Source organism: Glycomyces sp. TRM65418, assembly GCF_019710475.1.
Classification (GTDB): Bacteria; Actinomycetota; Actinomycetes; order Mycobacteriales; family Micromonosporaceae; genus Glycomyces.
Genome location: NZ_JAJFAX010000011.1, coordinates 56,699 through 114,369 on the forward strand (window position 1 = coordinate 56,699; position 57,671 = coordinate 114,369).

46 protein-coding genes (1 of these 46 cut by a window edge) are annotated in these 57,671 nt (G+C 71.4%); 34 read left to right on the forward strand and 12 right to left on the reverse strand.

Annotated features, from left to right (window positions below):
• The first annotated feature begins 185 nt into the window (after positions 1-185).
• From erm to K3N28_RS20245, 4 genes are all read left to right on the forward strand, one after another.
• Entirely contained in the window at positions 186-974 is a 789-nt protein-coding gene (gene erm / locus K3N28_RS20225; protein WP_228094570.1) for a 23S ribosomal RNA methyltransferase Erm, read from the forward strand.
• A gap of 79 nt (positions 975-1,053) precedes the next feature.
• Positions 1,054-2,217, forward strand: a complete 1,164-nt coding sequence (locus tag K3N28_RS20230; protein WP_228094571.1) for a response regulator — start codon at positions 1,054-1,056, stop codon at positions 2,215-2,217.
• Positions 2,218-2,499: 282 nt separating this feature from the next.
• Complete coding sequence (locus K3N28_RS23280; RefSeq protein ID WP_255640299.1) at positions 2,500-4,215, forward strand: ABC transporter ATP-binding protein; 1,716 nt, start codon at positions 2,500-2,502, stop codon at positions 4,213-4,215.
• Positions 4,212-5,960: an ABC transporter ATP-binding protein gene (locus tag K3N28_RS20245; protein WP_228094572.1), complete on the forward strand. Its 1,749-nt coding sequence runs from the start codon at positions 4,212-4,214 to the stop codon at positions 5,958-5,960. The genes K3N28_RS23280 and K3N28_RS20245 overlap by 4 nt, the downstream gene beginning before the upstream one ends.
• Before the next feature lie 28 nt (positions 5,961-5,988).
• On the opposite strand, the gene K3N28_RS20250 is transcribed toward K3N28_RS20245, so the two are convergent.
• Complete coding sequence (locus K3N28_RS20250; protein ID WP_228094573.1) at positions 5,989-6,885, reverse strand: RNA polymerase sigma-70 factor; 897 nt, start codon at positions 6,883-6,885, stop codon at positions 5,989-5,991.
• 82 nt (positions 6,886-6,967) lie between these two features.
• Positions 6,968-8,152 (reverse strand): NAD(P)/FAD-dependent oxidoreductase, encoded by a 1,185-nt coding sequence (locus K3N28_RS20255; RefSeq protein ID WP_228094574.1) that lies wholly within the window; start codon positions 8,150-8,152, stop codon positions 6,968-6,970.
• A 174-nt stretch (positions 8,153-8,326) separates the two neighbouring features.
• Here K3N28_RS20255 and K3N28_RS20260 point away from each other — a divergent pair, with 174 nt between their 5' ends.
• The 6 genes from K3N28_RS20260 (at position 8,327) to mgtE (ending at position 17,270) form a co-directional block, all read left to right on the forward strand.
• The gene (locus K3N28_RS20260; protein ID WP_228094575.1) at positions 8,327-10,066 is read left to right on the forward strand and encodes an ABC transporter ATP-binding protein; all 1,740 of its coding nucleotides are present in this window, start codon (positions 8,327-8,329) and stop codon (positions 10,064-10,066) included.
• Positions 10,063-12,045 carry an ABC transporter ATP-binding protein gene (locus K3N28_RS20265; protein ID WP_228094576.1) on the forward strand — a complete coding sequence of 661 codons (1,983 nt, stop codon included), beginning with the start codon at positions 10,063-10,065 and terminating at the stop codon, positions 12,043-12,045. Before K3N28_RS20260 ends, K3N28_RS20265 begins: the two co-directional genes overlap by 4 nt.
• Before the next feature lie 245 nt (positions 12,046-12,290).
• Positions 12,291-12,590, forward strand: a complete 300-nt coding sequence (gene gatC, locus K3N28_RS20270) for an Asp-tRNA(Asn)/Glu-tRNA(Gln) amidotransferase subunit GatC (protein WP_228094577.1) — start codon at positions 12,291-12,293, stop codon at positions 12,588-12,590.
• 3 nt (positions 12,591-12,593) lie between these two features.
• Positions 12,594-14,096, forward strand: a complete 1,503-nt coding sequence (gene gatA, locus K3N28_RS20275; protein WP_228094578.1) for an Asp-tRNA(Asn)/Glu-tRNA(Gln) amidotransferase subunit GatA — start codon at positions 12,594-12,596, stop codon at positions 14,094-14,096.
• 4 nt (positions 14,097-14,100) lie between these two features.
• Positions 14,101-15,588, forward strand: coding sequence for an Asp-tRNA(Asn)/Glu-tRNA(Gln) amidotransferase subunit GatB (gene gatB / locus K3N28_RS20280; RefSeq protein WP_228094579.1), 1,488 nt, complete (start codon positions 14,101-14,103; stop codon positions 15,586-15,588).
• Between the two features lie 335 nt (positions 15,589-15,923).
• The gene (gene mgtE, locus K3N28_RS20285) at positions 15,924-17,270 is read left to right on the forward strand and encodes a magnesium transporter (RefSeq protein ID WP_228094580.1); all 1,347 of its coding nucleotides are present in this window, start codon (positions 15,924-15,926) and stop codon (positions 17,268-17,270) included.
• A 60-nt stretch (positions 17,271-17,330) separates the two neighbouring features.
• Here the strand turns inward: mgtE and K3N28_RS20290 are convergent, their stop codons facing one another.
• Entirely contained in the window at positions 17,331-19,016 is a 1,686-nt protein-coding gene (locus K3N28_RS20290) for a metallophosphoesterase (protein WP_228094581.1), read from the reverse strand.
• Positions 19,017-20,168 (reverse strand): sorbosone dehydrogenase family protein, encoded by a 1,152-nt coding sequence (locus K3N28_RS20295; protein WP_228094582.1) that lies wholly within the window; start codon positions 20,166-20,168, stop codon positions 19,017-19,019.
• 172 nt (positions 20,169-20,340) lie between these two features.
• Between K3N28_RS20295 and K3N28_RS20300 the strand changes: the two genes are divergently transcribed.
• Positions 20,341-21,252: a 2-hydroxyacid dehydrogenase gene (locus K3N28_RS20300; protein WP_374209846.1), complete on the forward strand. Its 912-nt coding sequence runs from the start codon at positions 20,341-20,343 to the stop codon at positions 21,250-21,252.
• A 93-nt stretch (positions 21,253-21,345) separates the two neighbouring features.
• Here K3N28_RS20300 and K3N28_RS20305 read toward each other — a convergent pair whose 3' ends face one another.
• Positions 21,346-21,831, reverse strand: a complete 486-nt coding sequence (locus K3N28_RS20305; protein WP_228094584.1) for a PH domain-containing protein — start codon at positions 21,829-21,831, stop codon at positions 21,346-21,348.
• A 130-nt stretch (positions 21,832-21,961) separates the two neighbouring features.
• Here K3N28_RS20305 and K3N28_RS20310 point away from each other — a divergent pair, with 130 nt between their 5' ends.
• The 8 genes from K3N28_RS20310 to K3N28_RS20345 all read left to right on the forward strand — a co-directional run bounded on the left by K3N28_RS20310 (position 21,962) and on the right by K3N28_RS20345 (position 33,406).
• Entirely contained in the window at positions 21,962-22,474 is a 513-nt protein-coding gene (locus K3N28_RS20310) for a hypothetical protein (protein WP_228094585.1), read from the forward strand.
• Positions 22,475-22,788: 314 nt separating this feature from the next.
• Positions 22,789-24,837: an ABC transporter substrate-binding protein gene (locus K3N28_RS20315; RefSeq protein ID WP_228094586.1), complete on the forward strand. Its 2,049-nt coding sequence runs from the start codon at positions 22,789-22,791 to the stop codon at positions 24,835-24,837.
• Between the two features lie 15 nt (positions 24,838-24,852).
• The gene (locus tag K3N28_RS20320; protein ID WP_228094587.1) at positions 24,853-25,848 is read left to right on the forward strand and encodes an ABC transporter permease; all 996 of its coding nucleotides are present in this window, start codon (positions 24,853-24,855) and stop codon (positions 25,846-25,848) included.
• 7 nt (positions 25,849-25,855) lie between these two features.
• Positions 25,856-27,004, forward strand: a complete 1,149-nt coding sequence (locus tag K3N28_RS20325; RefSeq protein ID WP_228094588.1) for an ABC transporter permease — start codon at positions 25,856-25,858, stop codon at positions 27,002-27,004.
• 7 nt (positions 27,005-27,011) lie between these two features.
• The gene (locus K3N28_RS20330) at positions 27,012-28,022 is read left to right on the forward strand and encodes an ABC transporter ATP-binding protein (protein WP_228094589.1); all 1,011 of its coding nucleotides are present in this window, start codon (positions 27,012-27,014) and stop codon (positions 28,020-28,022) included.
• On the forward strand, positions 28,019-29,026 hold the full coding sequence (locus tag K3N28_RS20335) for an ABC transporter ATP-binding protein (protein ID WP_228094590.1): 1,008 nt from the start codon (positions 28,019-28,021) through the stop codon (positions 29,024-29,026). The genes K3N28_RS20330 and K3N28_RS20335 overlap by 4 nt, the downstream gene beginning before the upstream one ends.
• 66 nt (positions 29,027-29,092) lie before the next feature.
• Positions 29,093-31,078 (forward strand): beta-galactosidase, encoded by a 1,986-nt coding sequence (locus K3N28_RS20340; protein ID WP_228094591.1) that lies wholly within the window; start codon positions 29,093-29,095, stop codon positions 31,076-31,078.
• Positions 31,079-31,234: 156 nt separating this feature from the next.
• Complete coding sequence (locus tag K3N28_RS20345) at positions 31,235-33,406, forward strand: hypothetical protein (protein WP_228094592.1); 2,172 nt, start codon at positions 31,235-31,237, stop codon at positions 33,404-33,406.
• Here K3N28_RS20345 and K3N28_RS20350 read toward each other — a convergent pair.
• Together K3N28_RS20350 and K3N28_RS20355 are read right to left on the reverse strand one after the other, a co-directional pair.
• The gene (locus tag K3N28_RS20350) at positions 33,390-33,599 is read right to left on the reverse strand and encodes a hypothetical protein (RefSeq protein WP_228094593.1); all 210 of its coding nucleotides are present in this window, start codon (positions 33,597-33,599) and stop codon (positions 33,390-33,392) included. The genes K3N28_RS20345 and K3N28_RS20350 overlap by 17 nt on opposite strands.
• 431 nt (positions 33,600-34,030) lie before the next feature.
• Positions 34,031-34,663: a DUF3159 domain-containing protein gene (locus K3N28_RS20355; RefSeq protein WP_228094633.1), complete on the reverse strand. Its 633-nt coding sequence runs from the start codon at positions 34,661-34,663 to the stop codon at positions 34,031-34,033.
• A 124-nt stretch (positions 34,664-34,787) separates the two neighbouring features.
• Here K3N28_RS20355 and K3N28_RS20360 point away from each other — a divergent pair, with 124 nt between their 5' ends.
• On the forward strand, positions 34,788-35,798 hold the full coding sequence (locus tag K3N28_RS20360) for a DUF6301 family protein (RefSeq protein ID WP_228094594.1): 1,011 nt from the start codon (positions 34,788-34,790) through the stop codon (positions 35,796-35,798).
• Here K3N28_RS20360 and K3N28_RS20365 read toward each other — a convergent pair.
• A complete protein-coding gene (locus K3N28_RS20365) occupies positions 35,795-37,054 on the reverse strand; it encodes an MFS transporter (RefSeq protein ID WP_228094595.1) in 1,260 nt (419 codons plus the stop codon). The genes K3N28_RS20360 and K3N28_RS20365 overlap by 4 nt on opposite strands.
• A gap of 90 nt (positions 37,055-37,144) precedes the next feature.
• Between K3N28_RS20365 and K3N28_RS20370 the strand changes: the two genes are divergently transcribed.
• The 5 genes from K3N28_RS20370 to K3N28_RS20390 all read left to right on the forward strand — a co-directional run bounded on the left by K3N28_RS20370 (position 37,145) and on the right by K3N28_RS20390 (position 41,656).
• Positions 37,145-37,699 carry a TetR/AcrR family transcriptional regulator gene (locus tag K3N28_RS20370; protein ID WP_228094596.1) on the forward strand — a complete coding sequence of 185 codons (555 nt, stop codon included), beginning with the start codon at positions 37,145-37,147 and terminating at the stop codon, positions 37,697-37,699.
• 39 nt (positions 37,700-37,738) lie between these two features.
• Entirely contained in the window at positions 37,739-38,749 is a 1,011-nt protein-coding gene (locus tag K3N28_RS20375; protein ID WP_228094597.1) for a low specificity L-threonine aldolase, read from the forward strand.
• Between the two features lie 138 nt (positions 38,750-38,887).
• Positions 38,888-39,073, forward strand: coding sequence for a bacterioferritin-associated ferredoxin (locus tag K3N28_RS20380; RefSeq protein ID WP_228094598.1), 186 nt, complete (start codon positions 38,888-38,890; stop codon positions 39,071-39,073).
• A 175-nt stretch (positions 39,074-39,248) separates the two neighbouring features.
• Positions 39,249-39,731: a bacterioferritin gene (bfr, locus tag K3N28_RS20385; protein ID WP_228094599.1), complete on the forward strand. Its 483-nt coding sequence runs from the start codon at positions 39,249-39,251 to the stop codon at positions 39,729-39,731.
• A gap of 290 nt (positions 39,732-40,021) precedes the next feature.
• Positions 40,022-41,656 carry an endo-1,4-beta-xylanase gene (locus K3N28_RS20390; protein ID WP_228094600.1) on the forward strand — a complete coding sequence of 545 codons (1,635 nt, stop codon included), beginning with the start codon at positions 40,022-40,024 and terminating at the stop codon, positions 41,654-41,656.
• Between the two features lie 260 nt (positions 41,657-41,916).
• Here K3N28_RS20390 and K3N28_RS20395 read toward each other — a convergent pair whose 3' ends face one another.
• Positions 41,917-42,405, reverse strand: a complete 489-nt coding sequence (locus K3N28_RS20395) for a GNAT family N-acetyltransferase (RefSeq protein WP_228094601.1) — start codon at positions 42,403-42,405, stop codon at positions 41,917-41,919.
• A gap of 12 nt (positions 42,406-42,417) precedes the next feature.
• Entirely contained in the window at positions 42,418-43,224 is an 807-nt protein-coding gene (gene proC / locus K3N28_RS20400; RefSeq protein ID WP_228094602.1) for a pyrroline-5-carboxylate reductase, read from the reverse strand.
• A gap of 145 nt (positions 43,225-43,369) precedes the next feature.
• Between proC and K3N28_RS20405 the strand changes: the two genes are divergently transcribed.
• From K3N28_RS20405 to K3N28_RS20430, 6 genes are all read left to right on the forward strand, one after another.
• Positions 43,370-44,800 (forward strand): cytochrome ubiquinol oxidase subunit I, encoded by a 1,431-nt coding sequence (locus K3N28_RS20405; RefSeq protein WP_228094603.1) that lies wholly within the window; start codon positions 43,370-43,372, stop codon positions 44,798-44,800.
• Positions 44,791-44,961, forward strand: coding sequence for a cytochrome d ubiquinol oxidase subunit II (locus K3N28_RS20410; RefSeq protein ID WP_228094604.1), 171 nt, complete (start codon positions 44,791-44,793; stop codon positions 44,959-44,961). The genes K3N28_RS20405 and K3N28_RS20410 overlap by 10 nt, the downstream gene beginning before the upstream one ends.
• Positions 44,958-46,682, forward strand: a complete 1,725-nt coding sequence (gene cydD, locus K3N28_RS20415) for a thiol reductant ABC exporter subunit CydD (RefSeq protein WP_228094605.1) — start codon at positions 44,958-44,960, stop codon at positions 46,680-46,682. Before K3N28_RS20410 ends, cydD begins: the two co-directional genes overlap by 4 nt.
• Positions 46,679-48,418: a thiol reductant ABC exporter subunit CydC gene (cydC, locus tag K3N28_RS20420; RefSeq protein ID WP_228094606.1), complete on the forward strand. Its 1,740-nt coding sequence runs from the start codon at positions 46,679-46,681 to the stop codon at positions 48,416-48,418. The genes cydD and cydC overlap by 4 nt, the downstream gene beginning before the upstream one ends.
• A gap of 117 nt (positions 48,419-48,535) precedes the next feature.
• Positions 48,536-49,177, forward strand: a complete 642-nt coding sequence (locus K3N28_RS20425; RefSeq protein ID WP_228094607.1) for a 2'-5' RNA ligase family protein — start codon at positions 48,536-48,538, stop codon at positions 49,175-49,177.
• A 305-nt stretch (positions 49,178-49,482) separates the two neighbouring features.
• The gene (locus K3N28_RS20430; protein WP_228094608.1) at positions 49,483-51,153 is read left to right on the forward strand and encodes a stealth family protein; all 1,671 of its coding nucleotides are present in this window, start codon (positions 49,483-49,485) and stop codon (positions 51,151-51,153) included.
• A 223-nt stretch (positions 51,154-51,376) separates the two neighbouring features.
• Here K3N28_RS20430 and K3N28_RS20435 read toward each other — a convergent pair whose 3' ends face one another.
• The gene (locus tag K3N28_RS20435; protein ID WP_228094609.1) at positions 51,377-53,416 is read right to left on the reverse strand and encodes a M3 family metallopeptidase; all 2,040 of its coding nucleotides are present in this window, start codon (positions 53,414-53,416) and stop codon (positions 51,377-51,379) included.
• Between the two features lie 194 nt (positions 53,417-53,610).
• Between K3N28_RS20435 and K3N28_RS20440 the strand changes: the two genes are divergently transcribed.
• A complete protein-coding gene (locus K3N28_RS20440) occupies positions 53,611-54,405 on the forward strand; it encodes a metallophosphoesterase (RefSeq protein WP_228094610.1) in 795 nt (264 codons plus the stop codon).
• A 49-nt stretch (positions 54,406-54,454) separates the two neighbouring features.
• Here the strand turns inward: K3N28_RS20440 and K3N28_RS20445 are convergent, their stop codons facing one another.
• Positions 54,455-54,709, reverse strand: coding sequence for a hypothetical protein (locus tag K3N28_RS20445; protein WP_228094611.1), 255 nt, complete (start codon positions 54,707-54,709; stop codon positions 54,455-54,457).
• A gap of 425 nt (positions 54,710-55,134) precedes the next feature.
• On the opposite strand from K3N28_RS20445, the gene K3N28_RS20450 reads away from it, so the two are divergent.
• Positions 55,135-56,373, forward strand: a complete 1,239-nt coding sequence (locus tag K3N28_RS20450; protein ID WP_374209840.1) for a helix-turn-helix domain-containing protein — start codon at positions 55,135-55,137, stop codon at positions 56,371-56,373.
• Between the two features lie 483 nt (positions 56,374-56,856).
• Positions 56,857-57,671, forward strand: the 5' portion of a protein-coding gene (locus K3N28_RS20455; protein ID WP_228094612.1) for a Nif3-like dinuclear metal center hexameric protein. The gene runs 10 nt beyond the window's last position; 815 of the gene's 825 nt are visible here — the first part of the coding sequence; its start codon is at positions 56,857-56,859; the stop codon falls past the right edge of the window.

Sequence of the window (57,671 nt, forward strand, 5' to 3'; positions counted from 1 at the left end):
AACGCGTGCGCCGCGTTCGGCCCGTGCTTCATCCGGCTGCGCGCGGCGGCCTAGGCCCCCGCGAGCGCGCACTCCACGGCAGTCCGCCGCTCCTTCACGGTGCCCTCTGACGGCACCGGCCGCGCCTCCGCGCGGGCCTAGGCGAATCGACCGTCCTGATTCGTCTCGTCCCATGGAGGACACCCATGTCCCGCAGCCAGTCCCCGCGCACCGGCTCGAAGCGCAAGCTCCTGTCCCAGAACTTCCTCCGCGACGCGTCGGTGGCGCGCCGCCTCGTCGACGCCTCCGGCGTCGGCCCCGACGACCTCGTGATCGAGGTCGGCCCCGGCGACGGCATGGTCACCAGGCCCCTGCTGGACCGGGCCCGCCGCGTCATCGCCTACGAGAAGGACCGCCACTTCGTCGAACGCCTGCGCTCGCGGCTCGGGCACCACGGGCACTTCAGCTGCCATCAGGCGGACTTCCGCGACGTGCGGCCGCCGAGCGAGCCGTTCGCGGTGGTCGCCAACGCGCCCTTCGGCATCACCACGGGGATCGTCCGCTGGTGCCTGGACGCCGACCGGCTCACGTCGGCCACATTGGTCACTCAGCTCGAGTTCGCCCGCAAGCACACCGGCGACTACGGCCGCTGGAGCCGGCTGGCGGTCGCGCACTGGCCCGAGTTCGCTCTGGACCTCGGCATGCGCATCGGCCGCGGCGAATTCCACCCGGTGCCCCGAGTGGACGCAGCCGTGCTCCATCTGCGTCGGCGGCCGGTGCCGCTGCTGCCCGAGGCGGCCTTGGGGGACTACCACGACCTCGTGGAACTCGGCTTCTCCGGCGTCGGCGGCTCGCTCGCCGCGTCCCTGCGCCGGGCGGTGCCGGCGCGCGTCGCGGCGAGGGCCTGCGACGAAGCCGGGATCGCACGCGACCGACCGGTCGGCCTCGTCCCGCCGGACCGCTGGATCGCCCTGTACGAGGTGCTCTCGCGATGAGCCACTGGGGTGCCGGATCGCATGCGGTGGCCGTTTAAGGTGAAGTGTCCCGGCCCGGCACCCCTATTCGGAGCGTTCGATGAGCGAAGCCATCTGGATCGAGTTGATCAAGATCCTCCCCACGTTCATGTGGGTGAGCCTCGGCGTCGGCGCGCTCCTCATCGCCCGGCGGCTGCTCGCCCAGCAGGCGCACCGGATGACCCGCGTCGAGTCGCCGTTCGTCTCGGTCGACTTCGCGCAGGACGCCATCGCGCAGGCCTTCAACCGCGGTCCCGAGAGCCGGACCCCTGCACAGGGCGGTGATTCCACCGGACCGATCGAGGGTCCGCCGACCCCTGACGAGGTCCTGTGGCGGCAGGAGACGGAGCCCGAACCGGTCGCGGCCGACCGGGGCGCCCCCGATGAGCGGGCCGCGGCCGGCGATGGCTCCGGTGCGGGACCCTGGCTCCGGCAGGGCCCCGCGAGCGACCCCGACAAGACCCACGCATTGCGGCCCAGGCAGCGGCCCGCGTCCGAGGACATGTCCGATGAGGACGAGTTCGACCTCTCCTCCCTCTTGGACGACGGCGCCTCCGGAGCGGACGAGGACGGCGTCCCGACCGCCCCGGCCGAGCACGAGCCGCGCCCGGCCGAGGCCCCGCCGAACGCGAGCGCGCCGTATCCGCCGGGCCTCGTGCCGCAGGGGTTCCAGTCGATGTACCCGCCGCCGCCCGCGACCGGCACCACCGCCTACCGGCCGCCGTCGTACTACGCCGTCACCACCGATCCGCACCGCGGGCTGCGCGCCGCCACGCGCCTCGCGGGCGCCGCGGACCTGCTCCAGGGCGGCGCGATCCTGTGGGTCGACGACCACCACCGCTGGAACGAGCCGCTCGTCCGCCTCTTCCGCACGGCCGGAATGAAGGTGGACACCGTGAGCACGACGGAGGAGACCCTCCGGCACCTCGACAAGGGCTCGTACGACCTGGTCATCACCGACCTGCGCCGGGAGCGCGATCCGGGCGACGGGGTCGCGGGGATGGCGCTGCTCGACCGCATGGTCGCCCGCGGCATCCCCACTCCGGCGGTGGTCTTCTCCGACAACCCGCAGGTGCGCGCCATGTCCCATCCGCGCGCCGCCGCGACCACCAACAGCCCGGAGGACCTCGTCAACCGCGTCGTGGACCTGGTAGGCCACCGCCGCGCCGCCCTCAACCAGCCGCAGGCGGCCAAGACCGGCGGGTTCTTCTTCGGGAACAGCTAGCGCCCGGGCGAGCCGACGCGCCGCCCTCGCCCGGTCATGGGCCGACCGGGCGAGGCCCGGGCGGGCCGCGCCCCCGAAGGGGCGAGCCCGCCCGGACCCGCATGGCGCCGCGCGGCGCCGCGTTCCGGACGCTCGCCGACCCGCCTCAAGCCGCTCATCGGGCAGGCCTGGGCCACGCCGCCCACGTCGTCGGCCGTCGAGCACCCCGCACCGGTCCTCGCCGCAGGCCCACTGAACTGTTAAACGTTTGCCGATTCGGGCTCGCCTGGTTACCGTGGCCCTGTGTCGCTCCTCCGCGCCCCCGATCTCCCCGTAGCCGACCCCGGCACCCCTCCGACCACGCCGTGGCGGCTCTTCGGCTGGCTCGCCACCCGCCGCAAGTCCCACGCGGCGGCGGTGCTGATCTCCGCGGTCTTCTCCCTCGGCCTCGTCCCGGTCATGCCGATCTTCCTCACCGGCGCCGTCGACGACGGACTCCGAGGGCGCGACTGGAGCGCCCTCGCCGCCTGGGCGGGAGCGCTCACCCTCGCCGGTTCCGTCGCGGCGGTGAGCATCGTGATCCACCACCGGCTCACCGTCTGGTGGCGGCAGGACGCCGAGTACCGCGTCCTCCAGCTCGCCACCCGCAAGACCGGCCGCCTCGGCTCCCTGCTGCGACAGCGCACCACCACCGGCGCGGTCGTCAGCGTCGGCATCACCGACGTCAACTCCATCGGCCGCGCCGTCGAATCCCTCGCCCCCACCATGGGCTGCGGGGCCGGGATCATCGCCGTCGCGGTGCTGCTGTTCGGCATGTCGGCGGTCCTCGGCATCACGGTCTTCGCCGGCGTCCTCATCGTCGCCGTCCTCACCGGTCCGCTCCTGCGCCGGCTCCAGTCCCGCAGCCGCTCCTACCGCGAGGGCGTCGGCACGATCACCGGCCGCGCCGCCGACATCGTGGCGGGCCTGCGCGTCCTGCGCGGCGTCGGCGGCGAGGACCGCTTCAACGCCGCCTACCGCCGCGACTCCCAGCGCCTCAAGCGATCCGGCTTCGGCCTCGCCGCCCCCCACGCGTGGATCGACGCCGTCTCCGAAGGCGCGCCCGCGATCCTGCTGGGCGCCGTCGTCTGGCTGTCCGCCCGCCTCGTCGCCTCCGGGGACATCACCGTCGGCCAGATGGTCGCCGCCTTCGGCTACACCGCCGGACTGCTCATGCCGGTCCGCTGGCTCATGGGCACCGCGATGACCCTCATCCAGGGCAACGTCGCGTGCGGCAAGGTCTGCGAACTCCTCGCGCTGCCCGAACGCGAGACCCCGCGAGACCCGTCGCCGGGCCCCGAAACCGGGGCCGACCTCGAAGACCTCGACTCCGGTCTCACGCTGACGCCCGGACTGACGGTGATCGCCGCCGCCGACTCCGATGCGAGCGCCGCGATCTTCGACCGCCTCGCCGGACTCGAACCCTCCGAAGCGCGATTCGGCCACGTCCCGGTCGCGGCCGTCGACCCGGACGAACTGCGCCGCCGGGTCCTCGTGGCCGACCACGACGCCTACCTCTTCGCCGGCCGCCTCGCCGAGCTGATCGGCGCCCGCGACGGCGCCGCCGACGATGCCGAACGCGTCCGGGCCGCCATCACGGCCGCCGCCGCCGACGACGTCGTGGACGCCCTGCCCCACGGCATCGACACCGAACTCGACAACCAGGCCCGCACGCTCTCCGGCGGGCAGCGCCAGCGCCTGCGCCTGGCCCGCGCACTCGCGTCCGACCCCGAGGTCCTGCTCCTGCACGAGCCCACCTCCGCCGTCGACTCCCACACCGAGGCCCGCATCGCCGAACGCCTCACCGCCGCCCGGCGAGGCCGCACCACCGCCGTCGCCAGCGTCTCCCCGCTGTGGCTCGGCCGCGCCGACGCCGTCGCCTTCGTCCAGGACGGCAAGGTCGTCGCCACCGGCGCCCACGCCGAACTCGCCGCCGCCCGGCCCGACTACCGGGCCCTGGTCAACCGGGAACTCTCATGACCGCCGAGCTCCACACCGAACTGCCCGTCGCCGAACCCGACCGCGTCCGCCGCGCGTTCACCGCGCTGCTGCGCTCCGAACGGGCCCGCGTCGGCTTCGCGATCACCCTCCGCGTGGCCGCCGCGGGCGCCTCGACCGCCGCGCCGCTCCTCATGGGCCGCATGATCGACGCGCTCGCGGCCGGCCAGGGCGTCGAGGACGTCGACGTGCTCGCCCTCGGCATGGCCGCGGCCATCGTCCTCGCCGTCGCACTCACCTGGGCCGCCAGCTACACCGCCAACCGCGTCGGCGAGCGCCTCTCGGCCCGCCTGCGCGAACGCTTCGTCGAACGGGTCCTGCAGCTGCCGCTGCACACCGCCGAGCAGGCCGGCTCCGGCGACCTCATGACCCGCACCTCGGTCGACGTCCCCGAGGGCGGCAACCTCATCCGCGACGTGCTGCCGCGCGCCATGGTCGCGATCCTGACCGCCCTCGTCTACGTCGTCGCCATGATGTTCGTCAACGCGATCCTCGCCGCCTGCATGGTGCTCGCGATCCCGCTCATCGCGATCGGCGCCCGCTGGTACCTCAAGCGCGCCCGCGCCGGGTACCTCCGGCAGGCCCGGGCCGAGTCCCGCGCCGGGGAAGCGCTCGCCGCGACCGCCGACGGCGCGCGGACCGCCGAGCTCTACCGGCTCACCGACGCCCGCATCGCGAGCGGCGACGCCACGATCGCCGGCCACTGGGCCGCCAACAAGTACACGCTCTACCTCCGCAGCGTCTACTTCCTGACCCTCGAGAGCTCCTATGTGCTCCCCGCCTCGGCCGTCCTGGTCCTCGGCGGCGCCCTCTACTTCAACGGGACGGTCAGCCTCGGCGAGGTCGCCACCTGCGCGGTGCTCGCGCGCCAGGTCATGACCCCGCTGAACTTCCTGCTGATGATGGTCGAACGCCTCCAGCGCGGCTTCGCCTCCCTGGCGAGGGTCGAAGGCGTGGCGATGATCGACGCCGAGGAGGCGGCGGGCACGACCGCCGCTCCGGCGGACGGCACCGTCGAACTGCGCGGCGTCACCTTCGCCTACCCGACCGGTTCCGACGTCCTCCACGACGTCGACCTCCGCATCCCCGCGGGCGAACGCCTCGCCGTCGTGGGACCCAGCGGCGCGGGCAAGTCCACGATCGCCCGGCTCGTCTCGGGCACCGACACGCCCAAGGCGGGCCGCGTGACCATCGGGGGAGTGGACGTCGCGACCCTCCCGCTCGGCGAACGCCGCGGCCACGTCACGCTCGTGACCCAGGAGCACCACGTCTTCACCGCGACGCTGCGCGACAACCTCACCCTCGCCAAACCCGACGCCGCCGACGCCGAACTGCGCGCCGCGTTGGACGCGGTGGGCGCGACCTGGGCCACCGACCTCGACCTCGAGCTGGGCGGCACCGCGAAGCCGCTCGACGCCGCCGCCGCTCAGCAGATCGCGCTGGCCCGGATCGTCCTCGCCGACCCGGACGTGGTGATCCTCGACGAGGCCACGGCCATGCTCGATCCGCGCGCCGCCCGCGACACCGAACGCGCCTTGGCCGCCGTCCTCAAGGGCCGCACCGTCATCGGCATCGCGCACCGGCTCCACACGGCCCACGACGCCGACCGCATCGCCGTCGTCGAAGCCGGCCGCCTGGTCGAGCTCGGCAGCCACACCGAACTGCTCGAAGCGGACGGCCCGTACGCGGGCCTCTGGCGAAGCTGGCACGGCACCGGGTCGCGGTAGGACGCCTGCGGGCCCGCCTGAACGGTCCTCAGCGGAGCGTCAGGGAGGTCTCGGACTCGACGTGACTCAGCTTCTCCGGGTTCCGGACGTAGTAGAGGCCCGCGATGAGGCCGTCCTCCACGCGGACCGCCATGATCCCGTCGAGTTCCCCGTCCAGGTGCACCATGAGCGCCGGACCGCCGTTGACCACGGTGAGCTCGGCCGTGAGCGCGCCTTCGAGCTTGGCGAGACCGCCGAAGAACATGCGGGCCGCCTTGTCGGCGCCGACCACGGGCCGCAGCGCCGCGTGCTTCAGGCCGCCGCCGTCGCCCACGACGACGACGTCGGGCGCGAGCACGTCGATGAGGCCCCGCAGATCCCCGGTCTCGAGCGCCCGCTGCAGCGACTCCAACGCCGCCCGGGTCTCGCTCGGCGAGACCGATTCCCTCGGGCGGCGGGCGTCGACGTGCTTGCGGGCGCGGTGCGCGATCTGGCGGACCGCCTCCGGGGACTTGCCGACCGCCGCCGCGATCTCGCCGTAGCCGAGGTCGAAGGCCTCGCGCAGCACGAACACGGCGCGCTCGGTCGGCGAGAGGGTCTCCAGGACGAGCATGAGCGCCATCGACACGCTCTCGGCGAGCTCGACGTCGTCGGCCACGTCCGGCGTGGTCAGCACCGGCTCGGGCAGCCACGGGCCGATGTACGCCTCCTTGCGGCGCTGCATGGCGCGCAGCCGGTTGAGCGACTGCCGGGTGGTGATCCGCACCAGGTAGGCGCGCGGGTCGCGCACCCGGTCGAGGTCGACCTCGACCCATCGCAGCCAGGTCTCCTGGAGCACGTCCTCGGCGTCGGCCGCGGAGCCGAGCATCTCGTACGCGACCGTGAAGAGCAGGTTGCGGTGGGCGACGAACGCCTCGGTCGCCGGGTCGGCGGCGGGGCCGCTCATGGCTCGTCTCCTCTCTGGCGGGCGCGTGCCGCGGGGTGTCGCGGCACGCGCCCCGGTTTCCTTCATTGAAGCGGAGGCGCGGTCACGCCGCCCGGTCGACGGCCCTCGCCGCGCCGCGTTCGGCCAGCAGGCTCGAGCGCCGCTCGTCCTTGGGCTTCCAGACGAACGTCCCGGGTTCGCGGGCCTCCTTCGCCAGCATCCCGATGACGTGCGGGTAGGTGAACTCCTTGAGCTTGGAGCCCAGGCGGCCGCTGACGAAGAGGCGCCTCGCCTCGCCGTTCTTGGCGAGGAACTGCATGGTGGCGTTGCCGCTCCCCAGACTGGTGCAGACGGCGGGCAGCCCGATGTCGATCGGGGCGGGCCGGTCGCCGGAGAGGCGGGCCAGGACCGTGTCGGCGGCGTGCGCGCCGAGCGGGATCGCCCCCTGGCAGCTCATCCGCAGCGGCACGCCCGACGGCGAGACCGAGTCCCCGGCCGCGACGATCCGCTCGTCGTCCACACTGGTCAACGTCTCGTCGGTGATGAGGCGGCCCTTGTCGTCGGTGCGCAGCCCGCTCCGCACGGCCAGATCCGGCACGCCGAACCCGGCGGTCCAGACGGTCACCGCGCTCGGGACCTCCTTGCCGTCGCCGAGCCGCACGGCGTCGCGCGTCACGGCCGTCGCCGTCCCCTCGAGCACGGTCACCCCGAGCCTGGCCATCCGCTTGCGGACCGTCTGGCGGGCCTTCGGGTGCAGATACGGGGCGAACCGCGTGCCCGCCAAGAGCGTCACGGGACGGCCGGCGTCCGCCAGCTCGGCCGCGACCTCGTTGCCGGTGGGGCCGGAGCCGACCACGGTCACCGGGGCGGAGAGGGGCGTGTCGTCCAGGACCGACCGCAGCCGCTGCGCCGCCTCCAGGGTGTCCATCGTGTAGGCGAACTCGGCCGCTCCGGGCGCGCTCGGCTCGGCGCTGCCGCTGCCGACCGCGTAGACCAGGTAGTCGTAGCGGACCGCGCCGCCGGACGCCAGCGAGACGCTGCGCTCGGCCGCGTCGATCCGGGTCGCGGCGTCGACCACCAGCCGGACGGCCGGGCTCAGGGTCTGCTCGTACTCGACGAGCGGGTCGCCCGAACCGGCGACCAGATGGTGCAGGCGGATCCGCTGGACGAACGTCGAGCGGGGGTTGATGAGCGTCACGTACACGTCGTCGCGCCGCGTCAGGCGGTTGGCCGCCATGACACCGGCGTATCCGCCGCCGATCACGACCACTTCGGTGCTCTCAGCCATGGTGTCTCCTTCGTTGTGGGAGGGTCGACCACAAGACACCGGCCGTTGGCCGCCCGTGACATGTCGTGACTCGCCTCACTCGAAGTGGCGATGAGTCCCCGGCGCAGTGTGACGGCCGGAGGGTGCGAGCTTAATCGATTGCCGCTTGTCGGACCCGCCCTTTACGCTCGGCTAGTGAGGTTCCTCCGCGCCCCCGAACTGCCGCTCGAAGACCCCCTCAGATCCGAGGGGTCGAGGGGCGTTCCCTCACAACCGCCGGGGACCCCCTGGCGGTTCCTCATCTGGCTCGCCGGCCGCCGCAAGGGCCTCATGCTGAAGGCGCTCATCACCTCCGCGATCGCGCTCGGCGCGCTCCCGGTGCTGCCGTTCTTCCTCACCGGCGCGGTCGACAACGGCCTGCGCGAACGCGACTGGGGCGCGCTCACCGCCTGGTCGCTCGGCATGATCGGCGCCGGGTTCTTCACCGCCGCGATGATCGTCGTCTCGCACCGGTACACGGTGTTCTGGCGCATGGACGCCGCCTACCGCACCCTGCAGCTCGCCACCCGCAAGGTCAACCGGCTCGGCGACGAACTGCGGCGCAAGGTCACCACCGGCGCGGTCGTCAGCGTCGGCGCGACGGACATCAACCGCATCTCGTGGGCCGTCGACTCGCTCTCGCCCACCGCCGGGTGCCTCGTGGGCCTCGTCGCGGTCGGCGTCCTGCTGTTCAACACCTCGGTCGCGCTCGGCCTCACCATCTTCATCGGCGTCTTCGCCGTCGGCCTCATCACCGGCCCGCTCCTGACGCGGCTCCAGGCCAGCCAGGAGACCTACCGCGAGCGCGTCGGCGACATCACCGAACGCGCCTCCGACATCGTCTCGGGCCTGCGGGTCCTGCGCGGCATCGGCGGCGAGGCCCGCTTCAACGCCTCCTACCGGCGCGACTCCGACGCTCTGCGCTCGGCCGGGTACAAGGTCGCCGGGCCCACCGCCTGGCTCAACTCGCTGGGGGAGGGCACGCCCGCGATCCTGCTCGGCGTCGTCATCTGGATCGCCGGACGCCAGGTCGCCTCCGGCGACCTCACCCCCGGCCAGATGGTCGCCGCCTTCGGCTACACCGGCGCGCTGCTGCTGCCGGTGCACTGGCTCATCGGCTGCACCTACCGGATCATCGAGGGCCGCGTTGCCGCCGGGAAGGTCTGCGAACTGCTCGCCGTCCCCGAACGCCGAGCCCCGCAGGAGATCCTGCCCGGTCCGCGCGAAGGCGCCGAGCTCCACGACCCCGAGTCGGGCCTCACGGTGAAGGGCGGCGAGCTGCTCGCCGTGGCCTCCAACGACTCCGGGCAGGTCGCCGCCGTCTTCGACCGGCTCGGCGGCTACACCGAGTCCGAGGCCCGCTTCGGCGCCGTCCCCGTCGCGCAGCTCGACCGCGATGAACTGCGGCGGCGCGTCCTCGTCGCCGAGCACGACGCGTACCTGTTCGCCGGGGCCCTGGCCTCGGTCGTCGCGGCCCGCGACGGTCACGACCGCGTGGAGGCCGCCGTCGAGGCCGCCTCCGCGCACGACGTCGTCGAGGCCCTGCCCGACGGGCTGGACACCGAACTCGACAACCAGGCCCGCACGCTCTCCGGCGGCCAGCGCCAGCGCCTGCGCCTGGCCCGGGCCATCGCCGCCGAGCCCGAGGTCCTGCTGCTGCACGAGCCGACCTCCGCGGTCGACTCCCACACCGAGGCCCGCATCGTCGACCGCCTCGCCGAGGCCCGCGGCGGCCGCGCCACCGCGGTCGCGACCACCTCGCCGCTGTGGCTGGGCCGCGCCGACCGGATCGCGTTCGTCCAGGGCGGCAAGGTCGTCGCCACCGGCCGCCACCGCGAGCTGGCCGCCGAGCACGCCGACTACCGCGCACTCGTCACCCGAGGTGAGGAAGCATGACCGACCAGAGGTCCACGCAACTGCCGGTGGCCGACACCTCCGCCGTCCGCCGCGCGTTCTTCCGGCTCCTGGCCTCCGAGAAGCGCCGCGCGACGGTCGCCGTCGGCCTGCACCTGATCGCGGCCGTCGCCGCCGCGGTCGCCCCGATCCTGCTGGGCGACATGCTCGACCGGATCGCCGCCGGATCCGGCAAGGCCGAGGTCGACCGCCTCGCCCTCGGCCTGCTCGCCTCGATCGTCGCGGTCGTCGTCTTCACCTGGGCCGGCACGTTCGTGTCCTACCGGCTCGGCGAGCGGCTCTCGGCCCGGATGCGCGTCCAGTTCGTCGACCGGGCGCTGCGCCTGCCGATGCCCGTGGTCGAGCAGGCCGGCTCGGGCGACCTCATGACCCGCTCCTCGGCCGACGTGCCCGAGGCCGGGGTCCTGTTCCGCGACGGCCTCCCGCAGGTCACCGTCTCGCTCCTCAAAGTCCTGGTCTTCTTCGCCGCGATGCTCGTCGCGAGCCCGCTGCTGGGCCTGTGCATGCTCGTGGTCGTGCCGCCGCTGTACATCGGCACCCGCTGGTACCTCAAGCGCGGCCGTCGGGGCTACCTCGCCGAGCGCGAGGCCGAGTCCGAGATCGGCGACACCATCGGCGCGTCCGCGGACGGCGCCCGCACCACCGAGGCCTACCGCCTCGGCGACCAGCGCGACGCCGCCGGGGACGCCACCGTGGCCCGCCACTGGAAGGCCGCCCGGTACACGCTGTTCCTGCGCAGCGTGTACTTCCCGTTCCTCGACGGCGCGTACGCCCTGCCGACCGCCGCGGTGCTCCTCGTCGGCGGCGCGTTCTACTTCGACGGCACGGTCACCCTCGGCACCGTCGCCACCTGCGCGGTCCTCACGCGGCAGATCATGTTCCCGATCGACCACATCCTCATGTGGGTCGAGAAGGTCCAGCGCGGTATCGCGGCCATGTCCCGCATCGAAGGCGTCGCCGAAGCGGAGGACACCGAGGAGACCGCGACCGCCGACCGGCCCGTCGACGGCACCGTGGACCTCACGGACGTCCGCTACGCCTACCCGACCAGCCCGCGCGACGTGCTCCACGGCGTCACCCTGAGCGTCCCCGCCGGGCAGCGCCTCGCCGTCGTCGGCCCGTCCGGCGCGGGCAAGTCGACCCTGGCCCGGCTCATCTCCGGCTCGGACGTGCCCCGCGAGGGCCGCGCCGCGATCGGCGGCGTCGACGTGGCCGCGCTGCCGCTCGACGAGCGCCGCAAGCGCGTCACCCTGGTCACCCAGGAGCACCACGTGTTCACGGCCTCCTTGCGGGACAACCTGATCCTCGCCAAGGCCGGGGCCACGGACGAGGAGCTGCACGAGGCGCTCGCCGCGGTCGGGGCGGACTGGGCCTTCGACCTGCCCGAGGGTCTGGACACGCCTCTGGGCGGCAAGAACCGGGAACTCGACGCGGCCAGCGCCCAGCAGATCGCGCTCGCGCGCATCATCCTGGCCGACCCGGACGTGGTGATCCTCGACGAGGCGACGGCGATGCTCGACCCGCGCGCGGCCCGCGACACCGAGCGCGCGCTGGGGGCGGTCCTGGAAGGCCGCACCGTGATCGCGATCGCCCACCGGCTGCACACCGCGCACGACGCCGACCGGATCGCCGTGGTCGAGGACGGCAGGGTCGCGGAACTCGGCAGCCACGACGAGCTCATCGCACTCGGCGGCCACTACGCGGATCTCTGGAAGGCCTGGCACGGCGAGGGCACGAGCCGTAATTCGGCTCAGCACGGCGAGGGCACGAGCCGTGATTCGACTCAGCACGGAGCCGCCGCACCGGCTCGAGAGGGAGCGGTCGAATCGCCGGAGGACGAGGCGTTCGCCGCCGCGAAGTCCTTATCCCGCAAAAAGAACCAGGCCCCGGGCTTTCGCCCGGGGCCTGCACTGGCTCGAGAACACCACCACAAGTCGGAACACCCACCGACTCGTTATTAGCAAGGAAACAGAAAGGAAACCAGGAAACCCGTTCCGAACCAGTAACGAGAGAGTATCACGTCACATGCGCGGTGACTAGGGGGTCATATGCAGGTCACTCGATCCCTGCCAAGCGGTTTTCACGAGCCCTCCGTCACACTCCACGGCGAGCCCACATCAGGGGACGCCCGGCTCGGGCCCGCCCCGCGCACGGCCTAGACTCGACTGGTCTTCCCGCAGCTAGTAACCGTTAGGAAACACCTGTCGTGAGTACGATTTCACGCGAGGAAGTCGCGCACCTGGCGCGGCTGGCCCGCCTCGAAGTCACCGATGACGAGCTCGACGCCTTCGCGGGCCAGCTCGACGTCATCCTCGAATCGATGAAGACGCTCGCCGAGGTCGACACGGACGGCGTCCAGCCGACCTCGCACGCGGTGCCGCTGGTGAACGTGTTCCGGGAAGACCGGCCCCAGCCGTCCCTGCCCCGCGACGCCGTGCTCGCGGGCGCGCCCGACACCGCCGAGGACCGCTTCCGCGTCCCGCGCATCCTGGACGAGGAGGCCTAGCCCATGAGCGACCGCATCGTCGACAAGACCGCGGCCGAACTGGCCGCCGACATCCGCGAGGGCCGCCTGACCGCCGTCGCCGTCACCACGGCGTTCCTCGACCGCATCGCGGCGGTCGACGGCACCGTCAAGGCATTCCTCCACGTCGACCGCGAAGGCGCGCTCGCCACCGCGCGCGAGGTGGACGAGGCGCTCGCCCGCGGCGAGGAGCTCGGCCCGCTCGCGGGCGTCCCGATCGCCGTCAAGGACGTCGTGGTCACCAAGGGCCTCCCCACGACCGCGGCCTCCAAGATCCTCGAAGGCTGGATCCCGCCCTACGACGCGACGATCACCGAGCGCATCAAGGCCGCGAAGATGCCGATCCTCGGCAAGACCAACCTCGACGAGTTCGCCATGGGCTCCTCCACCGAGTACTCGGCGTACGCCCAGACGGTGAACCCCTGGGACACCGCCCGGATCCCCGGCGGCTCCGGCGGCGGCTCGGCCGCGGCCGTCGCCGCCAAGATGGCCCCGCTCGCCATCGGCACCGACACGGGCGGCTCGATCCGCCAGCCCGGCGCGGTCACCGGCACCTTCGGCGCGAAGCCCACGTACGGGTCCAACTCCCGCTACGGCCTCATCGCCTTCTCGTCCTCACTGGACACTCCTGGTCCCGTGTCCCGCAACGCCCTCGACGGCGCGCTGCTCCACGAGGTCATCTCCGGGTACGACCCGCGCGACTCCACCGCGATCGACGCGCCCGTCCCGCCCGTGGTCGCGGCCGCGAAGGCCGGAGCCGACGGCGACCTGAGCGGCGTCAAGCTCGGCGTCGTCAAGGAGTTCGACCAGACCTTCGACGCCGCCGAACCCGGCGTCGTCGAGGCCTACCGCCAGGCCGTCGAGCAGCTCGCGAAGCTCGGCGCCGAGATCGTCGAGGTCTCCTGCCCGTCCTTCTCCTACGCGCTGCCGACCTACTACCTCATCGCCCCGTCCGAGGCCTCCTCCAACCTGGCCCGCTACGACGGCGTCCGGTACGGCCTGCGCGCCGGCGACGACGGCCGGCACGGCCTCGAAGAGGTCATGAGCCTCACCCGCGAGGCCGGTTTCGGCCCGGAGGTCAAGCGCCGCATCATCCTCGGCACCTACGCGCTCAGCGCCGGGTACGTCGACGCGTTCTACGGCAAGGCCCAGAAGGTCCGCACCCTCATCAAGCGCGACTTCGAAGCCGCCTTCGAGCGGGTCGACGCCCTCATCAGCCCGACCACGCCGTTCATCGCCTTCAAGTTCGGCGAGCGCACCGGCGACCCGTACCAGATGTACCTCGCCGACCTCTACACGATCCCGACCAACCTCTACGGCGGCCCGGGCGTCTCCGTCCCGGTCGGCCTTTCCGAGGGCATGCCCGTCGGCCTCCAGGTCATGGGCCCGGTCATGGGCGACGACATCACCTACCGCGTCGCGGCGGCCGTCGAGTCCACGCAGGACACCCTGCTGGCGGACACCGCGCCCGAGATCGAGGAGCAGTAGCGACATGAGCCGACTCAACGACTACGACAAGGCCGTCGAGACCTACGAGCCCGTCCTCGGCCTCGAGACCCACATCGAGCTCGACACGAACACCAAGATGTTCTGCGGCTGCTCCACCGCCTTCGGGGCCGAGCCCAACACCCAGACCTGCCCGGTGTGCCTGGCCCTGCCCGGCGCGCTCCCGGTCGCCAACAAGGCCGCCATCGAGGCGACCGTCAAGATCGGCCTGGCCCTCAACTGCCACATCGCCGAATGGACCCGCTTCGCCCGGAAGAACTACTTCTACCCGGACATGCCGAAGAACTTCCAGACCAGCCAGTACGAGGAGCCGCTCTGCGAGAACGGCTACGTCGAGGTGGCCGTGGACGGGGTCGACTACCGCATCGAGATCGAGCGCGTCCACCTCGAAGAGGACACCGGCAAGACCCTCCACGTCGGCGGCGCGACCGGCCGCATCCACGGCGCCACCGAGTCCCTCGTGGACTACAACCGCGCCGGCATCCCGCTCGTGGAGATCGTCACCAAGCCCGTCCCCGGCACCGGCGCCCTCGCCCCCGAGGTCGCCAAGGCCTACGTGGCCGAACTGCGCGACATCGTCCGCTCCCTCGGCGTCTCCGACGTCCGCATGGAGCAGGGCTCACTGCGCTGCGACGTCAACCTCTCGCTGAACAAGCCCGGCGAGGAGTGGGGCACCCGCACCGAGACCAAGAACGTCAACTCCCTGCGCTCGGTCGAACGCGCCGTCCGCTACGAGGTCCGCCGCCAGTCCGCACTCCTCGACGACGGCGTCAAGATCATCCAGGAGACCCGCCACTTCCACGAGTCCACCGGTGAGACGAGCCCCGGACGCTCCAAAGAGGAGGCCACCGACTACCGGTACTTCCCCGAGCCCGACCTCGCCGTCATGGAACCGTCCCGCGAATGGGTCGAGGAACTGCGCGCGGGCCTGCCCGAGCTGCCGCGCAAGCGCCGCGAACGCCTCCAGGCGACGTGGGGCCTGGGCGACAAGGAGATGCAGTCGGTCGTCAACGCCGACGCCGTGGGCCTCATCGAGGCCACCGTCGCCGCCGGGACCACGCCCACCGGCGCCGTCAAGTGGTGGCTCGGCGAGCTGTCCCGCCGCGCCAACGAGGCCGGTGCCGAACTCGGCGCGCTGGCGATCACGCCCGAGCAGGTCGCCGAGCTCCAGGGCATGGTCGACGACGGCCGCCTCAACGACAAGCTCGCCCGCCAGGTCATCGACGGCGTGCTCGCCGGCGAGGGCTCCCCGGTCGAGGTCGCCGCGAAGCGCGGCCTGGAGGTCGTCTCCGACACCGGCGCGCTCGAGGCCGCCGTGGACGAGGCGATCAGCGCGAACCCGGCCGTGGCCGAGAAGATCCGCGGCGGCACCCACGCCGCCGCGGGCGTGCTCATCGGCGCGGTCATGAAGGCCACCAAGGGCCAGGCCGACGCCGGCACGGTCCGCAAGATCATTCTGGAGAAGCTCGGCTAGACCGTCGAACGAAAGGGTCGGAGGGTCTCCTCCGGCCCTTTCGCGTTCACTGTCCGTTCACTGCCGGTGTGAGCCGTGAGTCTTTGGGAACCCGGAGAGCGATGTTGTTCACAGAGCATTGCTACCCTTGACCGCGCAAGCCGAGCCGCGACCGGAGGAGGTGAGGGCCATGGGCGACGACCCCGGATCTAGTCGAGATACCGACGTGTTCTTCCCATTTTCCTTTTACCGTGCTCCGCGTCCTCTTACATTGAATCGAGCGGCCTGACCTGCATTTGCGCTTCCTTGCGGGTGAGTGGGGCACGGCCCTTTCCTCGTGTTAGGAGGTGGCTGTCATGGCACAGACCATCCAGCCCATTTCGCCTGCGGCAGTGGACTCGCTCGCGGCGCTCCGCCTGGAACTCGCCGACACCTCGACCGTCGAACTCGCCGAAGAACTGCCGCGCATGGACATCGCCGAGCAGGCCCTCCGGTTCCGGCTCCTCCCGAAAGACCGCGCGCTCGCCGTCTTCGAGGAGCTCGACACCGTCCACCAGCAGGAGCTGATCGACGGGCTCAAGTCCGACACGGTCCGCGAACTGCTCGAGTCGATGGAGGCCGACGACCGGGCCAAGCTCTTCGACGAGATGCCCGCCAAAGTGGCGACCCGGTTCCAGTCCCAGTTGAGCGCCGCCGACCGGCGGACCACCGCCCAGCTGCTCGGCTACGACCCCGAGTCGGCCGGGCGCATCATGACCCCCGACTATGTGTCGCTGCGCGCCTCGATGACCGCCGCGGCGGCGATCGAGCGCATCCGGCACCTGCGCGAGCGCCCCCGCCACCTGGACGTGCTCCCGGTGACCGACGGGCACCGCAAGCTCCTCGGCACCGTCACGCTCGCCGACCTCGTGAGCGCCGACCCCGACACGATCGTGGCCGACCTCATCGCCGACGAGCACTACCAGGTCTCCACCGACACCGACCAGGAGGAGGCGGCCCGCCTCATCCAGGAGGCCAACCTCATCGCCCTCGCCGTGGTCGACCACGAGGACCGCCTCGTCGGCATGATCACCTGGGACGACGCCATGGAGGTTCTCGAAGCCGAGGACACCGAGGACGTCGTGCGAGGCGGCGCCTCCGAGCCGCTGGAGCGGCCCTACCTCTCGGCGGGCGTGTTCATGCTGGCGCGCAAGCGCGCGGTGTGGCTGCTCATCCTCGCGGTCTCGGCCTCCCTCACCGTGACGGTGCTCGACTACTACGAGTCCTATCTCAACCAGGTCACCATGCTGGCGCTGTTCGTCTCGCTGCTCACCGGCACGGGCGGCAATTCGGGCTCGCAGGCCTCGGTGACCGTCATCCGCGCCATGGCCGTCGGCGAGGTCCGCTTCTCCGACGTCCTCAAGATCGTCTGGCGCGAGGCCCGCGTGGGCTTCCTGCTCGGCGCGATGCTCGCCCTCGTCGGCGGACCCGTGGTCGGCTACCTCTACGGCTGGGACATGGGGCTCATCATCGCCTGCACCCTCCTGGGCATCTGCACGTGGTCGACGTTCGTCGGCTCGTTCCTGCCGTTGGCGGCGAAGAAGATCGGCATCGACCCGGCGCTCGTGTCCGCCCCGATGGTCTCGACCCTGTGCGACGCGACCGGCCTGATCATCTACTTCTCGTTCGCCGCGCTGTTCCTCGGCCCGGCCCTCACCGGTTGAGCCGCGACATCCGAGACGCAGGACGAGGGCCCTGACGCCGCACGGCGTCAGGGCCCTCGCTCAGTCCGGCTGCGTCGCGGTCTCCTCTGCGACGTTCGGGACGTCCTGCGTCGTGGTCTCCTCTGCGACGTTCGGGACGTCCTGCGTCGTGGTCTCCTCGGTGCCGTTCGGGACGTCCTGCGTCGCGGTCTCCTCGGTGCTGATCGGCGTCTCGCCCTCGCCCACCCGCTCCTCGGCCGGGATCACCGTGCGGTCGAGCGTCACGTCCGTCTCGGACCCGGACCCGACCGAGATCGAGTCGTAAGCGGTGAGCGCCTTCGTCACCGGGTCGAAGTAGAGGACGTCCATCTCCATCTTCATCGGGTCCTCGGTCTCGAAGTGGCGCAGTCCGGCCGCGCCCGTGGAGCCCTCGACCATGAGCGTGGTGCCCTCGCCGAGATCCTTGACCGAACGCTTGTGGGTGTGCCCGGACAGCACCAGCGGCACGACGCCCGCGAGCGGCTCCGCCATCGGCGGCTCGTGGACCATCGCCAGGTCGGCCCCGCCCGCGTTCTCGATCGCGCGGGCCAGGCGCTCCCCGGACTCGGTGAGCATCTGCTTGGTGTACTCGCTGGAGGGCTCGCTGCCCTTGTCGGGCGTGAACCGCGGGTCCGGGACGCCGGCGAAGTTCAGGCCGGCCACCTCCTGGACCTCGCCGTCGAGGATGATCACGTGCTCGTAGGCCGCGAGCGCGGCCACCGTCGTCGCCGAGTCGTGGTTGCCCTTGACGAACACGTACGGCACCTCGATCTGCTCCACGCCCTGCGAGAAGATCTCGGCCTCCTGCTCGGAGCCCCAGTCGTTCATGTCGCCGGTGTCGGCCACGGCGTCGATGTCGAACTGTTGGACCACCGACTCCATGAGGTGCCAGGCCGAGGGGTTGAGGTGGATGTCGGAGACGTGGAGGACCCGGATCGAGTCGTCCTGGATGCCCAGCTGCGGCATGTCCATGGCGAGGGAGTAGAACTCGGAGATGTTGGTGACGAACTTCTGCAGGTTCGCCACGTACTCCTCGTAGTTCACGGCGATCTCCTCGGCGTTGCCGACCACGCTGGGGGCGTAGGCGAGCAGGCCTTCATAGCGCGGCTGGGAGATCGACTCGGCGCGCAGCGTGCTCGCCGCGTAGCCCATGAGCGCGGCGGTGACGGAGAGCGCGGTGAGCCCGGTGAGGAGCGCGCGTCGCATGGTCCGGAACGCCAGCGCGCCGACCAGCAGCCCGCACAGGGTGACGATCGCGAGCGCCTCCACGACCACGCGGACCACGGCGTCGGTGACGTCGGAGGCGAGGCTCTCGGAGGCCGAGGTGACGCCGCCGGGGGTGTTGATGATGGCCTGGGCTTCGACCGGGTCGACCGAGTCGAGCTTGAGGTTGACGCCGAGGGGGCCGTCGTGGCTGTCGAAGACGACGTCGCCGAGCGGCGGGATCTGGACGACGGTCTCGCCGGTGAGGTCGGGGTGCAGGGCCACGGTGGTGTCGAAGGGGCCGATGTCGGCTTTGGTGCCGCCCACGAGCGCGAGGCCGCCCGCGGCGGCGGCGGTCCCGACGAACAGGATCGCGGCGACCACCATGACCCGGCGGGTCGCGGGGGAGCGCCGGAGCCGGAACCAGCCCACCTTCGTGGTGCGCCACAGGCGTTTCGCGCGCCGCCCGGCGGGGCGGGCGGCGTTCCCAAAGCGGTGCAGGGCGGCGGCGAGCCGGTCGTTCATCTATACCCTTCCCTGTGCGGCGTAGCTGGTGGAGAACCGGAGGATCCGGTCGTCGGCGTCGTTCGCCGTGCAGCCGCGCTCCTCGGAGCAGCGGCCGTCGAGGTTCGAGGTGGTGACCCAGAGCATCCCGTCGGGGCCCATGGCGACCGATCGTAGTCGACCGAACTCGCCGACCACGACGGCGAGCGGTTCGGCGGGGGCGCCCGAGGCGTCGAACTGCACGACCCAGAGGCGCTGGCCGCGCAGGCAGGCGGTGACGAGCGCGTCCTCCAGGAAGACCGCGCCGGCGCAGGAGGCCTCGAAGGGCTCCCAGGCGACCACCGGGTCGATGTAGTCGGCTTCGTCGACGTCGGGGCCCTCGTACAGGGGCCAGCCGTAGTTGCCGCCCGGTTCGATGCGGTTGACCTCGTCGGCGATGTCCTGGCCGAACTCGGTCGCGTAGAGGACGCCTTCGGCGTTCCACGCGAGGCCTTCGACGTTGCGGTGCCCGGAGGAGTAGACGGGGGAGTCGGGGTCGGGGTTGCCTTGGGCGGGTTCGCCTTCGGGGGTGATGCGGAGGATCTTGCCGCTCAGGGACTCCGGGTCCTGGGCGTTGTCGCCGACGCCGGCGTCGCCGGTGGCGGCGTAGAGGTGACCGTCGGGGCCGAACTCGAGCGCGCCGCCGTTGTGGTTGGGCGCGGCGGGGATGCCGGTGAGGATCGGTTCGGGGGCGGCGTCGGATTCGAGGTTGAGGCGGGCGATGCGGTTGTCGGCGCCGGTCGTGTAGTAGAGGAACACGGTGCCGTCGTCGGCGTAGTCCGGTGAGACGGCGAGGCCGAGGAGGCCGCCTTCGCCGCCGCCCGCGACGTCGATGGTGTGCAGCTCCTCGGGTTCGCCGACCGTGCCGTCCTCGGCGACGGGGAGGGCGAGCAGGCGGCCGCTCTGGCGTTCGCCGACGATGGCGGTGCCGTCGGGCAGGAAGTCCAGGCCCCACGGGACTTCGAGGCCTTCGGCGACGACGTCGATGAACGTGGCCGGGTCCTCGGGGGCGCCGGAGGGTGTGGGGAGGTTCGGCGGGGCGCCGGTCTCGGGGGCGGGGGGCTCGCCGAAAGAGCACGACGCGAGCGTGAGTGCGGCGGCGGTCGCCGCCGCGGCCGAGAGCAACCTGCGCATGGGCCCAAGACTATAGGTCGCCGAGGAGGCGTCGGCGGGGCTGTTTTCCACGCCCTCCGGTTCCCCATCGAGGGCCCGCGCTAACCCCCGCGGCCCGGATTCGCATTTCCTATAGGATGCATGGTGCCAGGATCCCGGCAGTGCGGACGTTTCGGAGGATGAGGCTGTGGCCGTGAAGGTGTGGATCGCCCACGAGGAGGGCCGCGAGCTGCTCGGGCCGCTTCCCGACGGTGTCGAGGTCGAGGTCTACGACGGTCGCGCCGACTATCCGTCCGACCCGGCGACCCTGGAGTTCTGGGTCCCGCCGTTCCTCGCCCAGTCGAAGGTCACGACCCCGTTGAAGGACATGGCCTCGCTCAAGGCGATCCAGCTGCTCAGCGCCGGCGCGGAGGTGTGGGTCCCGGCCGTGCCGCCCGGGGTGGTCCTGTGCGACGCCCGCGGCGTCCACACCGGCGTCACCGCCGAGTGGACCGTCGGCGCGGTCATCGCCTCGATGCGGGGCTTCGACGTCTTCGCGCGCCAGCAGGCGCGCCACGAGTGGAAGGTCGAGTGGACCACCACCGCGGTCGGCAAGCGCGCCTTGATCGTCGGCGCGGGGGACATCGGCGACAGGGTCGCCGACGTGCTCGCCGCGCTCGGCGTCGAGGTCGAGAAGGTCGCCCGCCGCGCCCGCCCGGGCGTCCACCCGATCGACGCCGTCGAGACCCTGCTCCCGGACTTCGACATCGTGATCCTGATCCTGCCGCTCACCGACGCGACGCGCGGCCTCGTGGACGCGGAGTTCCTGTCCCGCATGAAGGACGGCGCGCTCCTGGTGAACGCCGCGAGGGGCCCGATCGTCGACACCGACGCGCTCGTGGCCGAGGTCGCCTCCGGCCGGCTGCGCTGCGCCGTGGACGTGGTGGACCCCGAGCCGCTGCCGAAGGGCCACCCGCTGTGGGATCTCGAAGGCGCGCTGATCACCCCGCACGCGGGCGCCTCGGTCGACGGCACCCTCGACCGCGCCTACGCCCCGGTCGGCCCCCAGATCCGCCGCTACGTCGCCGGAGAGCCCCTGGAGAACGTCGTCACCGACGGCTACTGAAACCCGTTGCGCGCCTTATAAACCCGTCCAAGCGAACGACCTGCCCGCCGGCGCCGGCGCCCGTCCTCGGCTCCGGAGCTGCGGGCGGAACGATCAGCCCTCGGCGGTGCCGGGGGCCGGTTCGCCTTCCCGGCGCACTTCCTGGCCGCCGATCTCCAGGACCTGCGGGAGGTTCTCGGGGCGCAAGGGCGCCAGGCGGACCTGCGACTGGTCGTCCAATATGGCCGCCACGCCCTCGTCGCCGGTGGCGAAGCCGTCGATGTGCTTCCAGGCGATCGTCCGGCTGGTGAACAGGCCCCGGACGGCGATGCCCTCCCGCGTGACGTCGACCCCTGACCGCCACGCCCACACCGAGACCGTCACCGGCGCGAACAGGAGCGCCACTCCCAGCGCCGCGGAGAACGGGCCCCACAGGGGCTGCTCCACGATGAGCGCCAGGGACAGCGGCGCCACCGTCAGCCACGCGACGAAGGCCGCGCCGGTGATCGCCGCCGAGCGGCGGACCCGCAGGCGGCGGCTCCGGGTCGACCCGCGCGAGCCGGAGATCGGTGCGGCGCCGGAGGCGTCAGAGCTCGTCATGGGACCAGCCTGACACACCCGCGTGCGCGACATGCGAAGTGGCCGGTCCGGTTTCTGTCGGATTGTCGCTTGACGCGAGCCCTGAACGTGACACGATCAGCTCAGCAACGACGGATCGAGCCTGGTGGGGGTGGACGTGGCCGTCAAGATCACATTCCGTCCGACACCGCGCCAAGTGCTCGGCCGCGCCCTGTTCCTCTCGAGCCTCTCCCTCGTCGCCGCCCTGGTGCCCGCCGTCGTCTACATGCTCGTGGTCGGCCACTGGTACCACTTCACGCTCCTGGGGCTCTTCCTCGTCGCCATCGCCGTCGCGCTGGCCGTGGCCTACGCGGGGGCGCGGCATCGCGGCGTCGTGCTCGACGAGCGCGGGATCCATCCGCTCGAGGCCCGGGCCCCTCATTGGAACCCCGATCGGTACGTCGCCTGGACCGACGTGGCCGACATCCGGGCCGAGCGGCGGGCGAGCCGGACCGTCCCGGTCGTGTACCTCCGCGATCCCGGCCAGAAGCCGTGGCGGCTCCAGGCGCCCTACTCGGGCCGCGGCATCTCGGTCGACGACGCGCTCGACGAGAAGATCTTCGTCATGCGGAACCTCTGGGAGGGCTACAAGCGCGGCATGCCGCCGTCCCGCCCGCGGCAGTGAGCGCTTGCCGAAGCGCGCCTGCATCGACCGACGTCACTGGCGTTGCGCGCGCTCCCAAGGCCGAAACTTCCGAAACTGTTCAGCGCCCCTGGGGTGGTATGCGATTGCCATTTGTGATTCTATCGTGACCTTGCGGGCGACTTACCAGCCTTGACGCTGTTTTGGTGTTGCCGTAGTCTCACCGCTATTACCGAAAGTTTTCGGAATTATTCCGGAAACAGTTCAGTAGTTTCGGTACTCGGCTCGGTCGCGCAGGACCCCGCCAACCCCCTCCGGCCTTCGGCCGACGACGACCACGGAAGGAGCGCTCACCGATGAGCACTCAACAGCCCCGTTCCAGTCTGTTCACCAAGCGGCGGGCGGCCGCCGCCCCCCAGTGGCCCGACCCCGCGCTCAGCCGCCGCGGCCTCGTCCTCTCCGGCGGCGCGGCCATCACCGCCTCCGCCGCCGGCTGCAGCTGGTTCTCCACCGACCCCGAGGCCGACCGGTCCGGCGGCGAGAAGGGCCTGGAGGCGCCGATGCTCGCCGAACGCGTCGAGGCCGGCGACCTCCCGCCCGTCGAGGAACGCCTCCCGAAGGAACCGCTCGTCGTCCAGGTCACCGAATCCATGGGCGTCTACGGCGGCACCTGGAACTCCGTCGTCACCGGTTCCGCCGACGGCCCGTGGCTGTGGCGCACGATCAACGACGGCCACCTGCTCGAGCGCTCCCGCGACTGGGAGGAGATCAGGCCCAACGTCGCCTCCTCCTTCGAGGAGAACGACGACGCGACGGAATACACCATCACCCTCCGCGAAGGCGTCAAGTGGTCCGACGGCGAGCCGCTGACCACGAAGGACGTCGAATTCGCCTACAACGACGTCGCGCTCAACACGGACCTGACGCAGGGCATTCCGCCGGAGCTCGCCGGCACCGACGGCACCCCCCTCGAGCTCGAGATCGTCGACGACTACACCTTCATCGTCCGCTTCTCCGGCCCCAAGCCGCTGTTCCGCGCCGACATGGCCGCCGGCGTCTCGGGGCAGCGCTTCACCATGTACCCGCGCCACTACCTCGAGCAGTTCCACGTCGACTACAACGAGAACGCCGAGCAGGAGGCGCTCGACGCGGGCTATGACGGCTGGGTGGCCCGCTTCACGGCGCTGGGGAACCTCTGGAGCTTCCTGTGGGAGAACCCCGACCTGCCGACGCTGCTCCCGTGGGTCTGCAAGCAGCCGATCTCGGACGCCCAGTTCGCGCTCTTCGAGCGCAACCCCTATTACTGGAAGGTCGACGAGGAGGGCAGCCAGCTGCCCTACATGGACGAGGTCCGGTTCGACGTCACCTCCGACATCGAGACCATGTTCGCCCACGCCATCAGCGGCGACTACGAGTTCCACTCGCGCCACTTCAACGACAACGCGCACCGCGCCGACGCGGTCGACAACGAGGCCAGCGGCGGCTACACCGTCGTCGAGCTCGAATCGACCTACTCCAGCGACATGAACATCGCGTTCAACATGAACCACCGGGACGCCGCACTGCGGAAGATCTTCCAGGACCGGCAGTTCCGCATCGCCTTGTCGCACGCGATCGACCGGCAGGAACTCATCGACGTCCTGTGGAACCGCGTCGGCGTGCCGTCCCAGCCCGCGCCCCGGCCCGAATCGCGGTTCTACGACGAGGAATTCGCCGCCCAGTACCTCGAATTCGACCCCGACAGGGCCAACCAGATCCTCGACGACGCCGGCTACACCGCCGGCTCCGGCGGCATCCGCCAGGCCCCCGACGGCACCCCGCTGGAGTTCACCGTCGCGGTCGCCGACGACGCGCTCCTGGGCACCATCTGGATCGACGCGATGGACATGATCAAGGACATGTGGGCCGCGGTCGGCGTCGAGCTGCACATCAACGGCCAGCCGCGCGAGAACTGGCAGAACCTCGTCAACGAGTTCGACTACGACCTCACCGTGTGGACCGGCGACGGCGGCTACATCGACGAGACCACCTCCGTCTACTGGTACATGGCGGCCGGGCCCGGCGGCGGCGCCTTCTTCGCCCGCCAGTGGTCGGAGCTGCGCACGAACGGCAGCACCACCGAGGAGCTGGTCGAGGAGCCCCCGGCCCACATCACCGAGCAGTGGGACCTGTACGACCAGTTCCTGTCCGAACCCGACCCGGACACCCGCGACGAGATCTTCAAGCAGATCCTCGCCATCGCCAAGGAGCAGTTCTACGCGATCGGGACCGTCCAGGGCCAGGGCGCCTGGGCCGTCGTCGCCGACCGGCTCAAGAACGTCGGCGGGTCGATGCCGGAGAACCCCACGTACGGGACGCCGGGACCGGCCGCGCCCGAGCAGTGGTACATCACCGAAGACAAGTAGACCGAGGACAGAACATTGCTGCAATACCTGGGTCGCCGTGTGGTGTACATGGCGGGGACGCTGTTCGCCATCTCGCTGGTGGTGTTCGTCATCATCAACCTGCCGCCCGGCGACTTCGTGACCGCGCTCCAAGCGAGGTACGCGGTGCAGGGCCAAGGCCTCACCGCGGACGACCTCGCGTCCCTGCGGGAGCGATACGGCCTGGACGGCAACATCTTCCAGCAGTACTGGCACTGGTTCACGCAGATCGTCCTGCACGGCGACCTGGGCATGTCGTTCGAGCACAGCAAGCCGGTCGAGGACATCATCGGCTCCCGACTGGGCCCCACGCTCGGCATCTCCCTGATCACGCTGCTGGCGACCTGGGCGCTGGCGTTCCCGCTCGGCGTCTACTCGGCCGTCAAGCAGCACTCGATCGGCGACTACGCCGCCACCACCATCGGGTTCCTCGGCCTGGCCACACCGAACTTCCTGATCGCGCTGATCTTCATCTACTTCAGCGTCTCCTGGTTCGGCTCGGTCCCCTCCGGACTGTGCTCGCCGGAGTGGTGCGACGCGTCATGGAACCTCGGCAAGCTGCTCGACATGCTCGGGCACCTGTGGATACCGATGATCGTCATCGGGACCGCGGGCGTGGCCGGGCTGGTGCGCATCATCCGCAACAACCTGCTGGACGAGCTGCGCCGGCCCTACGTCACCGCCGCCCGCGCCCGCGGCGTCCCCGAGGGCCGCCTGCTGCGCCGCTACCCGCTGCGGGTCGCGCTCAACCCGTTCGTCTCCACGATCGGGTGGGTGCTGCCGCTGCTGCTGGTGGGCGACATCGTGGTCGGCCAGATCCTGGGCCTGCCGACGCTCGGACCGATCCTCCTGGGGGCCCTGAAATCCCAGGACATGTACCTGGCCGGATCGATCATCATGGTCCTCAGCCTGGTCACGGTGATCGGCACCCTGATCTCGGACCTGCTGCTCGGCTGGCTGGACCCCCGCATCCGACTCGGACATCAGAAGTGAGGCCTCGATGAGCGTCAAAGAGAGGGAAGACGCCGGCGGCACGGGCGAGGAGCACGACACCGGCGAACGGGCGACCGCGTCGCAGCGAAAGCTGGTGTGGTGGTCGTTCAAACAGCACCGGCTCGCGCTCGTCTCGGCGTGGATCCTGATCGGCATGCTCGTGATCATCGCGTTCACCGAGTTCTTCGCGCCGTTCGACAACCGCCACCGCGACTCCGACTACACCACCGCGCCGCCCCAGGTCCTCAAGCTGTGGGACACCGACGGCCCCGACGGCTTCGCATGGGGCCTGCACGTCGACGGCTACACCTCCGAACAGGACCCCCGGAGCCTCCGGATCACCTACGAGCCCGACCCCGAGGACCGCGTCGACGTCGGCTTCTTCGTCAAGGGCGAGGAGTACAAGCTGTTCGGCGTCATCCCCTGGGACCGCCACTTCATCGGCCCGGAGGACCCCGAGGACCCGATGTACCTGTTCGGCACCACGACCGACGGCCAGGACCTGCTCAGCCAGCTGATCTACGCCACGCGCGTGTCCATGTCGGTCGGGGTCATCGGCGTCCTGCTCGCGTTCGTCCTCGGCATCGCGCTCGGGGCCGTCTCCGGCTACTTCGGAGGATGGGTCGACAACGGCATCCAGCGCGTGATCGAGCTGTTCATGGCCGTCCCCGCGATCCCCCTGTGGCTCGGCCTGGCCGCCGCCCTCCCGTCCGACATGGGACCGGTCTCCAGGTACTTCATCATCACCACGATCCTGGCGCTGGTGGCCTGGACGGGCCTGGCGAGAGAAGTGCGCGGGCGGTTCCTGTCGATGCGTTCGGAGGAGTTCGTCACCTCCGCGCTCCTCGACGGCTCGCGCCACTCGCGGGTGATGTTCCGGCACATGCTGCCCTCGTTCTCGTCCCACATCATCGCCGCGCTCAGCCTCTCGATCCCGAGCATGATCCTCGCCGAGACCGCGCTGTCCTGGCTGGGCCTGGGCCTGCGGCCGCCCGCCGTGTCCTGGGGCGTCCAGCTCCAGGACGCGAGCAAATGGAGCGTCCTGTCGAACGCGCCGTGGCTGCTCATCCCCGGCATCTGCGTGGTGATCGCGGTCCTGGCGTTCAACTTCGTCGGCGACGGCCTGCGCGACGCCGCCGACCCGTACAAGCAATAGGTGACTGATGGCTGAACCACTACTGGAGATCTCGGGACTGCGGACCGGCTTCGACACCCACGACGGCACGGTCCCGGCGGTCGACGGCGTCGACCTCACCGTCCACGCCGGCAAGACCCTCTGCGTCGTCGGCGAGTCCGGGTGCGGCAAGTCGGTCACCGCACGATCCATCCTGCGGCTCATCGAGCCGCCCGGCCGGATCGAGGCCGGCACCATCACCTGGCACGGGGACGACGAGCCGTTCGACGTGCTCGCGCTGCCGCGCGACGACGAGCGGCTGCAGAAACTGCGCGGCGGCGACATCGGCATGATCTTCCAAGAGCCCGCCTCGTCCCTGCTGCCGGTCCGCACCGTCGGCGCGCAGCTCATCGAGGCCATCCGCATCCACACCGGCATGGACAAGAAGGCCGCCCGCAAGCGCGCGGTCGAACTGCTCGCCCAGGTCGGCATCCCCAACCCCGACCAGCGCGTCGACGCCTACCCGTTCCAGCTCTCCGGCGGCATGTGCCAGCGCATCATGATCGCGATCGCCCTGTGCGCCGACCCGGCGCTGCTCATCGCCGACGAGCCGACCACGGCGCTCGACGTCACCACGCAGGCGCGCATCCTCGATCTGCTCCGCAACCTCCAGGCCGAGCACCACATGGCGGTCATGTTCATCACGCACGACCTCGGGGTCGTCGCCGAACTGGCCGACGAGGTCGCCGTCATGTACCTCGGCAAGGTCGTCGAGCGCGCCACCGTGGAGGAGCTCTTCGCGGATCCCAAGCACCCGTACACCAAGCAGCTGCTCGAATCGGTGCCGGTCCTCGGGCGCGACCGCGGCCGGGACCTGCCCACGATCCCCGGCGCGGTCCCGAATCCGCTGCACCGGCCCAAGGGCTGCTCGTTCCACCCGCGGTGCGCCGAGGCCATCCCCGGGCGCTGCGACATCGACGAACCGCCCGAAGTGGTCTTCGACGGCGGCAGGACCGCCCAGTGCGTCCTCTACGACGACGGCCAAGGAGGCCCGGCATGACCGAACCGATTCTCGAGGTCAAGGACCTCCACGTCCGGTTCCCCGTGCGGCGCAATATGCTCGGCCGCACCACCGTGGAGAACCACGCCGTCTCCGGCGTCGACCTGACGCTCATGCCCGGCGAGACCCTCGGGCTGGTCGGCGAATCGGGGTGCGGCAAGACCACGCTCGGGCGCACCATCGTCGGCGCGCAGCAGGCCACCAGCGGCTCGATCCTGTACGACGGGCACGACCTGACCGCGCTCAAGAGCCGCGAGAAGGGCCGCTACCGCCGTCAGATCCGCATGGTCTTCCAGGACCCGTTCTCCTCGCTCAACCCGCGCATGACGCTGCGCCAGATCATCGGCGACCCGCTCGTCGCCACCGGCGAGGCCCGCGGCGCCGAACTGGAGGACCGCGTCGCCGCGATCATGCGCAAGGTCGGGCTCTCGCCGGACTACATGGACCGGTACCCGCACGCGTTCTCCGGCGGCCAGCGCCAGCGGGTCAACATCGCCCGGGCGCTCATCGTCAACCCGAAGCTCGTCGTGGCCGACGAGCCGGTCAGCGCGCTGGACGTGTCGGTGCGGGCCCAGATCCTCAACCTGCTGCGCGAACTGCAGGAGGAATACGGGCTGACGTACCTGTTCATCTCCCACGACCTCTCGGTGATCGAGAACATCGCCGACCGCGTCGCCGTCATGTACTTCGGCAAGATCGTCGAGCTCGCCGGCACCGCCGCGCTGTACGAGCGCCCGCAGCACCCGTACACCGAGGCGCTCATGTCGGCGGTGCCGATCCCGGACCCGGCCTTGAGGGGCCGCGGCGGAAGGATCCTGCTGCCGGATGAGCTGCCGGACCCCGCGAACCCGCCGCCGGGCTGCGCGTTCGCGCGCCGGTGCCGCTACGCCGAGCCGGGACGCTGCGACACCGGGGCGATCCCGCTGGAGGACGGCGCCCGCTGCGTGCGGCAGGAGGAGCTTGACTTGCAGGGGATCGTCGAGGCAGAATCCACGAAGCCCTAGTAGGAAAGCGCTGTCAGAAGCGCGCCGGGACGTTTCCCGACCGTGCCGACCACGTAAGGACCATTTGTGGCACAACGGAACACCGACATCGTCCCCACCGTCGACGGCCTCGCCTACGGTGGCGACTACAACCCCGAGCAGTGGGGGCGGGAGGTATGGGACGAGGACGTCCGCCTCATGCGGAAGGCCGGGGTCAACCTCGTCAGCGTCAACATCTTCGCCTGGGCCGGCATCAACCCCGCGCCGGACGTCTGGGACTTCGAGCGGCTCGACGCCGTCATGGACCTCCTCGCCGAGGGCGGGATCAAGGCCGACCTGGCCACCTCCACCGCGTCCCCGCCGCCGTGGTTCTCCCAGGCCCACCCCGAGACCCTCCCGGTGAACGCCGAAGGCGTCGTGCTGAACTCCGGCGCCCGCGCCGAGTACTGCCCGCACGCCCCGGCGTTCCAGGCGGCCGTGGTCGAGATGGCCACCCGGCTGGCCGAACGCTACGCGGACCACCCGGCCCTGGCCATGTGGCACGTCGGCAACGAGTACTACCGCTCCTGCCTGTGCGACCTCGCCGCCGACGCGTTCCGCGCCTGGCTCCAGGAGCGCCACGGCGACCTCGACGGCCTCAACGCCGCGTGGGGCACCACGTTCTGGTCCCAGACCTACAGTGACTGGTCCCAGGTCCTGCCGCCGCGCATCTGCGCCGAGACCCCCAATCCGAGCCTCGTCCTCGACTGGCGCCGCTTCGGCTCCGACGCCCTCCTCAGGCTCTTCCGCTCCGAGGCCGAGGCCATCGCGAAGCACTGCCCCGACAAGCCGATCACGACGAACCTCATGGTCACCGGCAACTTCGCCCACCTCGACTACCACCGGTGGGGCGAGCACGTGACGGGCCCGAACCGGCTCGTCGCCACCGACCACTACCTGCTGCCCGACGACGAGATCGGCTGGCCCGAGCAGGTCGCCTTCGGCGCCGACGCCTCCCGCGGCCTCGCCGCCGGCGGCCCGTGGCTGCTCATGGAGCAGTCCACGAACTCCTCGGCCTGGCGGCGCGGCTATTTCGCGAAGCGGCCGGGCGACCAGCTCCGGCACTCGCTCTCCTATGTGGCGCGGGGCTCCGAGGGCGCGATGTTCTTCCAGTGGCGGGCCTCCCGCTACGGCGCCGAGCGCTACCACTCGGCGATGGTGCCCCACGGCGGCGCCGACTCCAGAGTCTTCCGGGAGGTCGAGCAGTTCGGCGCCTGGCTGCGGCGCCTCACCGAAGTCAAAGGCTCCACAGTGGTCTCACGGGCCGCCGTGCTCCTCGACTTCCAGTCGGTCTGGGCCGCGAACACGCCCGGCCAGCCCTCCGCCGACATGGACACGTACCCGGAGCTGCGGCGCTGGCACGCGGCGCTGTGGCGGCGCGGCGTCACGACCGACCTGGCCAACCCCGAGTGGGACCTGAGCGGCTACGAGTACGTCTTTGCGCCCCACCTGTACCTGCTCGACTCGGACGCGAACCTGCGCGCCTATGTCGAAGGCGGCGGCACCCTCGTCGTCGGCCCGTATTCGGGCATCGTCGACCGCAACGACCACGTCCACGAGGGCCTCCCCGGTGCGCTGCGCGACCTCATCGGCGTCCGCGTCGAGGAATTCGTCCCGATCCCCAAGGGCGACAAGGTCGCCCTTGACGACGGCATCGAAGGCGAGACCTGGTCGGAAGTGGCCCACGCGATCGACGCCGAAGTCGTGGCGTCCTTCGAGGACTACCCGCACACGCCCGCCGTCTTCCGCCGCGAGCGGGGCCGAGGCGAGGTCTGGTACCTCTCGACCCGCCCGGTTGCCCTCGATCCGCTCTTCGAGCGACTCGGCGTCGCGGCCGACTTCCCGGACGCCCCCGAACGCCTCGAACTCGTCCGCCGCCGCCACGAGGACGGCCGCGCGTACGTCTTCGCGATCAACCACGGCGAAGCGCCCGCGCCGGTTCCGGTCGCCGGCACGGACCTCCTCACCGGCGAACCGTGGACCCCCGCGACGCCACTGGACCCCGGTTCCTGCGCGGTGATCCGCGAAGCCTGACCGCCGCACGAGCATGTGATCATCGCCGCCCGCCCGGTGACCTGCGCGGGCGGCGATCGCGTTCCCTCCGCGCCGCCTCGGAATCGCCGGTGTCGCCTCGAAAACGCCTGTGGTTGTTACCCTCGGGGTTCCTGCCGCCGACCTGAGGACCGAAAGTTGACTGCAGCGACCGACGCGACGACCGAACCGCACGAGCCGCGCGAACGGAGGCGGCTCCGACGATGGGGGAAGGTCAGCGCGAAACGACGCCCGGCCTGGCACGGGGCGGCCGTGCTGCTCGCCCTCGCCACCGCAGCGGCGGTCGCGTGGAGCACCTGGGACCAGCACCTGCCCGGCACCGCCGGCGCCCTCCTGTCGCAGACCGCGATCAACGTGCTGATCGCGGTGGCGGCCTCCGGCGTCCTCACCGCTCTCCTGTTCGTCACCGCGGGACGGTTCAAGGCGCTGCCGTGGGCGTACCTCTGGACGCTCGGCGCGTGCCTGATCCTCCTGGCGACCCTCGGCGCGGGCGCGAGCATGATCGCCTGGTTCGCCGCCATCGCGGTGATCGTCGTGGGCGCCTCACTGCTCGGCGGCGCCCTGGGAGGCCTGCTCCCCCATGCGGAGCGCAAGCCGGTGCGCGGTTTCGACCGCCGTGTACCGGCGCTCGCCTCGGCGCTGATCATCCTGGTGGCGCCGACCGTCTGGCTGCTCACGGCCACTCAAGGGGGGCCCGAGCCCGCGGACGACGGCACCCCGGCGGTCGCGATCGAGCAGGATCCGGCCGCGCCGGGCCCGTTCGACGTCGCCGAACTCGCCTACGGCAGCGGCACGGACCGGCGGGACGCGTACGGCGCATCGGTCGACCTGGAGACGCCCACAGTAGACGCCTCCGCGATCGTCACCGGATGGAACGAGCCTCGCACCGACCTGTGGGGCTTCGACATCGAACACCTGCCGCTCAACGGCAAGGTGTGGCACCCGCAGGGCGACGGCCCGTTCCCGCTGGTGCTCGTCGTGCACGGCAACAAGAGCAACGCCACCGCCTCCGAAGACGGCTTCGAGTACCTCGGGGAGCTGCTCGCGAGCCAGGGCCACATCGTCGCCGCGGTCGACCAGAACTTCCTCAACACCGGCCCGCTCGACCGCTCCGGCGGCCTGGCGGGCGTCGACGTCGCGCGCGGCTGGATGCTGCTCGAGCACCTCCGGGTGTGGGACGAGTGGAGCCGGGACGGCGCATCGCCGTTCGCCGGCCGCGTCGACATGGAGCGCATCGGCCTCATCGGACACTCCCGCGGCGGCGAGGCGATCGCCGTGGCCGCCTACCTGAACGGGCGCGACACCCTGCCCGACGACGACACGGTCGCGCTCGACCACGACTACGGCATCCGCTCGCTCCTGGCGCTGGCGCCCTCGGACGGCCAGTACCTGCCCGAGGACGGGCCGATCCGGCTCGAAGACGTCAACTACCTGGTCGTCCAGGGCTCCCACGACGCCGACGTCGTCAGCTTCGGCGGACTCGACCAGTACGAGCGGGTGTCGTTCACCGGCGAGGACCCGTATCTGAAGGCCGCCCTCTATGTGGGCCACGCGAACCACGGCCAGTTCAACAGCCGCTGGGGCCGATACGACGTGGGCAACGGCCTCCCCAAGCACTTCCTCGACACCGAGGCGCTCATCGCCGCGGAGGAGCAGCGGCGCGTCGCCGAGGTCTACGCGTCCTCGTTCCTGCGCACGACCCTCACGGACGACCGGTCCCAGGCGGCGGTGCTCCGCGACCACCGGGCCGCCTCCGCGTTCCTCCCGGAGACCACCTACGTCAACCAGTTCGCCGACTCCGCGACCCTCGCCACGGAGCCGCCCGTCGCATCGGGGTTCACGGCCACGGAGGAGATCCCGCTGCCGCTGCGCGGCGGCGCGGGCGAGGACCGCGTCCGATCGCTCGAATGGCAGGCCGGCGGCGAGAACCCGGAGCTCACCGTGGAGGCGGACTTCGGCTCGGCGGCGAACCTCGTGTTCGACGCCGTCGCCATGACCGAGGACGCGCACCTCGCGGATGCGGTGACGGTGCGGCTCACCGACCGGGCCGGCACCTCGGCCGAGCTCCCGCTCGCCGAGTTCATGCCGCTCGAACACCTGCAGCGCGCCCAGTACCTGAAGGCCGCGTGGATGCACACCGCCGCCCTCACCGAGCCGGTGCCGCAGACCTACACCGTCCCGCTGGACGCCTTCGCGACGGCCGAACCGACCCTCGACCTCGCCGGCCTGCAGCAGGCCTCACTGGTCTTCGACGCCACCACCCACGGCACGGTCCTCATCGACGACATCGGCCTCACCCCGGCGGAGTGACGCGACGCCGGGCGGCGAAGCCGTGCCGGACCCGACGATCCTGCGTCGCCTGTTCGACCGCGACGAGATCGGACCGGTCCTTGTCGCGGTCGAGCAGCTGCTTGTAGGCGATGACCTCTTCGACGGGCAGGTACTTGAGCCCATCGATGACATTCGCCTGCTCGAGCAGCGCCTCGGTGTCGCTGCCGGGCACCGCCCACGTCTCGCACACCTCGTGTCGCCGCCGTAGAGCTGGACGATCCTGTCCCCGGAGTAGGCGCTGACCCGGAAGGGGGCGCTCTGGAACGCGAGCGCGTGCTCGAAGGCGATCTCCACCGCCCACCGCCACGTCCTGCTGCCCGGTCGCGCCACGAGGTCCAGGTCCGACAGCTCCAGCGTCAGTCCGTCGGCCCACAGCCGGGCGCTGCCGGCGATCAGGAACTCGTCCGGATCGAAGCCGTGCGGGACGTGCTGGCGGAGCAGCGACATCGGTTCACGGCCTTCGAGCGCGTCGCTCCGCGTGCGGTGCACGGTGACGCTTCCCCGAAACGTCGTGAAGTCGGAAATCCGACTGGAATTCGGTTCCCTTGGGATGGAAGAGAACTCGTGTTACGAAGCGGCCTTCTCGGGCGCCGGGCGCTCGGTCTAGAGCGGGTGCCGGATGCCCGGGTGGTCGTGGGGGAGGACGACCCGCATGACCCAGCCGCTCACCAGGAGGCACAGCACCAGCAGCGGCCAGGACAGCAGGACCTGCGCCACGCCGCCGCCGACCACGGCCAGGTCGTCGCTGTCGCTGTTCCAGAACGGGGTCAGGATCGCCACCCGCAGCAGGTACATCGCCACCCACACCCACGATGCCGCGCTGTAGGCCCGCATCAGGGCCGGGTCGCGCCGCCACCGGGTCTTCTGGCCCAGCAGGCCGCCCACGATCAGGCCGAGCAGCGGACGGCGGAACACGATGAAGCCGGCCCAGACCAGAGCGCTCGCGGCGTTCGAGACGATGCGGGGGAGCAGGATGTCCTGCGCGCGGCCGGTGTAGAGGACGATCAGGCAGGCCACCGAGACGCTCAGGAGCCCGAGGATCACCGCGCGCGGCTTCGTCCGCTGCCGAAGCCGCACCACCGCGATGGCTGCGGCCGTCGTGAGGGATGCGGCTGCGGCCCAAGCGATCGAGTGGTTGCTCAGCAGCCAAGTGAGTATGAACACCACGAGCGGGGCGGTGGCGTCGAAGGCTCCGCGCCTGCCGCCTAGTAGGCTGACAAGCGTGTCTTGCCGCACAGTATCGGACAACTGCCAACCCTAACCTCTCGGACCCGCTACCGCAGGCAAGGCTACCCTAACCGCAGTGGCACGGCGGGCTTCGCCCGCAGCCCCACCTACGGACGGATTGGCACGGTACCGGATGCTCGGCACACATCGGATCAGCGAAGCGCAACTCGTCGACCTGCTCCGCCGGGCCAGAAAGACCGACTTCGGGCGCTGGAGCAAGACCGACCTGCAACGGGCCATGACCGACCTCGGCTGGCACGTCCGCTCCGCCGAGGTCGACATCGGCATGTGGCGGGCCGAGACCGGCTACGACACCGGCAACGCCATCGCCGACTCGGTCCCCGCCCAGACGCCCGTCCACGGCCGCGCCGACTTCTACTCCATCGAGGTCATGGTCCTGCGCTCGGCCGAACGCGGCCGCCAGGGCGAGAACCACCGCACCCTGATCTTCCGCGAAGTCCTGCGCACCATGATGAGCGAACTCGGCGCCCCCGAAGTGCGCGGCGGCGACGGCGGCCCCTGGGTCCGCTGGTACCGCGACGGCCTCCTGTTCGAGGTCCACCTGCGGCGCTTCCACGGCGGCGTCACCCTGCGCCTGCTCTCGCCCGACCTGTTCGAGCAGCTCGAAGCGCACGCGGTCGGCAAGGGCGACGTCTCCGGCTGGATGGCCTACGCCCGCGCCGGCCAGCGCCCGCCCGAGCCCGCCTGCCACGACATGGGCGAGTTCACCGAGCGGCTCTCCTCGCTCCTGGCCGACATGGCCGCCGACGTGCCCGTGGTCGACACCGCCGGCACCGTGCTCCTGCGCACCAGCGACTGGTCCGCCCGGTACGTGGCCGCGTTCGTCGACGGGGGCCTGCGCGTCGAGGCCAGCGCCGCCGTCAGCGGCGCCTGGCGCTCCGGGCTCTCGAACCTGCCGAGCCTGGGCTTCCGCGCCCCCAGCGGCGCCCAGCCGAACTGGTCCCGCAGCTTCAGCGCGACCGACCGCACGGCCACCAACCAGGCGGCCCACATGATGGTGGACGCCTTGCGCGCCTTCGGCATCCAGGACTTGTTCGACATCGTCTACGACGGCTTCACCGCCGACGGCGAGCGCATGTACCTCCCGGTGCTCGGCATCGGGAACGGCGACAACCCGTACTAGACGGCGGCCGCCTCGGGGGCCCGCTGCGCCTCCATCTTCGCGCGCCGGAACGCCGGGAGCCGCCAGCCCACGACGGCGACGCCCGCGACGCACGCGATGCCGCCGGCGAGGATCGCGCCGGCGAGTCCCAGCGGCCCGGCGAGCGCGCCCGCCTGCAGGTTCCCCAGCGCCGGGGACACCGTCGCCTGCGCCAGCCACAGGCTCGTGACGCGCCCGCGCAACCGGTCCGGCGTGTGGTTCTGCAGCAGCCCCGTCCGCAGCACCTCCGAGACGAGGTCGCTCGCCCCCGACAGCGCCAGGAACGCGAGGCCCAGCCAGAGCCACGGCGACAGCGCCAGGCCCGCCATCGCCGCGCCCCACGTCCCGGCCGCGACGATGACGACCACGCCCGGGCGGGCCGTCTTCGTGACCCGGCCGCTCAGCGCGGCGGCGAGGAACGCGCCGACCCCGGCGGCCGACGACAAGAGCCCGAACGCGACCGAGCCGCCGTGGAACTGCTCGGTCGCCAGCGCCGGGAACAGCCCCTTGGGCATCGCGAAGAGCATCGGCATGATGTCGATGAGCAGCACCCCGGCCACGACCTTGTTGCGGCGCACGAACGCGAACGCGTCCTTGAGCGAGTGGGTCTCGCCCGGCTCCGCATCCCCCTGGTCGGGCGGCATGGGGCCGACGAAGAGCATCGCCACGGCGAACACCGCGAAGCCGAGCACGTTGAGGCCGTAGCACCAGGCGGTGCCGCCCGCGGCGATGACCAGGCCGGCGAGCGCCGGTCCGGCGACGCTCGTGAGCTGGCCCGCCAGGCCGTTGAGGGCCGAGGCGGCGGCGACGTTCTCCTGGCCGACGAGGGACGGGACGGCCGCGAACGAGGCGGGGATGCTGAGCCCGGCGAGGAAGGTGTCCAGGACGACGGCCACGAACAGGAACCACAGCAGCGGCTCGTCCTGCAGCGCGTTCATCAAGAGCGCCAAGGCGACGAGGAGCCCGGGCACGCGCACCGCGAGGAGGATCCGGCGCCGGTCGAAGCGGTCGGCGAGGACGCCGCCGACGAGGAGCCCGACGACGATGCCGATGCCGCCCGCGGCGGCGGCCGCGCCGACGGCGAGGTACGACCCGCTGATCCGGTAGATCTGCCAGATCAGGGCCGTCTCGGTGAGCATGGCGCCCAGCAGGAGCCCAGTTCGTCCGATGTAGAGCCAGCGGAAGTCGCGGCTGATGCGCAGAGGGGTGGTGTCCACCAGGTGGTGCCGAAGCGACATGCAGTGATGATACATATCGTTCCGATTCGTGCAACACTGTGTTTCATGGGATGATGGCCCGCGCCGCCTACCGGGGGAGGACCCACGACGATGGACGACAAGCTGCTCGCCGCCGCCGCCGACGTGCTCGAGGCGGCCGGCTGGGACCGCCTCACCATGGGCGACGTGGCCGATCGCGCGGGCGTCTCGCGCGCCACGCTGTGGCGCCAGGTCGGCGGCAAGGAGGAGCTTCGCCGCGAGCTGGTGCGGCGCCTGGTCCTCGACTACCGCGAGTCGATGTGGCCGGTGCTCACCGCCCCGGGGACCGGGCGCGAGCGGCTGCGGTTGGGCCTGGAGGCCATGTGCGCCGTCCTCGACCGCCACCTCGCGCTGCTGTCGGCGTTCGACACCGCCTTCCACGAGACCGGGCTCTTCGACGAGCCCGGTGAGAACGTCGTCGCCCCGCTCGTGCGTCTCGTCCTCGACGGCGTGGCCGACGGTTCCCTCGCGCCGCCGACCGACCCCGAGGAAACCGGGATCGTCGTGTTCAACACGGTCTGCTGGCCGTACGTGCACCTGCGCCGCCACCACGGGTGGGAGCCCGAGCGGGCCCGCGCGATGCTCCTCGGCCTCGTGCTCGACGGCATGGCCGGCGAGCGCGCCTGAGCGGTCGCCTCCGGCCGGCCGCGAAGTAGAGTCGGCGCCATGATCGTCGATCTTCGCTCCGACACCGTGACCCGGCCGACCCCGGCCATGCTCGAAGCCATGATGACCGCCGACGTCGGCGACGACGTCTACGGCGAGGACCCCGCCGTCAACGCCCTCGAGGCCGAGGCCGCCGCCCGCTTCGGCAAGGAAGCCGCCGTGTTCACCCCGACCGGCTCCATGGCCAACCAGATCGGCCTGCAGCTGCTGGTGCGCCCCGGCGAGGAGCTGCTCTGCGACGTCAAGGCGCACGTCGTGAACTTCGAGATGGGCGCCGCCGCCGCGCTCGGCGGCATCTCCACCCGCACCTGGGCCGCGCCCGGCGGCCGGATCGACGTCGGCCTCATCGAGCCGATGATCAACCGCCCCAACCCCTACGTGACCACGACGCGCGCGATCGCCGTCGAGAACACCCACAACATCGGCGGCGGCACGGTCCAGCCGATCGAGCGGCTCCGGGCCCTGCGCGAACTCGCCGACGCCTACGGGCTCGCCCTCCACCTGGACGGCGCCCGCATCTGGAACGCCCACGCCGCCACCGGCGTCCCGCTCGCCGAGTACGGCCGCCTGTTCGACACGGTCTCGGTCTGCCTCTCCAAGGGCCTCGGCGCGCCGGTCGGCTCGCTGCTCATCACCGACGCCGAGCGCGCCGAACGCGGCCGCGTCATCCGCAAGCGCCTCGGCGGCGGCATGCGCCAGGTGGGCTACCTCGCCGCCGCGGGCCGCTACGCGCTCGACCACCACATCGAGCGCCTCGCGGACGACCACGACCGCGCCCGTCGCCTGGCGCGGGCCCTCGAGCCCCTGGGCATCTGCGACGCCTCCCAGGTCGAGACGAACATCGTCCTGCTGCGCCTCCCGGGCATCGCCGACCTCGCCGCCGCGGCGGCCGAGCAGGGCGTGCGGATCTCCGTCCTCGGCCCGGACTGGGGTCGCATGCTCACCCACCTCGACGTGGACGACGCCGGGGTCGAGCACGCCGTCAAGGTCCTCGGCGACCTGATCCGATGAACGCCGGGCCGCCCGCGAGCCGCGGGCGGCCCGAACGGTCGCGCGCGATCCACCGGACGGGGGTTGCCGATCGGCGGGAGTGAAGGTAGGTTAGCCATTCCTTCCATAGCCCTGCCTTACCTTCCCGGAGGTCGATGCGTGTACGCCTGCATCTGCCACGCGGTCCACGAGAACGAGGTCCGCGACTGCATCAGCGCCGGCGCGCATTCCGAAGAGGCCATCGGCGAGGCCTGCGGTGCGGGCACGGCCTGCGGCACCTGCCACGAGCGCCTGGTCGACATGATCGAGAGTTATTTCACCGACTCCGTCCCCGCCGCGGCCTGACCCCCTTCGCCGCCTCCGGCATATCGTGATTCGACGGGTGCTTTAGGCATTCCTCCGTAAGGATAGGTTGTCCTATTTTAGGCATTCCTGGCTGGAAATAGGCCCCTACCTGGTCCTATTCTGGGATCGTCGGTCACGCGACCGGCGGCATACGGACCGGGAAGGACGGATTGCAATGCAGGGCGACAAGCGGGTCATCGAATTCCTCAATGAGCAGCTCACTGCGGAGCTCACCGCGATCAACCAGTACTTCCTGCACGCGAAGATGCAGGAGCACTGGGGCTACACGAAGCTCGCGAAGTACACCAAGTCCGAGTCGATCGACGAGATGCGCCACGCCGAGGTCCTCACCGACCGGATTCTCTTCCTCGAGGGCATGCCGAACTACCAGCGCCTCTTCCCGCTGCGCATCGGCCAGTCCGTCAAGGAGATCTTCGAATGCGACCGCGAGATCGAGGTCGAGGCGATCGACCGCCTCAAGCGCGGCATCGAGCACATGGAGTCGGTCAAGGACTACGTCTCCCGCGACCTCTTCAAGAGCATCCTCGAGGACGAGGAGCACCACATCGACTACCTGGACACGCAGCTCGACATCATCGCCAAGATCGGCGAGTCGCTGTACATCCAGACGCTCATCGAGCAGCCCGAGGAGGCGTAACCGCCGAGCGGCGGAGCGCCGCGTCCGCGGTGAGACGTCTGAGGGGGCCGGCTTTGCAGCCGGCCCCCCTTTCTTCTTGTGGCAGAGCCCCTCACATCTCCACCACAGTGGTTCGTCCGCGCCTTGACAGCGCCGACGCAAGGATCGTAACATATCAATACTTTGAATGAAAGTTTCCGAAACTTCCGGAACTCCTCGTTCACGGTCGCCCACGACGCGCGGGGGGAGCCATGACGACGCTTCGCCGACGTCGTGAGCGTTCCGCCTCTCACCCCGCGAAGGAGCGACCCATGACCACCCCCTCACGCCCCCCTGCCGCCGCGCCGCCCGGCACCGCGACCCGCCGCTCCGTGCTCTCGGCCGCCGCCGCCGTCGGCGGCGCGACCCTCATCCCGGCCGGATACGTCACCCTGGCCGCGAGTCCCGCCCACGCCGACGACCTGCTGCTCGCCACCGACTTCGCCTCGGGCACCACCGAAGGCTGGACCGGCCGCGGCGCGGCCACCGTCGCCGTCGCCTCCGAAGAGCCCCTGCTCGATCCGTGCCTCAAGATCGAAGGACGCACCGCCACCTGGAACGGCGCGGCCATCGACATCACCGCCCACATCGAGGTCGGCGTCCGCTACGAGATCAAGGTCTTCCTGCGCCTGCCCGAGGGCGAAGCCGCCGCGGACCTGCGCACCAGCGTCCAGCGCGACACCGGCGGCGCCTCCAGCTACGACACCGTCAAGTGGAACACCGCCGTCACGGACGCCGCCTGGGTCGAGTTCACCGGCACGTACTCGATCGGCCAGGCCGCCGACCGGCTCCAGTTCTACGTCGAGTCCGACTCCAGCCTCACACCGATCCTCCTGGACGCCTTCACGCTCACCCGCCTCGCCGAACCCGAGATCCAGGACCTCGTGCCCCTCAAGGACGTCCTCGCCGAGTACTTCCCGTTCGGCTGCGCCGTCGAACCGCCCGAAGTGACCGGCAAGCCCGCCGAACTCCTCGCGAAGCACTTCTCGCAGGTCACCACCGGCAACCAGATGAAGCCCGACGCGATCCAGCCGACCGAGGGCGTCTTCGACTTCAGCCGCGCCGACCAGATCGTGGCCTTCGCCGAAGCCAACGGCATGAAGGTCTGGGGCCACACCCTCCTGTGGCACAACCAGACCCCGGCGTGGTGGTTCCTCGACGCGAACGGCGAGCCGCTGCGCAACACCCGCGCGCACCAGCGGCTCCTGCTGCGCCGCCTGGAGACCCACGCGAAGGCGCTCGCCGAGCACTACGGCGACCGCGTGTGGGCCTGGGACGTCGTGAACGAGGTCGTCGACCCCGAGCAGCCCGACGGCCTGCGACGCTCGCGCTGGTACGAGGTCTTCGGCGGCGGTCGCTACATCGGCGAGGCGTTCAAGATCGCCCGGCGGGCGTTCCCGCGGAAGGTGAAGCTCTTCCTCAACGACTACAACACCGAGTTCCCCGACAAGCGCGAAGCGGTCTACAACCTCGTGCAGGACCTCAAGTGCAGGCGGATCCCGATCGACGGCATCGGGCACCAGGCGCACGTGGACTACCGGCGGCCGGTCGAGCTGCTCGGGGAGTCGATCGACCTGTTCAAGGAGCTGGGCGTGCTCCAGGCGGTGACCGAGCTCGACGTGTCGGTCTCCGACGACATGTACGAGAGCCTGCCCGCGACGCCGCCGGAGCGGCTCATCGCCCAGGGCTGGTACTACAAGGAGCTCTTCGACGTCCTGCGCGCCCGCGCCGACGACCTGGAGTCGGTGACGATGTGGGGCCTGTACGACGCGGTCTCGTGGCTGCGGACCTGGCCCGTCTCGCGCCCGCACGAGGCGCCGCTGTTCTTCGACGACCGGCTGCAGGCCAAGGCGGCCTACTGGGGCGTGGTCGATCCCAGCAGGCTGGAGCCGATGCCCGAAGCCTGAATCGCCGCCTGAGGGCCGAGCCGATGCCCGAGCATCGCGCCGACATCTGAAGGCCGCGCCGATCCTCAGGGATCGAGCCGAGCCCCGAAGGCCGCGCCGATGCAGGAAGCCCGGGGGACCAGACGTCCGGGAGCGGGATGATGAGATCCGGGATCCCGCTCCCGGGCCCGTTCACCGGTGAAGCCCGACCAGTGGCACGGGTCCCACCCCGCCGCTGCGCTCGGCGCGAGCGGTCCCCGGCGACATTCCGGCCATGTCGGCTACCGAGGGCTTCGTGTTCCGGGGCGGCGCATCGGGACGTGCGGGATGTCGTCCTCCAGGTACTCCTCGCCGTCCTCGACGAAGCCGAACCTGCGGTAGAACCCCGCCGCGTACGTCTGCGCGCCCAACCGCACGTCGGACTCCGGGCCGAGCCATGCCATGGCCGCCGCCATCAGGCGCGCGCTCAACCCCGTGCCGCGCCGCTCCTTCGCGCAGCAGACTCGGCCGATGACCCAGCCGCCGCCGTCGCGGAGCACCCGCAGACAGGCCACCGCGCGGCCCTCGGGCCGCGCCGCCGCATTCCCGTCCGCGCCCTCCTCGACCCAGAAGTGCACCGTCTCCGGGTCGACGTCGCGGTCGTCCAGATCCGGGTACGCGCATTCCTGCTCGACCACGAACACCGCCTGCCGCAGCCGCGCCAAGGCGAACACCGTCCGGCCGTCGAGTTCCGCGAACCGACCGTGCTCGATCGTCTCCGACTCGTTCATGAGCGCCGTCCTTTACGCGTACTCGTCGGCGATCTCGCGCGCCCGGTCCCGGGCGGCCTCGATCGCGTCGGTCACCGCCGACCGCGCCCGGTGGTTCTCCAACTGCCGCACCGCGCTGATCGTGGTCCCCGCAGGGGACTCCACGGCCTCCCGCAGCGCCACCGGCGAGTCGCCGCTCTCGCGCAGCATCCTGGCCGCGCCCAGCGCCGTCTGCGTGACGAGCTCCGAGGCCACGGCCCGCGGCAGTCCCATGAGGACACCGGCCTCGGTCATGGCCTCGGCCAGGTAGTAGAAGTACGCCGGGCCCGAGCCCGAGATCGCCGTGACCGCGTCCTGGTGCTTCTCGTCCACCACGAGCGTGCGCCCGAGCGGCTTGAACAGCTCCTCGACGGCCTCCAGGCATGCGGCGTCCGCGTAGGTGCCGGGGGAGAGGACGGTCATCGCCTCGTCCACGAGCGCCGGCGTGTTCGGCATCGCCCGCACCACCGGGGTCGCGTCCGGCAGGCGCTTCTCGAAGAACGCCACCGGCAGCCCCGCGCAGATGCTCACCACGGGCGCGCTCCCGTCGAACGCCCCCGTCAGCTCCTCCAGCAGCGACCCGGCGTCCTGCGGTTTCACGGCGACGACCACGACGTCCGCACGGCGCACCGCCGCCGCGTTCGGCTCGACCGCGACGCCGTAGGCCCCCCGCAGCTCGGCGGCCCGTTCGGCGCTGCGCGCCGTCGCGATCACCGAGCCCCCGGACCAGCCCGCACGCAGCAGCCCCGACACGATCGCCTGCCCCATCTTCCCCGCGCCCAGTACCGCGACTGTCCGCATACCCGCTCCTCACTCGTAGGCCTCGCGCAATCATCCCTCGCGGAGCGGGAACCGAAAACCGCTCCAGTCGCGCGTTTCATCACCTGGACACCGGTCGGCTGCCACGATAATCAACCTCAGGCACTCAATGCGCGATTGGGGCGATATGGACGTTCTCGACTTGGACCGGATGCAGTTCGGGGTCACGACCGTCTACCACTTCCTCTTCGTGCCCCTCACCATCGGCCTCTCCCTCCTGGTCGCGATCCTCCAGAGCCTGTGGCGCGCCACCGGCAGGACCGCCTACCTGCGGGCGACCAAGTTCTGGGGCAAGCTCTTCCTCGTCACGATCGCCATGGGGGTGGTCACCGGCATCGTCCAGGAGTTCCAGTTCGGCATGAACTGGTCGGCCTACGCCCGCTTCGTCGGCGACGTCTTCGGCGCCCCTCTCGCCTTCGAGGCCCTCGTCGCGTTCCTCCTGGAGTCCGCGTTCATCGGCGTGTGGGTCTTCGGCTGGGACCGCCTCAGACCCGCCCTGCACCTCGCCGCCATCTGGCTGGTCGCCTGCGGCGCCATGGCGAGCGCCTACTTCGTCCTCGCCGCCGACGCCTTCATGCAGAACCCGGTCGGCTACCGGCTCAACGAGACCGCCGGACGCGCCGAACTCACCGACTTCGGCGCGGTCCTGACCAACCCGGTCGCGCTCGCCGCGTTCCCCCACACCGTCTTCGCCGCCTGGCTCACCGCCGGCGCCGTCGTCATCGCCGTCTCCGGCTACCACTTCATGCACCGCCGCGACCTCGACGTCCACCGACCGGCCATGCGCCTGGGCGTCCTCACCACCGTCGTCGGCGGACTCGGCCTCGTCCTCTCGGGCGTCGCCCTCAGCAAGGTCATGACCGCGACCCGGCCGATGAAGATGGCCGCCGCCGAAGCGCTCTACCAGACCACGTTCAACGCGCCGTTCTCCGTGCTCACCATCGGCTCCGTCGAGGGGCGGACCGGCACCCCGGTCATCGAGATCCCCGGCCTCCTGCCCTACCTCGCCACCGGCTCGCCGGACGGCGAGGTCCACGGCGTCAACGACCTCAACGACCAGTACAACGCCCTCTACGGGTCGGGGGACTACGTCCCGTACCTCCCGCTCGCCCACTGGTCCTTCCGGGCCGTGATCGGCTTCGGGATGCTCGCGGTCGCCATGGCCGTCGTCGTCTGGTGGTGCACCCGCCGCGGCCGCATGCCCCGGCACCGCCTGTTCTGGCCGGTCGCCATGTCGACGGCCGTCGCCCCGTTCCTCGCCAACAGCGCCGGGTGGATCTTCACCGAGACGGGCCGCCGGCCGTGGGCGGTGTTCGGCCTCTACCAGACCCACGAGGCGGTCTCGCCGCGCGTTGGCATGCCCGCCGTCGCGGCCTCGTTCATCGGCGTCACCCTCGTCTACCTCGTGCTCACCGTCGTCGCCCTGAAGCTGTTCCTCGCCTTCGCCAAGGCGGGCCCGCCGGACGAGGAGGGCGCGCTCGCGGCCTCCAGCCCCTCCGGCGAACCCGAGAAGCCGATGGCCTTCGCCTACTGGCCCCAGGACGCTCAATGGAATTGACGACGGTCTGGTCCGCGTTCATCGCGGTCCTGTTCACCGGCTACTTCGTCCTCGAAGGCTTCGGCTTCGGCATCCTCCTGCCGGTGATCCTGCTCCACCCGGCGTGGACGTACCGGGTGCTCCGCCGGCGGGTCGCCACCGAGAGGATCCCCGTCGCATGACGCCGCTCGCTGCGCGATCCCGCGGCGGCGCGGTCGACCGCCGCCTTCTGCACCAGGCCCACGGCGCGACCGCCTTCATCGGCGTGTGCGTCGCCCTCGGCCTCGCCCGCACCGCGTGCGTCGCCGCCGGGGCCTGGCTCATCGCGAGCCTCATCGCGGGCGCGTTCGCCGCAGGCCGGGACCTCGCCTCCCTGACGCCGCAACTCATCGCACTCGCCGCCGTCCTCGCCTCCCGGGCGCTCCTCGCGTCCGTCCAGGGGGCCGCCGCCCACCGGGCGGGGGCCGGCGTCAAGTCCGCGCTGCGCCGCCGAGCGCTCGAACACCTCATGCGCCTGCCCTCGGACGGGCGCCACAGCGGCGCGACCGCCGCGCTCCTGGTGCGCGGCATCGACGCCCTGGACGGCTACTTCGCCCGCTACCTGCCGCAACTGGTGCTCGCAGTCGTCGTCCCCATGGGCGTCGTCGCGGTGATGCTCGCCGCCTACCCGCCCGCGGCGCTCATCGTGATCCTCACGCTGCCGCTCATCCCGCTGTTCGGCATCCTCATCGGCCGCTACACGCGCTCGCGCGCCGAACGCCAATGGGAGTCGACCGCCCACCTCGCGCATCACTTCGCGGACCTCGTGGCCGGGCTGCCGACGCTCAAGGCCTTCGGCCGCGCCGCAAGGCAAGAGGGGGCCATCGAGGCCACCACCGGCGCGTACCGCCGCCGCTCGATGGAGCTGCTGCGCATCGCGTTCTGCTCGGCGCTCGTGCTCGAACTCGCCGCGAGCCTCTCGGTCGCGATCGTCGCGGTCACGGTCGGCGTCGACCTCGTCGAAGGCGGCATGCCCGGCGAGGCCGGCCTCCGGACCGCCCTGTTCGTGCTCATCCTCGCGCCCGAGGCCTACCTGCCGCTGCGGGCCGCAGGCGCCCACTACCACGCGAGCGCCGAAGGCCTGGCGGCCGCGGAGCAGGTCTTCGCGATCCTCGACGAGCCTCCCGAAGAGGCGACGCGCGGCGCCGAGCCTGCTCAACGCGGCATGACCGACGCCGAACCCTCTGCACGGGAGACGCATGGCGGCGGCGGCGCCATGAGCCTCCCGCTCAAGGGACTCAGCATGGGGATCACCTTCCGCCGCGTCGTGTTCGCCTATCCGGGCCGCGAGCCGCTTCCGGAGTGGAGCCTCACCGTTCCCGCCGGGCAGACCACCGTCCTCACCGCCCGGTCCGGGGCCGGCAAGTCGACGCTCATGGCCGCGCTGGTCGGCTTCCGCCGGCCCGTGTCGGGCTCGATCGCATTCGACGGCACCGACCTCGCCGACCTCGATCCGGCGGCCGTGCGCCGTTCGATCGCGTGGCTCCCGCAGCGGCCGGTCCTCATCGACGGCACCGTCGCCGACAACGTCCGCCTCGCCGTCCCCGAAGGGGCCCGCGACGCGGCCGTCGCCAAGGCGATCGCGGCCGCCCACGCCCCCGCCGCGACCCGCCGCGTCGCCGCCGACGGATCCGGGCTCTCCGCGGGCGAAGCCGCCCGAGTGGGCCTCGCCCGGCTCCTGCTGCGCGTCGACCTGCTCGACCCGCCGATCCTGCTCCTCGACGAGCCCACCGCGCACCTCGACGCCGACACCGAGCAAGCCGTGCTCCACGCGTTCGCGCCCTACCGCCAGGACCGGACGGTCCTCATCGCCTCCCATCGCCCGGCGGTGCGCGCGATCGCCGACCGAGAGGCGGACCGGTGACGACGGCACACCCGGCCCCGCGGTGGCGCGACGCCATCGCCCCGCGCCTCGCCCTCGGCGCGACGCTCGGGGCGCTCGCCCAGCTCAGCGCCCTCGCCCTGCTCGCCGTCGCCGCCTACCTCGTCTCCCGCGCCTGGGAGCAGCCGCCGATCCTGTACCTCATGGTCGCCGTGACCTCGGTGCGGTTCTTCGGCATCAGTCGCGGCGTGCTCCGATACGCCGAACGGCTCGTCTCCCACGACGCGGCCTTCCGCGGCCTCGAACGCCTCCGCGTCACCGTGTGGCGGGCGCTCGTGCGCCTCGCGCCCGCCGGGGTCCCGGTGTGGCGCTCGGGCGACCTCCAGTCCCGGCTCGTCGACGACGTCGACGGCGTCGGGGACCGCTGGCTCCGCGGCGCGCTCCCGCTCACCAGCGCGGTCATCGTCGCCGTCGCCGCAGTCGTCCTGCAGACCGTCCTCCTGCCCACCGCCGGTCTCGTCCTGGCCCTCGCGCTCCTCACCGCCGCGCTCCTCGGCCCCGCGCTCGCCGCCTGGTCCTCCCGATGCGCCGTGCGGGCCACCGCGGCCGCCCGCGGCGACCTCACCGAAGGCGTCCGCGCCTGCCTTCACGGCCGTGAAGAACTCGTCGCCGCCGGAACCGACGCCGTCGCGCTCGAACGCGCCCTCGCCTTCGACGAGCGCCTGCGCCGCGCCCACGCCCGCATCGCCTGGACCGCCGGACTCGGCGAAGCCGCCGGACTGCTCGCGATGGCCGCCGCCGTGGTCGGCGCGCTGGCCGTCGGCATCCCGGCCGTCGCCGCGGGGCGACTCGACGGCGTGCTGCTCGCCGTCGTCGCCCTCGTCCCGCTCGCCGCCTTCGAACCCGTCCTCGCGCTGCCCGCCGCCGCTCAGCAGACCGCCGCCGCCAAGGCCTGCGGCCGCCGCCTCAGGGAGATCACGCGGGCGACCGAACCGCGACCCGACCCGGCCGAGCCGATGGAATACGAGCCCAACCCGCTCGGCGGCCCGCCCTACATCGAGATCAAACGGCTCGCCGTCACCTGGCCCGGCGCCGACCGGCCCGCGCTGCAAGGCCTCGACCTCACCGTCCAGCCCGGCGAACGCGTCGCCGTCATGGGCCCCTCCGGCTCCGGCAAGTCCACCCTCGCCGCCGTCCTCATGGGCTTCCTCCCCTACGAGGGAACCCTCCGCTTCGGCGGCGTCGAACTCGCCGAGTACTTCGGCGACGACATCCGCCGCACCGTCGGCCTCTGCTCCCAGGACGCCCACGTCTTCGACACCACCCTCGCCGAGAACCTGCGCCTCGCCCGGCCCGCCGCCGCCGACGAGGAGCTCGCCCGCGCCCTCCGCTGGGCCGGGCTCCGCGACTGGCTCGAAGGCCTCGGCGGCGCCGCCGGCGACGGCTCGGACCGCGGCGGCCTCCAGACCCGCCTCGGCGAGCACGGCCGCGCCGTCTCCGGCGGCGAACGGGGCCGCATCGCCCTCGCCCGCTGCCTCCTCGCCGACCGGGAGGTGTTCGTCCTCGACGAACCCGACGCCCACCTCGACGCCGCCACCGCCGCCCGCGTCCTGCGCACCGCCGCAGCGGCCCTCGAAGGCAAGACCGCGATCATCATCACCCACCGCCCGCTCCCGGAAGGCGTCGTCGACCGGATCGTCCGCCTTCGCCCGCCCCTTCCCGCATCGGGGAGTGACACGGGGAACAGCCGCCTATGGGGCGCGGACTCTTCTGGGTAGACTCCCCGAACGGTGCCACCGAGCTGCTTTCGGAAAACCGTACGGTGGAAACGACCAACGGCGGTGCCCAGCCGGGTTGCCGTCATTCCTGAGCTTCGCTAAGGCGTTGATGCAGCAGTGAACGAATCTGCGCCCCCATCCGGCCCCAAGCCCCCGAGTTCGGGCCAGCGCTGGCCCGACGGCTGGACCAAACTCCACGTCTACTTGACCGACCTCGACCAGGTCAAGGCCGTCGCCGAGTCCTATCGCGAGGTCATCGACCGGGCCGCGGGCGACCGGCCCGTCCCGCACGAGTGGCTCCACGCCACCGTCGCCTCCGTCGAGTGCGACGCCGCCTCGATCGACGGTCCCACGCTCGAGCGGCTCATCCGGCGCCTGCGCGCCGAGGCCGGCGAGATCAAGGCGTTCCCGCTCACGATCGGCCCGGCCCTGGCCGCCACCGGCGCGATCATGCTCGACACGTTCCCCGACAGCGAATTCGGCCGCCTCAAGCGCGCCTGCGTCGACGCCATCAACGCCACGATCGAGGGCGGCGTCGGCCATCCGGGCGGCGGACCGGGGCACGTCTCGCTGTCGTACCGCTCCGACGACGTCGGCGTCGACCGCCAGCGCGGGGCCATCCAGAACAAACTCCGTGACGTTCGCCCCGGTAGGACCGAAATCACCGTCACGGGGGTAGATCTCGTCCGAGTGTCCCAATCCGACGACGCGTCCACGTACACCTGGGAATACATCGCTCGAATCCCCTTGGGGGAGTAGCGCACTCACTTCACCAGCGGGCGTCGCCGACAGGCGGCGCCCGCTCTGGTTGACGCTTCGGTCGCAAATCTGACACCATTTCGTCATCCCCTCGTGGCCTACTGTTGAGACATGTGTCAGAGCCCGGCCACGTGGTGTTCAGGCCGGGTCATGGACGACCCGCCTCCACTCCGCCGGAACCGTCCCCGGTCAACCCCGAGCGGCCATGAGCCGTGAGTGTCAGGAGGTGTCGATTGTTCGCAGACAATGACCGTCGTATCGCAACCCGTGCGGCCGGTACGCACGGCGACGGCTTCGCCGGCGCTATGAGCGCCCCGATCGTGCCCCCGCTCGACGAAGCGGTGGAACTGACGGACCCCCGTCCCGTCGAGCCGCCCTCCATGACGACGCGCACCGAGGTCACGGAACCCTACGGCTTCTTCACCGACCTGGCCGCCGCCCATCTCCTCCACGACGGCGAGATCCGCCCGGCCTACACGCTCGCCGATCCCACGCCGCTCGAGGTCTGGCGCCGCAACCTGGAGATCGTCGCGGCGATCCTCACCGCCGCCGGCGTCGACTGCTTCGCCGTGCCCGGCTTCAGCCTCACCCGGCCCGTCCTCGGCGTCGACGCCGCCGACCGCCAGCGCGTGTGCACCGCCCTCGCGATGCTCTGCGAGTCGACCGGCGGTCGGCTCTCCGTGCCCGAACCGGCCTTCCGCGAATCCGAGCTCGGCCTCGACCGTCCCGAGTGGGCCCGCCGGGCCGACATGGCCGACGTGCCGATGGTCCGCGCCTCCTGGCTGTGGTCCGACGCCGGCCACGACCTCGTCTTCGGCGCCGATTACGGCTGCGACGTCGAGTTCTGGACCGACACCGGCGACGGACACCTGTTGGCCCCCAGACATAACCGCATCAGTCCCGTCGTTCGACGCGACGGCGCCCGGGTCTCGGCCCCCGGGCGCTTCTTCACGGCGCTGGCGGGAGGGTCGCGCGCGGGCCTGCCGGAGGTGTCGACCCGGCAGGAATTCGCCCGACCGGGACCCGACCACGTGGGCTTCCCGATCGACGCGGTGTACACCTGGGTGGACGGTGCGGACCACGCGTGGCTGCGCCGCCGCGCCGAGGCCGACCAGTCGCCCTACCACGCGGAGTCGGCGAACCCGGCCCGCTTCCACGACCGGGAGGAGCTGCGGTTCTCGCTGCGCTCCCTGTACCTGAACGCCCCCTGGGTGCGCCACGTGTACCTCGTGACCGACCGGCAGCGCCCCCACTGGCTCGACACGGACGCGCCGGGGATCACGGTGGTCGACCACAGCGACCTGTTCGACGACCCGGACTGCCTGCCCACGTTCAACTCGCACGCGATCGAGACGCAGCTGCACCGCATCGAGGGCCTGTCGGAGCACTTCCTGTACTTCAACGACGACATGTTCGTGGGGCAGCCGGTCGGGCCGCAGCTGTTCTTCGAGCCGAGCGGCCTGGCGCGGTTCTTCCCGGCCCAGACGTTCATCGGGATGGACCCGGTGAGCACCGCGGACTCGCCGCCGAACGCGGCGTTCAAGAACGACCGGGCGCTGCTGGAGCGGGCCTTCGGGCGGACCATCTCGCGGATGATGAAGCACGTGCCGTACCCGTTGCAGCGCAGCGTCCTCGCCGAGGCGGAGAAGGAGTTCGACCAGGAGCTGGCCCGGACCGCGCAGAGCGCGTTCCGGAACGTCACGGACGTGTCGGCGGTGACGCTGCAGCACTACTACGCGTTCTTCACCGGGCGCGCGGTGACCGGCGAGGCCCGGGACGCCTATGTGGAGCTGGGGATGCCGGACGTGGCCGAGCGGCTGGAGCTGCTGCTGGAGCGGCGCGACCGCCAGACGTTCTGCATCAACGACGCCGGGCTGCCGGAGGCGCTGGCGGAGGAGCGTTCGGTGATGATGCGCCGGTTCCTGGAGGCGTACTTCCCGGTCCCGTCGCCGTGGGAGAAGGCCCTGGCGCTCTAGGGCGTCCGCAGCCGGTCCGGACCGCCATCAGCGCAAGGAAGCCCGCGCGGCTTCGAGGGAAGCCGCGCGGGCTGCGACTCGTTCGCGATCCTGCGGTCCCCGACCGGGCACGCGGCCTCGCCGACGGGAGTTCCCCGGCGGGACGGATCGCTGTCGCCGGATACGCCGGAGGCGGCGGGCCGACGGCCCGCCGCCTCCGGCGCGTCTCCTGCGGACGGGGCGCCTATTTCAGGCCGCGGCGCTCCAGGAGCGGGTCGATCTCGGCGTCCCTGCCCCGGAAGCGGCGGTAGGACTCCATCGGGTCGATCGAGCCGCCCTTGCTGAGCAGGTGTTCGCGGAAGTGGTCGCCGTTCTCGCGGGTCAGGCCGCCGCGCTCCTTGAACCACTCCACGGTGTCGGCGTCGAGGATCTCCGACCAGATGTAGGAGTAGTACCCGGCGGCGTAGCCGATGGAGATGTGCGCGAAGTAGCCCGAGCGGTAGCGCGGCGCGATCTCGGGCATGTAGATCCCGGCGTCCTCGAGGGCCTTGCGCTCGAAGGCCTCCACGACCGCGTACGGGTCGTCGCCGCCGTCGGGGACCTCCTCGGGGGTCAGGCGGTGCCAGGCCTGGTCGAGGAGGGCCGCGCCGAGGTACTCGGTGGAGGCGAAGCCCTCGCCGAACCTGCCCGAGGCCTCCCACTGGGCGAGCAGCTCGGCCGGGGCGGGCTCGCCGGTCTCGTGGTGGCGGGCGTAGTGGTGGACGACCTCCGGCCACCGCTCCCACATCTCGTTGACCTGCGACGGGTACTCGACGAAGTCGCGCGGGGTCGAGGTCATCGACGTCTTCGGGTAGCGGCAGGCCGAGAGCAGCCCGTGGAGGGCGTGCCCGAACTCGTGGAAGAGCGTGGTCACGTTGTCCACGGTGATGAGCGCGGGCTGGCCCTCGGAGGGCTTGACGATGTTGAGGTTGTTGACCACCACGGGCTTGTCGCCGGTGAGGTCGGACTGGACGACGAGCGGGTTCATCCACGCGCCGCCCTTCTTGGAGTCGCGCGTGAAGAAGTCGCCCACGAAGAGGCCGAGCGGCGCCCCGTCGTCGAAGACCTCCCAGACGCGCGCCTCCGGGTGGTAGCCCTGCAGGTCGGGGCGCGGCGTGAACGTGAGGCCGAACTCCTTCTCGGCGGCGTAGAAGACGCCGTCGACGAGGACCCGGTCGAGTTCGAGGTACGGCTTGAGCGCCTCCGCGTCGAAGCCGTACTTCGCCTGGCGGACCTGCTTGGCGTAGAACGACCAGTCCCAGGCCGCGAGGGTGAAGTCGCCGCCTTCGGCGTCGATGATCGCCTGGAGCTCGGCGGCCTCGCTGCGGGCGTTGCGCACCGACGCCTCGGCGAGGCCGGCGAGGCGCTCGGCGATGACGTCGGCGTCGCCGGCGGTCTGGTCGGCGGCGATGTAGGCGGCGAAGTGCTCGAAGCCGAGCAGGCGGGCCTTCTCGGCGCGCAGGCGCATCATGCGCAGCAGGGTCTCGGCGTTGCCGGCGCCGCGGCCGATCGTGGCCCGGTAGATCCGTTCGCGCAGGCCGCGGTGCTCGAGGTCGGCGAGGAGCGGGTGGAGGGAGAAGTTCGACTGGGTGATGAGCCAGCCGTCGAGGCCGCGGTCGGCCGCGGCCGAGGCCGCGGCGCTGATCTGGTCCTCGCTGAGGCCCTCGAGCTCCTCCCGGTCGGTGACGTGGACGGCCGCGTCGTTGATGTCGGTGAGGATCTGGTGGTTGAACTTGGAGGACAGCTCCGCCAGCTCGGTGTTGATCTGCGACAGGCGCTCCTTGCCGGCCTCGTCGAGCGCGGCGCCGCCGCGGACGAACTCGGTGTGGTAGCGCTCGAGGAGCCGCTCGTCCTGCTCGTCCAGCCCCAGTTCGGCGCGCCGCCGCCACAGGGCGTCGATGCGGGCGAACAGCTCGGCGTCGAGGAGGATCTTGTCGGCGTGCGCGGCCAGCTTGGGGCTGACCTCGGACTCGATCGCGTTCAGCTCGTCGTCGGTGTCCGAGGAGTACTTGTTGTAGAACGCGAGGCCGACTCGCTTGAGGGTGCCCAGGCCGCTGCGTTCCAAGGCCACGACCGTGTTCGCGAAGGTCGGCTCCTCGGGGTCGGCGACGATGGCCGCGACCGCCTTGAGCTGCTCTTCCATGCCCGCCTCGAAGGCGGGCAGGTAGTGCTCGGCCTTGATCCGCTCGAACGGCGGGAGCTGATAGGGGAGGTCGGAGGGGGACAGGAACGGGTTCTCGGTCACGGAGGCTCCTCGCTGCGGTCGTACCGGGCTCACCGGTGTGCGGCGCGCCCGTGGCGTGCCGACATGGCGGTGGCCGAATCCTATTCCGGGCCCTTGCCGTCCGGCAAGTGCGTATCCCCGGCTCAGCGCCTTCTTCGCGAAAGAGCCGCCGACAACCTCACCGAATCGGGGCGTCCCGGATTAATATCGAGCCCATGTCTGAGACCAGTCCGCTCTTCGTGGCCAGCGACGTCCACGGCCACTACGACGCGCTCGTCGAAGCGCTGCGCGGTCGCGGACTGATCGACGAGGACGCCCGATGGACCGGCGGCGACGCTCGCCTGTGGATCCTCGGCGACCTCTTCGACCGCGGCGAGGAGGGCGTGGCCGTGGTGCGGCTGCTGCGCAGGCTCGCCGGCCGGGCCGCGGCCGAGGGCGGCCTCGTGGACACCCTCATCGGCAACCACGAGGTGCTCGTGCTCGGTTCGCGCCGCTTCGGCGACGTGGCCTTCACCGACGTGGACGGCCAGGACCGGCAGTTCCTCTACTGGTGGGTCCTCAACGGCGGCTTCGAGGACGAACTGGGCGACCTCACCGACGACGAGGTGAAGTGGCTGGAGACCCGCCGCGTGGTCCACGTCGCCGACCGCTCCCTGCTCGTGCACGCCGACACCGAGTCGTATCTCGGCTACGGCCGCAGCGAGGAGGCCGTGAACGCGGCCGTCCGCAAGATCCTCTCCGGCGACGAGCCGGAGGAGTGGTGGCAGCTGTTCCGCGATCTGACGCGCCGCCACGAGTTCATGGGCCCCGAGGGGCCGGCGCGGGTGCGCGGGATGCTCCGCTCGTTCGGCGGCGAGGAACTCGTCCACGGCCACTCCACGATCCCCGACACGACCGAGTTGGAGCCGTCGCAGGTGACGCAGGCGCGCCGCTACTGCGACGGCCTGGTGCTCAATGTGGACGGCGGCGTCTACCAGGGCGGCAAGTGCCTGGTGGTCCGCCTCAACTGACCCGTTCGCCCCGCCGCGGCTCGCCGGTGCCGCCGCGACCGGGCGGTCCTCAGTCGTCGCCGGACCGGTCGAACAGGGAGAGGCGGGTGATCGGCGACGCCGCGGCGCGACCGCTCCGGGACTCCGCCCACACGGTCACCGTTACGGCTCCGGCGACGCCCAGCGCCGCCCAGCCGGCGAGCGGTGAGAAGGCGACCGCGTAGCCCAGCGCGGCGGCGAGCGCGGTCGCGGCGGCCGCCGTGGAGAAGGCCCGGCGGAAGGCGCGTCGGTGCTCGCGGCGCGCGACGACTCGGTGGTGTCTCATATCTGACACAACGATGCAGGCCCTTGAATCGGCACGCTGCATGTGCAGATTTCCTGCGTTCGAGCGACCGAAACCCGGCATAACCACCTATAACACTCGGTTGCCCACAATGGCCGAGCAAGACTGTAAGCGTGTTCACGCAGAGCGTGATATTGGCAGCTGGCGGCCGTTGTGCCGGAACGGAAAAGACGGTAAACACATAGTGTCGGGACGCCAAAGGCGACAGACCCGGGCCCTCCCAAGGGGATTCCGGGTCGCGTGCGGGGTCGAGACAACCGGGCACGGCTGACAGCCGTCCGGCGTCCCGACGCGGCGGTCGTGACTTCCCGAGTGAAGGAACGGCCGCCACAACCGCATACCGCACGAACACGACGAAACGAAGTCCCGAAGTTCACGTAACTCCTTTATAGACGGTGGGGTCTGACATGGAGTCCGAAACGCAACCGATGGGGCGGCGCGTCGCTTACTGGCGACAACGCCGCGGCATGTCCCAACAGGTCTTCGCCGACCGGATCGGCAAGTCCAAGAGCTGGGTCGACAAGATCGAACGCGGCGTCCGACGCCTCGACAAGTACTCCGTCATCACCGAACTCGCCGAAGCGCTCAGCATCGACGCCGGTCAGCTGCTCGGCCGCGAGCCCAAACGCCGCCCCGGCCTCGGCGGATGCCTCGACCAGGTCGAGGTCGAGTCCATCCGCCAATCGCTCGAACGCTACGAACGCCTCGGCCGCTTCCTCGAAGCCGCCCCGATCGACTCCACGCCGATCCCGCAGCTCCGCGGCTCGGTGAACTACTGCTGGCTCGCCTTCGAGAAAGGCCACTACCCGGTCGTCGCCCGATCGCTCATCCAACTGCTGCGCGACACCCCCGTCGCCGAGGACCGACCCGTCGGCGGCACCGCCGCCGACGCCGCCGAACTCATGACGCAGGTCTACCAGATCGCCTCCACCGTGCTCCGCAAACTCGGGGAGGCCCAACTCGCCTGGCTCGCCGCCGACCGCGCCATCTCCGCCGCCAACCGCGGGAACGACCCGCTCCTGGCCGGCATCGCCACCACCCGGGTGGCCAACGCGCTCAGGGCGCTCGGGCGGCACCAAGCCGCCCTCGACCTCAACGTGCAGGTCGCGCACGGCCTCATCTCCGAAACCGGCGGCGAGACCTCCAAACCCGCCGAGATCAGCGTCTACGGGGCGCTGCTCCTCCAGGGCGCGATGGCCGCCGCCCTCGCCGGGGACGCCACCACCAGCGGCGACCTGCTCGACAGCGCCTCGCGGGCGGCCAACATCCTCGGCCGCGACGCGAACTACTACTACACCTCGTTCGGACCCACGAACGTCATGCTGCACCGCGCGGCGGCGTTCGTGGAACTGGGCGAAGGCGGCGACGCGCTCGCCGTCCACGACAAGATCCCGCCCGCGGCGCTGGCCGACCTCGTGGCCGAGCGGCGCGCGCACCACTACCTCGACATGACGCGTGCGTGCGTTCAAGTGGGGGACATGGCGATGGCGGGACGGCACCTGGTGACCGCCGACCGCACCGCCCCGGCGGAGGTCCGCTGCCGCCCGATCGCGATCGAGCTGATCGATCAGATCCTGCACCGCACCAAGGGCGAGCCGGCCCAGGACCTGCGCCGACTGGCCGAGGAGGTCGGGGCCCTGAACTAGCGCCCGAACCAGGAACCCCCACTGGCCGGGTCCCGCACGCCGCCGCCGGGATCGGTCGGCGCAGGGGGTCCGTGCGAGCCGGAAGGGAACGTGCCCGGAGCCACGCTGCTCGAGCTCCGGGCACGCCGCCTTCCTTGCGCGGGCCTCGGCCCGCGTGGCCGCTCCCTGAGGCCGGGTGCGGCGGCGCGTGCCACCCCGGGCCAACGATGAAGCGGTACGACAACCGGAGCGCTCGATCGGCCCCCGAGGCCGACCGCCCTCGGACCAACGATGAAGCGGTACGACGGCCGCGGAACCCGATCGCCCCCCGAGGCCCGGTGCGGCGGCGTTCGGCGCCCCTGACCACAACGGCGCCCACCGCATCCGACAGTCCGGCCGGCCCCGGCCGGCCCCGGTCGGCCTCGATCGCCGGCGGGCCGCCGCTCCGGGTTTTCGCGGGCACTCCGCGTCCCGTTTCCGCGCGGGCGTCAATAGACTCGGAGGATGCGCACGCTCAGCGAGATCACCGCTGCTCTCGACGACCTGTACCCGCGCCGCTGGGCCGAGGAATGGGATCGAGTCGGGCTCGTCTGCGGCCGCGGCGGCAACTCCGTCCGCAAAGTCCTCTGCGTCGTGGACGTCGTCCCCGCCACCGTCATCGAAGCCATCGAGGCCGACTGCGAGCTCATCGTCGCCCACCACCCGCTCCTCCTGCGCGGCGTCTCCAGCCTCGACCCCGCCGCCGACTACAAGGGCGACCTCGTCCACACCCTCATCGAATCCGGCATGGGCCTCTACGTCGCCCACACCAACGCCGACGTCGCCGCTCCCGGCGTCTCCGACGCGCTCGCCGAACGGCTCGGCCTCATCGACCTCCGCCCGCTGCGGCCGCTCCCCGCCCCCGAGCACCACGGGTCGGGTCGCGGCATCGGCCGGGTCGGCCGCCTGACCGAGACGCTCAGCCTCGCGGCCCTGCTCGAACGGGCCGCCAAGGCCCTCCCGGCCACCGTCGGCGGCGTGCGCGCCGCCGGCGATCCCGACCGCCCCGTCGACACCGTCGCCGTCTGCGGCGGCGCGGGCGACTCCTACCTCGCCGACGCCGCCGAGGCCGGCGTCGACGCCTACCTCACCGCCGACCTCCGCCACCACCCGGCCAGCGAGCACCTCTCCCGGAGCGGCCCGGCACTCATCGACGCCGCCCACTGGGCCACGGAGCGACCGTGGCTCGATATCGTTGCCGAGCAACTGTCCCGTCTGGTCGACGACGTCCTCGTCTCCGACCTCGACACCGATCCGTGGACCATCCATCAGAAACCCGG

Bases quoted from the DNA above. Each gene is read 5' to 3' on its own strand.
- erm (WP_228094570.1), top strand. From the start codon at position 186: ATGTCCCGCAGCCAGTCCCCGCGCACCGGCTCGAAGCGCAAGCTCCTG.
- K3N28_RS20230 (WP_228094571.1), top strand. From the start codon at position 1,054: ATGAGCGAAGCCATCTGGATCGAGTTGATCAAGATCCTCCCCACGTTC.
- K3N28_RS20245 (WP_228094572.1), top strand. From the start codon at position 4,212: ATGACCGCCGAGCTCCACACCGAACTGCCCGTCGCCGAACCCGACCGC.
- K3N28_RS20250 (WP_228094573.1), bottom strand. From the start codon at position 6,885: ATGAGCGGCCCCGCCGCCGACCCGGCGACCGAGGCGTTCGTCGCCCAC.
- K3N28_RS20255 (WP_228094574.1), bottom strand. From the start codon at position 8,152: ATGGCTGAGAGCACCGAAGTGGTCGTGATCGGCGGCGGATACGCCGGT.
- K3N28_RS20265 (WP_228094576.1), top strand. From the start codon at position 10,063: ATGACCGACCAGAGGTCCACGCAACTGCCGGTGGCCGACACCTCCGCC.
- gatA (WP_228094578.1), top strand. From the start codon at position 12,594: ATGAGCGACCGCATCGTCGACAAGACCGCGGCCGAACTGGCCGCCGAC.
- gatB (WP_228094579.1), top strand. From the start codon at position 14,101: ATGAGCCGACTCAACGACTACGACAAGGCCGTCGAGACCTACGAGCCC.
- mgtE (WP_228094580.1), top strand. From the start codon at position 15,924: ATGGCACAGACCATCCAGCCCATTTCGCCTGCGGCAGTGGACTCGCTC.
- K3N28_RS20290 (WP_228094581.1), bottom strand. From the start codon at position 19,016: ATGAACGACCGGCTCGCCGCCGCCCTGCACCGCTTTGGGAACGCCGCC.
- K3N28_RS20295 (WP_228094582.1), bottom strand. From the start codon at position 20,168: ATGCGCAGGTTGCTCTCGGCCGCGGCGGCGACCGCCGCCGCACTCACG.
- K3N28_RS20305 (WP_228094584.1), bottom strand. From the start codon at position 21,831: ATGACGAGCTCTGACGCCTCCGGCGCCGCACCGATCTCCGGCTCGCGC.
- K3N28_RS20315 (WP_228094586.1), top strand. From the start codon at position 22,789: ATGAGCACTCAACAGCCCCGTTCCAGTCTGTTCACCAAGCGGCGGGCG.
- K3N28_RS20325 (WP_228094588.1), top strand. From the start codon at position 25,856: ATGAGCGTCAAAGAGAGGGAAGACGCCGGCGGCACGGGCGAGGAGCAC.
- K3N28_RS20330 (WP_228094589.1), top strand. From the start codon at position 27,012: ATGGCTGAACCACTACTGGAGATCTCGGGACTGCGGACCGGCTTCGAC.
- K3N28_RS20335 (WP_228094590.1), top strand. From the start codon at position 28,019: ATGACCGAACCGATTCTCGAGGTCAAGGACCTCCACGTCCGGTTCCCC.
- K3N28_RS20360 (WP_228094594.1), top strand. From the start codon at position 34,788: ATGCTCGGCACACATCGGATCAGCGAAGCGCAACTCGTCGACCTGCTC.
- K3N28_RS20365 (WP_228094595.1), bottom strand. From the start codon at position 37,054: ATGTCGCTTCGGCACCACCTGGTGGACACCACCCCTCTGCGCATCAGC.
- K3N28_RS20370 (WP_228094596.1), top strand. From the start codon at position 37,145: ATGGACGACAAGCTGCTCGCCGCCGCCGCCGACGTGCTCGAGGCGGCC.
- K3N28_RS20375 (WP_228094597.1), top strand. From the start codon at position 37,739: ATGATCGTCGATCTTCGCTCCGACACCGTGACCCGGCCGACCCCGGCC.
- bfr (WP_228094599.1), top strand. From the start codon at position 39,249: ATGCAGGGCGACAAGCGGGTCATCGAATTCCTCAATGAGCAGCTCACT.
- K3N28_RS20390 (WP_228094600.1), top strand. From the start codon at position 40,022: ATGACCACCCCCTCACGCCCCCCTGCCGCCGCGCCGCCCGGCACCGCG.
- K3N28_RS20395 (WP_228094601.1), bottom strand. From the start codon at position 42,405: ATGAACGAGTCGGAGACGATCGAGCACGGTCGGTTCGCGGAACTCGAC.
- proC (WP_228094602.1), bottom strand. From the start codon at position 43,224: ATGCGGACAGTCGCGGTACTGGGCGCGGGGAAGATGGGGCAGGCGATC.
- K3N28_RS20405 (WP_228094603.1), top strand. From the start codon at position 43,370: ATGGACGTTCTCGACTTGGACCGGATGCAGTTCGGGGTCACGACCGTC.
- K3N28_RS20410 (WP_228094604.1), top strand. From the start codon at position 44,791: ATGGAATTGACGACGGTCTGGTCCGCGTTCATCGCGGTCCTGTTCACC.
- cydD (WP_228094605.1), top strand. From the start codon at position 44,958: ATGACGCCGCTCGCTGCGCGATCCCGCGGCGGCGCGGTCGACCGCCGC.
- K3N28_RS20430 (WP_228094608.1), top strand. From the start codon at position 49,483: ATGAGCGCCCCGATCGTGCCCCCGCTCGACGAAGCGGTGGAACTGACG.
- K3N28_RS20440 (WP_228094610.1), top strand. From the start codon at position 53,611: ATGTCTGAGACCAGTCCGCTCTTCGTGGCCAGCGACGTCCACGGCCAC.
- K3N28_RS20445 (WP_228094611.1), bottom strand. From the start codon at position 54,709: ATGAGACACCACCGAGTCGTCGCGCGCCGCGAGCACCGACGCGCCTTC.
- K3N28_RS20450 (WP_374209840.1), top strand. From the start codon at position 55,135: ATGGAGTCCGAAACGCAACCGATGGGGCGGCGCGTCGCTTACTGGCGA.